Source organism: Thiofilum flexile DSM 14609 (genome assembly GCF_000380185.1).
Classification (GTDB): domain Bacteria; phylum Pseudomonadota; class Gammaproteobacteria; order Thiotrichales; family Thiotrichaceae; genus Thiofilum; species Thiofilum flexile.
The window spans coordinates 57,672-115,342 of the sequence record NZ_KB904748.1 but is presented as its reverse complement, the minus strand read 5'-3'; the positions used below and the strand labels follow the sequence as shown (position 1 = coordinate 115,342).

The window sequence follows — 57,671 nt, the reverse complement described above, 5'->3', positions numbered from 1 at the left end:
ACACGGCTGACTTTCAAAGTTGGCTCTCAGACTTCAAACAAAAGGCCGCACGCGAGGGTATTTCTAATACTACCATTGAGCAAACCCTAAGCTCGGTCAAATTCGATCCTAGTGTCATTCAGCGCGACCGCTCACAAGGCGTCTTTGCCCAGACCTTTTTGCAATTCTCTGATAAAAAAGTTTCCAGTAATCGTATTAGTACTGGGCGCAACCAATTGAAAAAGAATGCGGCGTTATTTAATCGCATTGAGGCACGTTATGGTGTACCAGCGGAAGTACTCACCGCATTCTGGGGCTTAGAGACCGATTTTGGCGCGGTATTAGGTGATTTTTCGACTATCCCGGCCTTAGCGACCTTAGCCTATGATTGTCGACGTCCAGAACGTTTTCGTCCTGAACTCATGCATGCCCTATGGCTAGTGCAAAAAGGGGATATGACTCCGGCTAAAATGCGGGGGGCTTGGGCAGGGGAACTAGGACAATTACAGTTTTTACCCTCTGGCTATAATTTGCATGGTGTTGATTTTGATGGGGATGGTCATCGTAATATTATTGCCTCTAAAGCAGATGCTTTAGCGTCGGCTGCTAGTTTATTAAAAAATTATGGTTGGCGAGCGGGTGAGCCTTGGCTCTTAGAGGTGAAAGTACCCAAACAGATGGACTGGGCTAAAGCACGCCTGGACAATAAACTACCGATTAGTACGTGGAAAGCCGAAGGGGTTACTCTCCCTAGTGGTAAACCCTTACCCAATAATGGGGTTGCTGCCCTACTGCTACCGATGGGACGTAATGGCCCTGCTTTCTTAGCCTATCCTAATTTCGATGCCTATTTGCAGTGGAATGAATCGAGTGTGTACTCGCTTACCGCCGCCTATTTTGCCACTCGTCTCGCCGGTGCTCCCGCGTTAAAACGCGGTAATGCGCCTATAGCCACGTTAAGCCTTAGCCAAGTGAAAACCCTTCAAAAGAAATTACGGGCGGCGGGTTTTAAAATCGAAAAAATAGACGGTATTATTGGTCAAGAAACCATGAGTGCGACCCGGAAGCTACAGCAGCAAAAAGGTTTACCAGCGGATGGTTACCCCGATTTAACTTTTTTTAATCAACTTTAGACCCTATCCCCCCCTATCTAAATAATGATGGGGGGCTTTTTAACTGCATGGTTCTGCCCTACTCTCTATCGGCAAGGCTTTATTTTATAGCATGTTTCAGCTATGGTTCACCCAACCTATGCATACCGATTTAGCCTTAGGGGTTAAAACAACGCTAAGTTGGCTTGTCCTTTGGCATAATATTTACTTAGGGCACACTATCCTACTCTAGCAGGGCATTGTTAGGGTCAGACACAAGAATCAATCTTTTTTCAAAGGCGGCAAACCTATGTCCACATTGAAGACAGTCGCACTCAGCGGAATATTATGTTCTTTATTATTCAGCACACAGATTTATGCGGCTCCTATTAGCACTAACAACAATATGCTCACTACCAGCAATAATACACTAGAGAATTCTGGTACTGCTCAAGCACCTGCAGCTCCTGCAAAACCTGCCATGTTATTACCTTATGATCCGACCATTCGGCTCAGAGGCCCTGCTCGTAACCCTACTTACGATAAAAACCTCATGGTATCGTTGCAAAGCAATTATATGAAAGAGGCCGAGCGTTGGTATGACGAAGGTGCAGATGTCAACAGCCTCGATCAACAAGGACGCAGCCTACTGTATCTCGCCATTTTCTCAAATCGCCTTGATAACGTAAAATTCCTACTGTTACGGCGTGCTAATGTCAATCAACGCAATGAAGACGGTTCAACTCCGATGAGTGCAGCCGTCATGCGTGGCAACATGACAATAATACAGTATCTCTTTGAACGCGGTGCCGCGCCGGTTGGTAAAATCGAAGGCAGTGGTGAAAGCTATCTACAGTATGCAGTCAAACGCCGCCTATCTGATGTAGCACAGCTCTTTATTGATAAGGGTGCCGATATCAATGAGCGCTACCCTAGTGGTGAATCACTATTGCAAGTAGCGGTCAGCAGTGGCTCGGATATGATCGCCTATCAACTCATGCAAAAAGGCGCGGATGTCAATGCAGCGGGTAGTGATGGTGTCACCGCGCTACACGAAGCCGCTGCTAAAGGCGGCCTCAATATGGCTAAACTCCTGTTACAACGTAATGCTAGTGTCAATGCTACCACTCGCAAGAACTGGACTCCTTTGCATCATGCTGCACGTTTTGGGCATTATGATATGGTGCGGTTACTGCTATCACGCGGTGCTGATGCTACGATTCGCAACTCCGATGGTAAAACACCCTTAGGACTCGCACGCCAACTACAACACGCTAATGTGAGCGAACTCCTTTCCTCCCGTTAAGACCTGCTAATAAAGTAAACAGCTCGGATTTCTATTGCTGAGCTGTTTACTCACCGTCGTGATTTATTTATCCACCATTTAACCTTTTATCGTAGCCACTTTGAGGTGCTTTGACATAGACTTATGCCTATGTTCAATCATATTGAGGACTTGCTTGCGCCAAATAATAAGCGCTTTGAGTATTAAGGATAAGGTACTCTCTTTTTTACTATTAACTCGAAAGGCTCCATTATGCTAAAAGAAAAATTCTTAACTGAACTGCGTGCTCAATTACGCGACGCATTCCAAGCAGCCAAAGCCGGAAAACCCGTCTCAGCCGCAGACAAACATCGCTGCGAAGGGTTTATGCAAGCGGGTGAGTTTTTAGGTTTAGTCACGGATGATGAAATTGCAGCCTTGATTAATTCCGTGCATATCAGTGTGTATGGTCAATCGATTTTAGAGAAACGTATCGCACAACAGGGGATGCGCTTACATTAGTTGTATCTCTAAAATGCCCTTGCCCGTATGCACTCCTCAGGGGGTAATACGGGCAACTCAGCAATCATTTCCGCCTCAACTCATGAAGACTTTAGTGCCACCGCACGCCACTTCTGAATAAAAAGATAGCCCACAAATAAACCCACCACCGCTAAAGCGTAATAGCCCTCGGCTCCCAAAAAGACAAACATAAACGCACACAATAAAGTGCTTAATACCGCAACACCTCGCGCCCAACCGCTCAAAAGCTTTACCCCTGCCAACATACACAGCAGATAGAGCAGCACAAAATTGCCATTGGCATAACGAATCAAGGCATCCAAATCGCTTTGCCACCACCAGAATAAAGTAGCAAATGTCATACAGGTCGCGACGGTTGCATACAGTGCATGGGTTGGAATTTTACGCGCATTGGTGTGCGCGAAGTAAGGCGGCAATTTGCCCTCATCCGCAAGACTCCAAATCAAACGCGCAAACCCTTGCACATAAATATTCATTGAGGCAAAGCAGGCTAAAAACCCCACTATTGCCGCTACCCAACGCGCCTCTGCGCCAAAAAGTAGCGCGAGCATATGCGGTACTGCTTGAGTATTGGCCTCCTGTGTACCATAGGCTCCCAGCTTAATCACTACCACCGCACACGCCCAATACACTAAGCCCGCGATGAGAATACCCAATAAAATGGCAATGGGTAAATCACGCTCCGGGCGACGAAACTCCTCACCTAAATGGGCAAACGCTTCTAAACCCACAAAGCACCAAAACATCACCCCCATGGCACGCGTAATCTCTGGTAAGGCATCCACGGTCATAGCCGGTGGGGTGATATCTGCTCTACTAATCTGCGCCCCCGACCATAAAGCAACCACCATGGCAATAATTAATAAGGCAATAATAAACTGTACCTGACCAGAGGTTTTAGCCCCCGCGAGTCCCAAACCTAACATCGCCAATAGGGTAAGGATTTGAATCAAGAGTAGTTCCCAAGCTGGTACTGCCCACACCGACTGAATAAAGCCCACGGCAATCATTAAAGCCGCCGGTAAACCTACCGGGATAACAGTCAGAAATAATAAGGCGGTGAGCATTTCCCACTGAGCACCAAAACTACGGCTAATATAATGACTCACTCCCCCTGCATGTGGATAACGCCGCCCCAATGCCGCAAACGTTACCCCTAAGGGAATCACTAATAAAATCAGCAATATCCAAGACCAAAGTGAGTCTTGTTGGGCAACCGTCGCCCCTAATGCGGGAATCACAAAAATCCCCGTGCCTAACAGTGAGGTGGTGAGTAAACTCGTACCGCTTACAATACCCAGCTCCTGATGTAATCGCGCCATAGTCAATCCTTTATCATGCTTAAGGCGCTATGATACGAGGGCACACTCACACTCAGCTACTGACAAAACGTGGGATTTCAATACCAAACTGTCTCTAGTGAGTAGCAAATTGCTCACTCTCCTGTTTACTCATGAGATTTTATTATGCTTGGGTTAGTACTTGAGTAGGCATACCAACGTAATCGGGTATTTCTTCCGCAGCCGCTGTGAATACATCCCTGCCGCCAAGACTGCTCCAGAAATACCCGCTTACGTTGGTTCAAGTACTTATCTGTTTTTTGCCTAGCTAATTCTCACATAAATCACTTTTCGGCATATGCAATGCGAATTTTATTAGTTCTTTTTCATCACGGCTGCTTTTAAGATGCCCACTATTCTAAAACATCATCGTTTTTACAGGATTTTTAAGATGGCATTTTCTAACTTTAAACGTACTTTATTAGGTGCTGCACTCATCGTAGGTATCAATACTTATTCTGCCTATAGCCATGCTGCTGAGGTTACAGAACCCACACTGTCCTATGCCCCCACTCATGTAGTATACACAGCAGTAGCTACAGCCGTTTTGCCAGCACACTATCAAATCAATCACTCAAATAACCTCAGCTCTATGGAAAGCATGGCTCCTAGCAACTCTAGCTGCCTGTCGTAAGATAACAATTAGTATGAATTTTCAGCAGTTGAGAATTGTACGCGAAACGGTACGCTGCAACTTCAATCTTACTGAGGTCGCTCAGGTACTGTTTACCTCACAATCCGGTGTTAGCAAACATCTCAAGGATTTAGAGGATGAGTTAGGGGTTACTCTGTTTGTACGCCGTGGTAAGCGCTTATTAGGTTTGACTGATCCGGGGCGAGAATTATTAGGCATTGTTAAACGCGTGCTATTAGATGCTCATAATATTAAGCAATTAGCGGAGCAGTTTAGTAATAGTGAAGAAGGCTCGTTAACCATTGCCACCACCCATACCCAAGCCCGCTATATCCTGCCCCCGATTGTATCGGAGTTTAAGAAACATTTTCCTAAGGTCAATTTAGTCCTCCATCAATGCCACCCTAGTGAAATTGTGCAACGCTTGCAATCGGGTAAAGCCGATATTGGTATTGCTACGGAGGCCTTACAGGATGCGTCTACTATTACCACCTTTCCCTTTTATACATGGCATCATGCGGTAGTCGTTCCCCATGGACATGAACTGACACAAGTGCCTAATTTGAGCTTAGAGCACTTAGCAGCCTATCCTTTGCTTACTTATTATGACGGCATTACCGGACGAGCGAATATTGATCAAGCGTTCGCAGAGCTGGGGTTAAAACCTAATATTGTCATTGCTGCACTCGACTCTGATGTGATTAAAACCTATATTGAATTAGGCTTAGGCGTGGGGATTTTAGCGGCAATGTCGTTTAATCCACAACGTGATCTCGGCTTGACCTTATTAGAAGTACCGCAGCTCTTTAAATCCAATACTACCCAGATTGGTGTACGCCAAGGGCATTATTTGCGGGCTTATGCGTATCGGTTTATTGAATCTTGCTCGGCGCGGCTGACTGAACCCCTAGTACGCGAGCTGTTGGCCACCACTAAGAACTAGATCCAACACCGTTTAGCCTCATTAAGCCCGCCTAGAGTACTACTTCTCCACAAAAGCCCGCTCAATCACATAATCCCCCATCTCGCCTTGGCGTGGTGACATGTGAAAACCGTAGTTATTTAGCATGTGGCTAATATCCTCTAACATCGCAGGGCTTCCACAAATCATGGCGCGATCAGTTTCAGGATTCAAAGGCTCTTGCCCAATATGCTTAAATAACTCACCCGACTGCACCAACGCGGTTAAACGCCCATGATGAATAAAGGACTCACGCGTCACAGCAGGATAATAAATAAGCTTCTCCCGCACTTCTTCACCTAAAAACTCATGGGCGGGCAAGGTCTGCTCTAGATAGTCTTTATAAGCCAGCTCACTTTTCCAACGCACCCCATGCAGCAGAATAATCTGCTCAAACTGCTCATACATTTCAGGGTCATGTACCAAACTCATAAAGGGCGCTAACCCGGTGCCGGTGGCAAATAAAAATAAGCGCTTGCCCGGCTTTAAATCACGCAAAACTAGAGTCCCGGTCGGTTTACGGCTGACATAAACCAAATCCCCTACTTGCAAATGCTGTAGACGTGAAGTGAGTTTGCCGTCTTGGACTTTAATGCTAAAGAACTCTAAAAAGTCCTCATGATTCGCACTAGCAATACTATAAGCACGCGTCAGTGGTTTTCCCTCCACCTCTAGCCCCATCATGACAAATTGACCATTGAGAAAACGAAAGCCTTGATTGCGCGTGGTGCGAAAAGAGAATAATGTTTCATTCCAATGGGTTATATCGGTCACTGTTTCAGTGATATAAGGGCTGGTGCTCATGGAGCTAACTACCTAGGTCAATAATAGAAAGGCACAACCTACTAAAATAATCCATTAATGGCAAGATGGTGCTTTGTATGTCATTATATTGACCCGCTTATAGATATTATGAAAGTCAAAGGGTCTTGCTGGAGCAGTCTTGGCGGTATGGATGTATCCTTGTAGCGTACAAGGATGTATTCACAACGACTGCGGAAGCAAGACCCTTTGACTTTATTCAATACTGAGGTCTATGGGCGGCTATCTGATTCAAAATTAAAGTGTGATATGCTTAAGGCATGGATAATCAATATTTAAGTGACATACGGTTTGACGCCTTTGCGCTTCATCCCGAACTCCTCCGCTCTTTGCACGAAAGTGGCTTTACTCAATGCTCACGCATTCAAGCGGCTACCCTCCCCTATACCTTACAAGGTCAAGATGTAACAGGGCAGGCGCAAACCGGAACGGGTAAAACAGGTGCTTTTTTAGTTTCCATTTTTCAACATTTACTGACCCACCCCCTCGCTGATCCACAGCCCGGCGATGTGCGCTGCCTTATTCTCGCCCCTACGCGTGAACTGGCTATTCAAGTAGCGCGTGATGCGGAAGAATTAGGACGGCATACCGGCCTGCGTTCGGTATTAGTGTATGGTGGTGCAGGGTATGATAAACAACGCCGTCAATTTGAAAGCACGGTGGATGTGCTCATAGGCACACCCGGACGCATTATTGACTATTACAAACAAGGCGTATTTCGTCTAGATCGCGCTCAAGCACTGGTATTAGACGAAGCGGATCGCATGTTTGATATGGGCTTTATTCAGGATGTACGCTATTTATTGCGTAAACTACCCGCCCCTACTGAACGCCTGAATATGCTTTTCTCGGCTACTTTATCCCAAAAAGTACTGGAACTTGCTTATGAGCATATGGATAACCCGGTGCCGGTTAAAATCGAATCGCAAACAGTGAGTGCGGCGAATATTACTGAGCATCTTTACTTCCCTGCCAATAAAGAAAAAATCCCGCTCCTAATTGGCCTAATTCGCCATCTTAATCCGTTTCGCGCCATTGTGTTTGTGAATACTAAATACGGTGCTGAAAAAGTTTATGATTATCTGCGTAGTAATCGCATTAGTGCGGGATTAATTTCGGGTGATGTGCGTCAATCACGCCGCGAGCGCTTATTAAAAGACTTTGAGGAAGGCAAATACCAAATTCTGATTGCGACTGATGTGGCTGCACGAGGGTTGCATATTAGCGATGTAACTCATGTGTTTAATTTTGATTTGCCGCAAATCGCCGAAGATTATGTCCATCGCATTGGACGCACCGCACGGGCAGGCGCATCAGGTGAGGCGCATAGTTTTGCCTGTGAAGATACCGCGTTTTATTTGCCGGAGATTGAGGCTTATACAGATAAGGTCATTCCAGTTAGTGCTATTGATCCTACATGGTTAGAAGGTGTTCAACTGCCTAGTCGTAGTGCGAATCCAAAACGCCAACGAGAAGCTTCTGAATCCAAAACGCGGGAACGTGAGCCACGTCGGGAACGTACCCCACGTTCAACACCACAGGCGGCACGAGTACCCTTAGCCCCTATTTCGGAAGAAACCCCTCCTGTAGTAGAAGCCAAGAGTGAAGCGGCTCCAGCAGAGGCTACTGTCACGCCAACGCCCACTAAAACCAAAAAGGGTGCCACTACCGAGCCAGAAGCTACACCTTCCTCGAATACGACTAAACCACGTATTACGCTTGCGCATGTGTTTATGGGGTGTGAGTAACCTTCGCTATCTGAGTGCCAATAGACCTTTCATCCGTTGGCACATTAGAGCGCTGTAATCTCGCTCAGGCTCAAGCCAGGGAATGATAAGCCTTCTTTGCACCCACCAAACCGAAGAAAGCCAGCAAACTCCAATCACATTTGGCTCAAGCGGCAAATACCATACCTAACTACTTCCTTATCTATCCAACCTGGAACAAGACCCTTACTTTTAACTGAACGGTCATCTATAATTCTTCACCTTAACTAGCTACTTCCATCTTAAAGCCCTCATGTTAAAACTCGAAGAAATTCAACAAAATAGTCAAATTCGTGGCATCAAGAATGATGATATTGTTCAAATTATTCAAGTAGTTCCTATTAGTGATACAGCGCTTACGGTTTATTACAAGGACAGCAAAGGGGGGTTAGGGGAGCAAATGCTATTTCGCTCCGATGAGGCACGATTATCGCTTGCTCAAGCAGAGCGCTCTTGGGCCTTTAATGCTGAGGGAGAGCACTTTAAATTAGGTTTAGAGGCCTATCGTATTTCTCAGGCTGCTTTATTTGACCCTATGATGGCTGTACATACCTCTAATGTCGAACCCTTACCCCATCAGATTTCAGCAGTATATGAGGCTATGCTACCTAAACAGCCCCTACGTTTTGTACTAGCTGACGATCCGGGTGCGGGTAAAACCATTATGGCGGGCTTATTAATTCGTGAGCTACTCATGCGAGCCGATGCTAAGCGTATTTTAATTATATCACCGGGTTCTTTAACCGAACAATGGCAAGATGAGTTACTCGAAAAATTCGGCGTCACTTTTGAAATCTTTAGCCATGAAAAACAAGAGCAATGTGCCTCCGGTAATTATTTTGACGAAGCTGATCAGCTTATTTGCCGTTTAGATCAGCTATCACGAAATCAGGGCTATCAAGAAAAGCTAAAACTAACCGAGTGGGATTTAATTATTGTTGATGAAGCACATAAGCTCTCAGCTAATTATTTTGGGGATAGTATTAATAAAACTAAACGCTTTATTTTAGGAGAACTATTAGGTTCCATTACTCGCCACTTTCTCTTAATGACAGCTACTCCACACAATGGTAAAGAAGCTGATTTTCAAATCTGGCTCTCTTTATTAGATACTGATCGTTTCTATGGTAAGTTTCGGGATGGTGTACATAAAGTTGATGTCTCTGACTTAATGCGCCGCATGGTGAAAGAAGAGTTACTAAAATTTGATGGTACAAAACTCTTTCCTGAGCGTCGTGCTTATACTGCTAATTATCAACTATCACCTTTAGAAGAAGCTTTATACGAACGTGTAACCGATTATGTACGCAATGAAATGAATCGGGCGGATAAGCTCAATGGTAAACAAAAAAACACTATCGGCTTTGCCTTAACTCAGCTACAACGCCGCCTCGCCTCTAGTCCTGAAGCCATTTATCAATCGCTAAAACGCCGCCATAAACGTCTAGAGCAACGCCTAGAGGAAACCAAACAACAAGCGCGTGGCAAAACTAATTTCAACAATCAAGTGGCTGAAACCTGTGAGGATGGTTATGCGGTTAAAAGAACTATTAAACTCGACTTACCTGAAAATTTTGATGAGTTAGACGAAGAGCTTAATGCCGAAGACTATGAGCTATACACCGAACAAGTTGTTGACCAAGCGACCGCCTCCGAAACGATTCAAGAGCTAGAGGCCGAAATCATTAGCTTAAAAGCCTTAGAACAACAAGCTTTAGAAGTAGTCCGCTCGGGTAATGATAAAAAATGGGAACAGCTCTCAGCACTATTACAAGAGCGCCCCGAAATGTTTACTGCCAATGGTAATCGACGCAAGCTGATTGTGTTTACTGAGCATAAAGATACTTTAGTTTATTTAAAAACACGTATTAGCGATGTATTAGCCAATCCCAATGCGGTACGTGTCATTTATGGAGGGACTAATCGTGATGAGCGCCGCAAAACTCAAGAAGAATTCCGGAATGATCCCGACGTATTAGTTCTAGTCGCTACAGATGCTGCAGGTGAGGGTGTCAATTTACAAAACGCCAATCTCATGGTGAATTATGATTTGCCGTGGAATCCTAATCGTTTAGAGCAACGCTTTGGTAGGATTCACCGTATTGGTCAAACTGAAGTGTGTCACTTATGGAATATTGTAGCGAATCAGACTCGTGAAGGTGCGGTGTTTCAAAAATTATTTGAAAAAATCGAGGTTGAACGTGCCGCATTAGGTGGCAAAGTATTTGATGTATTAGGAGAGGCTTTTGATAACGTTTCATTAAAAGACTTATTAGTAAAGGCGATTCGTTATGGAGAAGATCCTGATGTTCGTAATCAAATGAATCAAGTTATTGAGGGCGCACTAGATACTCAACACTTAAAAGAAATTATGCGCCGTAATGCTCTAGTAGAGCAGCATATGACTTTAGAGGATTTATATACAGTTAAAGAGGAAATGGAAAAAGCCGAAGCACGCAAACTACAACCCTATTTCATTCGTGCTTTTTTTACCGCAGCCTTCCAGCACCTAGGTGGTGAATTGCGCCCACGAGAAGCAGGACGCTATGAGATTCGTAATGTACCTAGCGCTATTCGTGAGCGAGATAGACGTATTGGTAAATCCCGCACCCCTGTCTTAAAAAAATACGAGCGTATTTGTTTTGAAAAACAACTAGTGCGACCCATCGGTAAAGTAATGGCGGATTTAATTCATCCGGCTCATCCTTTAATGTCAGCCTGTACAGATTTAATTTTAGAAGCGTATCAACCTAAACTAAAGCAAGGTGCTATTTTAGTTGACCCTAATGACTACAGCACTAGCCCAAAAGTTTTATTTATTCTCAATCACGCTATACGTGAATCGGGTGGTGTGGGTAAAGAGGTATCGCGGCGTTTACAGTTCGTATTAATTGATCCTCAAGGTCAGGCTTATCATGCAGGGTATGCGCCCCATTTAGATTTATTAGCGATTACACCTTACGATTTAAGTCTTATTCCGGATGTCATCAATGCTACATGGTTACAAAATAACTTAGATAGTGTAGCGCTGGATTATGCTTCACGCGAATTAGTACCAGCTCATTATCAGGAAATACATGCACGACGGATAAAGCAAGCGGAGAAAATTCATCAAGCAGTACGTGAGCGCTTGGTCAAAGAAATCAATTACCAGCAAGATCGCTATTTAAAACTCAAAGAAGAGGTGGCTGCTGGCAAACAACCTCACATTACACCAGAGCAATTTCGACTGAAAGCGGAGGAATTGAGCGAGCGCTTAAAAGATCGTGAGCGCGAGTTAGAGCTAATGCGTCATGTGGTATCGAGTACTCCTATGGTTGTCGGGGGTGCTTTGATTATTCCTCAGGGCTTATTGGCTCAACGTCAAGGTGACACACAATTTTCAGTAGATACTGTGGCCCGTAGTCGTATTGAACACATTGCTATGCAAGCGGTGATACGAGCGGAGCAGGCTTTAGGTTTTACGACCAAGGATGTTTCAGCGGAAAAATGTGGCTGGGATATTACCTCTCGCCCCCCTGTTAACTCTGATGGTTCATTGCTCCCTGATCGCCATATTGAAGTGAAAGGACGTGCTAAAGGACAAAATACTATCACCGTCAGCCGGAATGAGATTATTTATGCACTCAATCAGGCCGCTAAGTTTCTATTGGCTATTGTGTTGGTGGAGGGTGATGATTATGAAGGTCCTTTTTATATTACCAATCCCTTCAAATCTGAGCCTGATTTTGGGGTGGCGAGTGTCAACTATGATCTAAATGAGTTTCTTTATAAGGCGGTCAAACCGGAGCAAACCCTATGAAATTGAAAACCCTGCAGCTAAAAAACTTCCGTCGCTTCGCTGACTTGAGTATTGATTTCGATTCACAACTAACAGTTATCGTAGCGCGGAATGGTCAGGGCAAAACCACGCTGCTGGATGCCGCCACCATTGCTCTTGGCACCTTTGTTGGTGCATTTGATCTGGGCAAAGCCAATCATATCGAGCGTAGTGATGCCCGTCATGTTTCCACGATGGAGCGGAGCGCCAATGAGCAGCAGTATCCGGTAAAAATTGAAGCCAGCTTTTTACAGCCTGAACTCTATATCCTGCGGCAATTGATGGGGCCTAAAAACAAAACCACCATCAAGGATGCCAGCGCATTGACTGACTACGGCAAACGCTTGCAGGCTAGCATGCGCGAATTCAGCGATGAAGTCCTGCCCGTGGTGGCATACTACGGCACCGGACGTTTATGGAAAGCCCACAAAAATATGAATCGCAAGGCGGTTTTGTCTGAGAGCCGCTCAATGGGCTATGAAGACTGTTTATCATCTGCCTCCAATTTCGTGCAAGTCCAACAATGGATGGCAAAGGCAACACTGAACTTGTGGCAGCAGGAGACAACACCTGGCTATGAAAAAAGTACGCTGCCTGCTCAGGTTAAGAACATTCAAGCTACTGTGGATAATCTTTTGGCGGATGAAGGTTGGAGCAATTTCCATTACAGTTCCCAGCATGAAGAGCTGGCAATGCAGCACCCTGATCACGGTATTTTGCCGGTTGGCCTGCTAAGTGATGGGGTTCGCGCTATGATTTCGCTGGCAGCTGATCTGGCGTGGCGTTGTACCAAGCTCAACCCTCAGCTTGGTCACAAGGCATCCATTGATTCCCCCGGCATCGTCATGATCGACGAGGTGGATATGCACTTGCACCCAGTCTGGCAACAAAAAGTGATTGCCTCGCTGCAAAATGCGTTCCCCAACATCCAGTTTATCGTCACGACTCACAGCCCACAGGTTTTGTCCACGGTTCCTGCTAGGTGTATCCGCATTCTTGGAAACGAGACTGTCAGAACACCTGAATTGCAAACGCAAGGATTGCCCAGTGCTGATATTCTGGCAAATATCCAGACGGTTGATCCTGTGCCAGATATTGAACAAGCGCATTGGCTTAGTAAATACAAGGCATTGATTCAGCAATACCAGCACGAGTCGGAACAAGGTTTGGAATTACGTCAAAAGCTTGATGCACATTTTGGCAAGGAACATCCCGCTATGCTGGAATGTGAGCGGCTGATCCGGCTGATGGCAATGAAGAAGAAATTGCCAACCAAAAGGGCTGGATAAACATGCATAAGCTGACCAGACCAGATGAAGCACCGGACTGTTTGTCCCGCTATCGTCATGGTCGCAACCAATGGGATGAGGTATCATCCGCCGAAAAGTCGGAAATCTGGGAAAAGCTGGACAAGATGCAGCAAGGCCGCTGTGCGTATTGTGAAAATGCTTTGTCAAGGTCTGGTGAGCACTATGACGCACATATTGAACATTTTCGGCAACGAGGTCGTTACCCTCAAGGAATATTTGAGTGGACAAACCTGTTTGGCTCATGCAATCGAAAAGATAGCTGTGGCAAGCATAAGGATGAATCCGGTGTTTATCCCCATGAAGACCTGATCAAGCCGGATGTTGAAGACCCGGAGCATTTTTTCCTGTTTGTGGTAGATGGCAGTATTGCCATTCGCCAAGGATTATCAGCAGTAGAACAACATAGAGCATCCGAAACCTTGTGGATTCTTAATCTGGATGCAGAGCATGGTGCGTTACGGCAGATGCGATCCAGTGTGGTGAAAGGTTACATCGAAACCGCAGAATACTTGGCGGCTATGTATGCCGCTTTTCCTGAGGATGAGGATGAATGGCTGGAGTTGCTTCAGCAAGAGCTGGCGGCAGTCGAGCATTTGCCGTTTGTAACTGCCATTAAACATATTTTAAAAAGCGAGTCTTAATGACAACCCCTATCAAATCCCCGAAGAAACTGATCGAAGTTGCCTTGCCATTGGATGATATTAATGCCGCAGCCGCGCGTGAAAAGTCTATCCGTCATGGGCACCCGTCTACTTTACATTTATGGTGGGCGCGGCGTCCGCTAGCCGCAGCACGAGCCGTATTGTTTGCACAACTGGTGAATGATCCGGGTTATCAGCGTGAGCTGGGTTTTGGTGTCAACAAGAAGGAAGCTGAAGCTAAGCGCGAAAAGCTATTTCAGATTATCCGCGATCTGGTGCAGTGGGAGAATACTAATAATGAGGAAGTCTTACAGCGGGCGCGGAATGCGATTTGGGAGAGCTGGCGCGAAACCTGCCATCTAAATCGTAACCATCCGCAGGCAGCCGAGCTGTTTAACCCAGAAAAGCTGCCTGCGTTTCATGATCCGTTTGCCGGTGGTGGAGCCATTCCGCTGGAGGCGCAGCGGCTGGGGCTGGAGGCCTATGCGTCTGATCTGAATCCGGTGGCGGTGATGATTAATAAAGCCATGATCGAAATCCCGCCCAAGTTTGCCGGATGTGTACCTGTGGGGCCGATTCCAGCGGATGAAAAGCAGGGGAAGCTGGCGGAGGACTGGAGTGGTGCGCGGGGTCTGGCGGAGGATGTGCGCCGCTATGGGCACTGGATGCGCGAGGAGGCATTTAAGCGTATTGGGCATTTGTATCCGCAGGTGGAAATCACGGCGGAGATGGCGAAAGAACGAGCTGACCTTAAGCCTTATGTGGGTGAGAAGCTGACTGTGATTGCGTGGTTATGGGCACGTACTGTGAAGAGTCCTAATCCGGCTTTTTCGCATGTGGAAGTGCCACTGGTGTCGAGTTTTATTCTTTCCAGTAAGGCAGGTAAAGAAGCTTGGGTGGAGCCTGTTGTTGATGGCGATCAATATCAATTTGTCATTCGTACTGGCAAACCGCCTGCCAAGGCCAAAGATGGTACAACAGCAGGAAAACGTTCCGCATTTTTGTGTTTATTTTCGGGTGTGCCTGTAGACTATAACTATATTCGTGAGCAAGGGCAGGCAGGACGAATGAGCGAAAAGCTTATGGCAATCGTTGCTGAAGGCAAAGGTGGTCGTGTCTATATTTCTCCTAATCAAGATATGATTGATATAGCTAAGAAAGCCCAACCAACATGGAAGCCTGAACATACTTTGCCTGTTAACCCTAGAGACTTTAAAACACCCAATTATGGATTAAATACATTCGGCGACCTCTTCACTCCCCGCCAGCTTGTTGCGCTCACCACTTTCTCGGATTTGGTACAGGAAGCCAGAACCAAGGTTATTGCCGATGCCAAAGCCGCAGGTATGGCGGATGATGGTGTGGGGATTGATGCAGGGGGATTGGGAGCTACGGCTTACGGGGATGCTCTTTGTGTATTTCTTGGTTTTGGAGTTAGTAGAGGAGCTGATGCGTGGAGTTCTCTAGCCTCTTGGCGAAATCAAGTAGATGCGACCAGAAATACATTTGCGCGGCAAGCCTTACCCATGGTTTGGGATTATGCTGAGGTAAACCCTTTTTCAAATTCATGTGGAAACTGGATTGGTAACTCATCAGATTGGGTTTGGAAAAGTCTTTTAAACTTACCGAAAAGCGACAGAGCTTTAGGGTTTACATCTCAAGTAGACGCTTCATCTCAATCAATTACTATCAATAAATTAGTTTCAACTGACCCACCTTATTACGACAATATTGGCTATGCAGACCTGTCCGATTTCTTTTATGTTTGGCTACGTCGCTCATTAAAACCAATTTACCCCAATCTATTTGCAACGATAGCTGTACCCAAAGCTGAAGAACTAGTAGCAACACCTTATCGCCATGGCAATAAAGAAAACGCCGAAGCCTTTTTCATGGAAGGTATGACCAAAGCTATTGGTAATCTGGCAAAACAGGCACATCCAGCTTTTCCGATTTCCATTTATTATGCCTTCAAGCAAGCTGAAACCAGTAACGACAGCACTAGCAGTACAGGTTGGGAAACATTTCTTGAGGCGGTGATTAAAGCCGGATTTTCTATTGATGGCACATGGCCAATGAGAACAGAAAAGCAAGGGCGTGTAATTGGTAATGGCACCAATGCACTAGCATCGAGCATTGTACTAGTATGCCGCAAGCGCAAAGCTGACGCCGAAACCATCTCCCGCCGCGACTTCCAACGCGAACTCCGCAACACCATGCCCGAAGCCCTAGAAACCATGATCGGCGGTGAAAGCGGACGCTCCCCTATCGCCCCCGTCGACCTCGCCCAAGCTGCCATCGGCCCTGGCATGGCGATCTTCTCCCAATACGCCGCCGTACTCAACCAAGACGGCAGCCCCATGAGCGTTCACGATGCCCTCACCCTCATCAACCGCGAAATCACTGACTACCTCAGCCCTGACAGTGGCAACTTCGACGCTGACACCCTATTCTGCTCTAGCTGGTTCGATCAATACGGCTGGGCGACTGGCGTATTCGGCGAAGCCGATACCTTAGCACGCGCCAAAGGAACCTCGGTTGATGGCGTGCGTGATGCCGGAATTATTGAATCAGGCAGCGGTAAAGTACGCATCCTAAAATGGCAAGAATACCCCAGCGACTGGAACCCCGAAACCGATAACCGTACCCCAATCTGGGAGGCTACCCACCACCTGATCCGCGCCCTCAATCAGCAAGGTGAAAGTGCAGCAGGAACCCTACTCGCGCGTATGCCCGAACGTGGTGAAGCCATCCGCCAACTGGCCTACCACCTCTACACCCTATGCGAACGTAAGAAATGGGCGGAAGAAGCACGCGCATATAATGAGCTGATTAGCGCATGGAGTGCCATAGTAGCAGCCTCACACGAAAGCGGTCATATTGACGAGCAGATAGGAATGGGATTTTAGGGTCTACTGATCAATGCAAAACCCACTGAAGACCATTTGAAACATTGTATGAATTGGCAAGCAGGAGCCAACCATGAGCCTTAAACCTTGGCGTGAAATTGCACGTCCCCATAAAGATATTTTAGAGGGTAAATTTGCTGAGTCTGAATTTGCCGCAGATATAACCCAAGTAGCTCAAAACAAAGGCTCTGGCTCTGATGAATATAGAGATGCCCAGCAATTTTTTGCGCGGACTTATATCACCGAAGGCATGCGCCTATTGCTGATTTCTGTGGCTAAACGTTTGGCTGGACAAGGCGGTGATCCTGTTATTCAATTACAAACTGCCTTTGGTGGTGGTAAAACCCACACCATGCTAGCGGTATATCACCTAGCCTCTCGCTCGGTGAGTCCTCACCTATTAGAGGGCATTCCCCCTATTTTAGATCAAGCCGGAATTCACGAGCTACCTCGTGCCAAAGTTGCCGTGATTGATGGTATCAATATTTCACCCAGCGAAGCTCAAATTAAAAAAAATCATAAACATGAGCAAAAGGTAACGACCTTATGGGGTGAGCTTGCTTGGCAATTATTAGGTGATGATGGCCTAGCGATGGTACAAGCCGCTCATGAAACCGGCACCTCACCCGGCAAAGCCGTTTTAGTAGAGCTTCTAGAAAAAGCTGCACCTTGCGTGATCTTAGTGGATGAATTAACCGCCTTTTTGCGTCAATTTGAGCCAGGGAAAAGCTATCCTGCAGGAACATTTGACTCTAATTTATCCTTTATTCAAGCCCTAACCGAAGCCGTTAAAACCGTACCTAACGCTATTTTGCTCGCCTCATTGCCCGAATCGGATGTCGAAGCAGGTGGCTCTATGGGGCAAAAAGCATTAACTGCATTAGAAAAATATTTTGGTCGGGTGGAGTCAGTCTGGAAACCCGTAGCAACCACAGAAGCCTTTGAAATTGTACGGCGGCGTTTATTTCAACACGCTGGTGAACCCGCAGAAGTCGAAGGAATTAGCCGCCAATTCCATGATTTTTATCGTGCCCATAGCAGTAAATTCCCGCTAGAAACGCAATCCAACGTGTATTTTGAGCGTTTATGCCAATCTTACCCTATTCATCCAGAGATTTTTGATCGACTTTATGAAGATTGGTCGACCTTAGAAAAATTCCAGCGGACTCGTGGCGTATTACAATATCTGGCGATTGTGATTCATCGCTTATGGAACTCTGATAATCGTGATGCGCTGATTATGCCCGGCTCATTACCCTTAGATGACAGTAATACACGTAACAAAAGCTTGCATTACTTACCCCAAGGTTGGGAGCCTGTCGTAGAGAAAGAAGTGGATGGAGTACGCTCTGAACCTAGCAACATTGATGGGCACGACACACGCTTTGGCAGTGTACAAGCAGCACGTCGAACGATGCGTACTATTTTTTTAGGCAGCGCTCCTACTGTCAGCCATCAAGCGATTCGCGGTTTAGCTACTGAACATATTTTATTAGGTTCGGTACAGCCCGGCCAAACATTAGGTATTTTTGAAGATGTTTTGAAACGTTTACGCGATCGTTTACACTATTTATTTGCCGATCAAGAGCGTTTTTGGCTGGATACTCGCCCTAATTTACGCCGAGAAATGGAAAGTCGGCGGCAAAATCTAAGTGAACGAGAAAGTGTTATTCCTCTCATTAAAGAGCAAGTTAATCGTCTACTCAAATTTTCCAACAAATATGGCCTCGCAGGTGTACATATTTTCACACCCTCGTCCGATGTGCCTGATGAATATGGGACTGGTATTCGCCTAGTCGTGTTAGCACCTCCTGCTACTTATAGTCGCAATGAAAAAAGTGCTGAAGTAGCTGCGTTGGAAGTTTTACAAAAACGGGGAGAGCAACCACGCCAGAAGCAAAATCGCTTGATCTTTTTAGCGGCTGATCACGACGTATTTTTAAACTTAAAAGATCAGGCTCGCACCTATTTAGCATGGAAAAGCATTATTCAAGATATTGATGAGGGCAAACTCAACTTAGACTTATTCCAAGCCAAACAAGCTCGTAAAAATAAAGACTCCGCCGAGCAAGTGTTGACGCAACTCACCAAAGATACCTATAAATGGTTACTCTGCCCGACCCAAGATATGACCAGAAGTAAGCAAGAGATTATCTGGGAGGTCGTCGCTATTACCTCTAATACCATGAATCTAATGGCTGAGATAGAAAGTAAGCTACGTGATGAAGAATGGCTTATTACCGAGTGGAGTCCTATTCATTTACAGAAACTATTAAAACAGTGGTATTTCAAGGATGGTCATACCGAGATTAGTGTACAAAAGGTTTGGCAAGATTGTTGTCATTATTTATTTATGCCACGCTTAGGTAATGATCAGGTATTAAAGGATACAATTAGTAAAGGTTTAACTAGTGAGGATTACTTCGCATTTGCCGCCGGTAAGAATGGAGACAAATATATAGGTTTCGCGTTTGGTAAACCTGCTATTGTTTCTATAGACTCCGAATCCCTTTTCATTGAACAAAACGCTGCTGCTGCCTATCTTGCAGCGAGTAAGCCCTCTGTTGTTACGGAAAATGTCAAACCTTATACACCAGAATCTACTCAATCCACATCTAAAACAAACACTGTAAACTTACCTAGCGATACGACTCCAACGGTCTCGAGTAAAAAGACGTTTTATGGCTCGATTCAAATTGACCCTCTCACTGCAAAAATGAAATTTGCACAAATTATAGAGGAAGTTGTGGAGCAATTTACTACTCGCCCTAATACTCAATTGAATATAGTAGTAGAAATTCGTGCGGATAGCCCTAATGGTTTTGATACTGCGTTACAGCAAACTATTAAAGAAAACTGTAATACGCTCAAATTCGATACTAATGAGTTTGATGATAGTTAATAATCTTAAAACAATCTGCTAGACGGGAGTATTTATCTCCACTTCTAGCAGGCTAATAAGATTTTATTTTTAAACCGATTTACGCCGTAGCTGCGTTATATGCCCCCAAATCGCAACTGCAATTTCAGCAGGTGTTCTACTGCCAATCGGCAAACCAATCGGTGCATGCAGTTTAGCAATCGCATCAGGGCTTAAATCCATTTGTTTTAAGCGCTCACGGCGGTTATTACTTGCGGCTTTTGAACCCAAAGCACCGATATAAAAAGCCTCGGTATTGAGTGCTTCCATTAACGCCATATCGTCTAACTTAGGATCATGCGTGAGAGCTAGGATACAACTACACCCTATACGCTCTTTTAGGCTTAATACTGCATCGTCTGGCATAGCGGTTACTAAGGTCGTATTCGGTACTGACCATTGGCTAGAATACTCCACACGCGGATCACACACTAAAATATCATAATCCAGTAACAACCCCATTTGTGCCACGGCTTGAGCTAGATCATTCGCACCAATCAGTAACGCTGTCCACGTACTACCCCATACCCGTGTAAAGCTAACCCCATCCCACTGAATATGCTCAGCTAACTGGGTAGGCTGCACTTGAATCGTATGAGACTCTAGATTAATGCGGCGCTCTAGACGCTTACCTGCGAGTAAGGTAGGTTCGAGTAATGCAATTTGCTCGGCAGCGAAGGGTTCAATAATCAGCTTTAGCTCAGTACCACAAGGTAATTGAAAGCGCCTTGCTTCCTCTTGAGTTGCACCATACAGCAATAATTGTGCTTGTGTTAAATGCGACCATTCCCCTTGAGCACAGCGCTCTAATAAATCCTGCTCAACACAACCACCGGATACCGAGCCTTGCAGCAAGCCATCCGCTGTTATTAGCATCAGCGCCCCCACGGGGCGAGGGGCTGAGCCTGCAGTTTGCACGACAGTGACTAATAAAGGTTGTTTGCCCTCTCTTAGCCACTGCTTAGCGGTTTGTAATAATACTAAATCGCTATGTGCCACACTTACACCTGATTCGGTAAAGGTAAGGTGTAGTAACGTTTACCCGTCACCGCACTTAATGCATTCGCAACCGCCGGAGCAATAGGCGGAACGCCTGGCTCACCCACACCCGTGGGCTTCTCGGCAGATTGCACAATATGCACTTCTACTTTAGGCATTTGATTAATGCGTAATATGGTGTAATCATGGAAATTAGATTGCTCTACTTTGCCCTCTTTCAAGGTGATTTTTCCACTTAACGCCGCTGATAAACCAAAGCCTACCCCACCGCTCATTTGCGCATAGACCACATCAGGATTGATGGCCCAACCACAGTCCACCGCAACCACCACACGATCTACCGTGTAAGTCCCATCATCACGCACGGTGACTTCAGCGACTTCGGCTACATAACTATTGAAAGACTCCACGACCGCAATACCGCGTCCACGCTTACCTTCTAGTGGTGTACCCCAGCCTGCTTTTTCTGCGGCTAATTTTAATACACCTAATAAACGAGGCTGATTCGCTAACAAGTTCGCTCTAAATTGATACGGATCTTGTTTGGCAGCAACAGCTAATTCATCAATAAACACTTCGGTTGCATACCCTGTATGCGTATGTCCTACCGAGCGCCACCATTGCACGGGAACTCCTAGCTCAGTGGTATGCAGCTCAATATCGATATTAGGAATAGCATAGCCGCCCCCTGAGCCTTCAACAGAGGTAGGATCAATACCATTTTGCGCCATACCTGCCAGCATGGTATTCGCCACAATCGACTGCCCGATAACACGCTGTTGCCACGCAATCAATTGCCCGTCTTTATCTAACCCAGCCTTAAGTACATGATAGAAATACGGACGGTAATAACCTGCTCTCATATCATCTTCACGTGTCCAGACCAGTTTAATCGGCACCTCACGTTTAGAGATTTGGGCAATCCGCACGGCTTCTAGTATATAGTCAGAGTTCGTATTACCACGTCGCCCAAACGAGCCACCGGCTAATAGGGTATTAATCTTGATATTTTTCGGGTCTATACCGAGTAGTTTACCGACCATGATTTGATCAATCGTTTGTGCCTGATCACCATTCCATATCTCGCAGGTACCATTTTTAAGCTGCACCACGCTGTTCATCGGCTCCATGGCAGCATGGGCAAGATATGGGAACTCATAAGCGGCGGTCAGAACCTGAGCGGCTTGAGATAACGCTTGCTCAGCATTACCGGTTTGCTTAGCCACGGCTCCTTTTTTAGAAGCTAGCTCTTGATAAAGCTTTAATTGATCCGCACTGCTTAATTTAAAGCTTTTGCTTTCGTCCCATTCGATTTTTAACGCATCACGGCCTTGTTTGGCACTCCAAAAATCATTTGCCAAGACGGCAACGGCATTAACAATGTTGATAACCTCCACTACCCCTTTGATGGCTGTAGCAGCACTAACATCAACATTCTTCACCACGGCACCAAAGGTCGGCGCATGGGCAACTACTGCAACCAGCATATTCGGTAGATGTAAGTCTTGGGTGTATTGCGCTGTACCATTAGTTTTAGCGAGCGCATCCACGCGACGAAGATTATTTTTACCAATATAAATAAACTGATCCGGGGTTTTGAGCTTAATATCTTTAGGAGCAGGCTGTTGCGCGGCAAGATTGGCTAGCTCACCAAAGGTAGCCTGATGGTCAGCATGGGAGACCACACCTTTTTCGACTTTAATCTCACCAACAGGCACCGACCATAAAACAGCCGCAGCACCAACTAACATCGCCTTAGCAGCAGCACCCGCTTCACGCATTTGCATGAAGGAGTTAGCAATCGAGGTACTACCTCCGGTCAACTGCATCGGCATAAAGAGATTATTATAGCGGCTATCAGCAGGTGCATCTTCCACTTTAACCTGTGCCCAATCCGCATCTAGCTCATCGGCAATTAAGGTGGCAAGCCCGGTATGAACCCCTTGCCCCATTTCTAGATGTTTACTAATGATGGTAACGGTATTATCCGGTGCAATACGTACAAAAGCATTCGGCTCAAAGGCCGCTGCGGCGGCAGGCGCTGCATCTGCAGGTGCGGCAGCAGGCGTTGCTGCGGCTCCTTCTGCTAGCGCTTGATTAAAATAAACGCCTAGGGTCAAACCGGCTCCGGCGACCGCACTCGATTTCAGCCATTCACGACGGCTAAGATTAATAATCGACATAGTTCAACTCCTTAGCCTAACGTTTTAGCAGCTTGGTGAATGGCAGCACGAATGCGAGGATAGGTCGCACAGCGGCAAATATTCCCCCCCATCGCTTGATCAATATCCACGTCAGTGGGTTTCGGGTTTTTCTCCAGCAGCGCCACTGCGGACATGATTTGCCCGGATTGGCAATAGCCGCATTGGGGAACGTTTAAGGTCTGCCATGCGTCTTGTACTGCTTTAGCCGCCGTCGATTGCACGCCTTCAATCGTGGTAATCGCTTTACCAGCTACACTACCCACGGGAGTAATACACGAGCGAATCGGTTGACCATCCACATGTACGGTACAAGCCCCGCATTGCGCCATACCACAGCCGTATTTAGTTCCTGTTAGTAAAGCATGATCGCGTAAAGCCCACAGCAATGGCATATCGGGGGTTACATCTAGCTCTTTGCTAGCCCCATTGATGTTCAAAGTCAGCATTATTATTCCTTTAATGGTGAGTTAATAAGGAAGATTACAGAAGATTAAATAATTAAGGAGTGGGGTCTCTAATGATTATTATGACACTCCTCCACTATTCAGCACCCTATCATTATTAGACTAAAGTCTGGTCAAATTCAACCTCAGGGATGCTGATTAACTCGCCCTTAAAATAAATCAACGGCCTACGTTCACGCTCCCAAGGTGGAATTCCCTTGGTTTGCCAATAGGTTTTTAGATCAAGCCATTGTTTACCCTGTTTAAAGCGTTCGCCCCCTTGACGAATACATACCTTAAACAAAGTCTGTGTCTCTTGCGCTGCCGTTAAATATGCTTGCACACTGTCAGGTTGAATCAAATACTCATTAAAAATAAGTGTATTTTGCCCTGTCCATACAACTTGAGAATGGCGTGGTTGACCCAATGGTTTTAACGCATAGAGATCATCTCGATAGCGGCGCACCTCACAACCAGACCATTGAACTAAGGGATTAGCATCCACTTTAGCCGGTAATACCGTGGTTAAAATGCTGTCTAAACGAGCCGTACTAGGCATTAAAAAAGCAAGCTGCTCTAGCCATGCACGAATCAAAGCCTTTTGTAAAGGAGCTGTATGTTTACCTAATTTCTGCACTGATAAGGTATGAGGCTTAGAGCCTTGTACCTGCTTCAGTTGTTCTTGTAACAGCGTTTGAGTTAATGCGAGGGCTTCTTGTTGATGCTGTGCAGCTCGCGCTAATAGAGCTTTAGTCGCAGGCCAACGCCGCTCTAAGAGTGGAATGACCTGATGGCGCAGTAAGTTACGATTGAAACGAGTATCGGTATTACTCGGATCATCAATATAATCAAGCTGATGAGTATGGGCATAGTGCTCTAACTCAGCCCGCGCAAACCCTAATAAGGGGCGCACTAAATACCCTTTCCCCAACGCACGCTGTACTGGCATAGCCGCTAAACCTGCCATACCCGCCCCGCGTAATAGATTCAATAATAAGGTTTCAGCCTGATCATCTTGATGGTGGGCCGTGAATAATATTTCATTCGCTTCTAGTAGTTGGCTAAAGACTTGATAGCGCCCAGTACGTGCTAGCGCTTCAATACTCTCACCAGAGTCTAGGTCGAGTGTGAGTGTGTGAACGACTAGGGGAATACCTAATACTTCGCACTGTCGCTCACAATGTTTCACCCATTGTGCTGAAATGGCTTGAATTTGATGGTGGATATGAATCGCTCGTACTGGGAGGTCTGGGTGGTGCTGGTTAAATTGTGCGGCTAAATGCAGCAATACATGCGAATCCAAGCCCCCACTATAAGCAACCCAAACCCCACTCACAGGAGCCTGCTGCAATACTGCACCCAAAGCCCCTGCTAGAGCCGATGTATTACTCTTCGTAACGTCCAAAGCTCATTAAGCGTTGATAACGCTGCTCTAATAACTCATCCATAGATAAGGCTTTGAGTTCTTTTAGGGTGGCATCCAATACTTCGCTCAGGGTCTTAGCCAGCTCCGCATGATTACGATGTGCCGCCCCTAAAGGTTCGGGGATAATATCATCAATCAATTCCAAGGCTTTTAAACGCTCGGCGGTAATATTCATCGCATCCGCCGCTTCAGCCGCTTTTTCAGCCGTTTTCCATAAGATCGAGGCACAACCTTCGGGCGAAATAACGGAATAGGTCGCATATTGCAACATAAAGACCCGATCCCCTACCCCAATGGCTAAAGCTCCACCCGAACCACCCTCACCGACTACGGTGCAAATAATCGGGGTTTTGAGTTGCGCCATTTCATAAAGATTACGCGCAATCGCTTCACTTTGCCCACGCTCCTCGGCACCAATCCCCGGATAAGCACCGGCGGTATCAATAAAGGTGAAAATGGGTAAGTGAAATTTTTCTGCCATGCGCATTAGGCGTAGGGCTTTACGATACCCTTCTGGGCGCGGCATACCGAAGTTACGCATAATATTGTCTTTGGTATTGCGCCCTTTTTGATGCCCAATCACCATGACACTCTCGCCATTAAACCGCGCGAGTCCACCAATAATAGCCTTATCATCCGCAAAGGCACGATCACCATGCAGCTCCTGAAAATCGGTAAACATGAGATCAATCAGGTCTAACGTGTAAGGGCGCTTAGGGTGACGGGCGACTTGTGAGACTTGGCGCGGGGTTAGTTTGGCAAAGATAGAGCGTGTGAGTGAACTCGCTTTTTCCTCTAAGAGTGCCACCTCATTACTGATATTTAAATCAGAATGGGTAGTATCACGCAATTTAGCGATTTGGTTTTGTAGCTCCGCAATGGGCTGCTCGAAATCTAGGTAATCGGTATTCATCGGTCTCTATCATCTAACCCTGTATAGGTGGGCGATTTTACATACCTTATACAGATAATTCGATGCTTATGTTTACTAAAAATATTGTTCCGTTGTGATATGCCCCGGCTTATGACGTAGATGACGCTGCAAGCCGCGCTCACCTAATAAAGCTTTCATTTCGTCTAGCATGGCATGATTCCCACATAACATAACATGGGTATTAGCCGGATCTATTTCAAGCCCAGCCACTTGCTCTAAGCGCCCCGACTGTAACGCAGTGGTCACTCGCTCGGATAAACCGGCAGGATTAGGTTCGCGCGTTACACTGCTCACCCACTTAAATTGCTCAGGGTATTGTGCTTGAAGGTTGGCAATTAACTCACTATAAGCCAGCTCGGACTGTAAGGGTACACTTTGCACTAATACGATCTTGTTAAAACGCTGCCACACCTCAGCCGTGCGTAAGATAGATAAATAAGGCCCTAACCCCGTACCCGTGGCAATCATCCACAAATGTTCCGCTTGAGGGACCTCATCTAGCACAAAAAACCCATTGGCTGGCTGTGACACCTCAATAGTATCTCCGCTTTGCAATTGCGCCAAAGCCTGTGATAAGCGTCCATTCGGCACAATATTATAGAAAATCTCCGCCACCGTCGTTTCGGAGGGCGGGTTAACCAGAGAGTAGGATTTAGCCAAAGGCTTTATTTCCCCCTCCTGCTCAATTGGGAGTTGTAATTTAACAAACTGTCCCGCTTTAAAAGGTTGCTGGGGAACTTCAATCCATAGGGAAAGCAAACGTTCATTCCAGTGGTATTGACGTACTACTCGCCCCTGCAGCCATTGAGACTTGACAATCGCCATCCGTATTCCTCCGTCCTTAATTTGCTACCCAGCAAATTAACCATAAAATTATGGTGTCACAGTATACAGGTTGCAGCACAAGAGTCGAAACACCCCTATTCCTAGCAGCCTCATTTTACCTATGATAATAGCCCCTATGCCTAATTCGAGGTTATTTATGCACTGGCTCTATATTCATGGTTTTAATTCCTCCTCTCAATCCGGTAAAGCGCAAGAAACCAAACGCTATTTAGCCGCCCAAGGTCGCGAGACTGATTGGCTTTGCCCTGATTTATCCCATTATCCCGATGAGGCAATCCAACAGCTCACCCATATTATTGAACAGCTCCCTGAGCCTCCGGTATTAATTGGCAGCTCATTAGGTGGGTTTTATGCTACCGTATTAGTCTCACGCTTTAATCTCAAAGCTGTTTTAATTAATCCCGCCGTTAATCCCTCGCAACTATTAAAACCGGCTATTAATACCTTGCAAAAGTCATGGTATGGCGATAGTACCTATATCTTTACGCAAGCACATTTAGATCAATTAATTGCCCTAGAACTATCTACTCCGCACTATCCCGATAATATTTTAATGATGCAGGAAAAAGGCGATGAGGTATTGGACTGGGAAAAAGCGGTAGCTTATTACAGCGACTGTCATCAATTGATTTTTAATGGTGGTGATCATGGTTTTAGTCGTTATCGGATGGTGCTAAGCCTAATAGATCATTTCTTTACAAATACTTAGGGCTTTATGACCTTGTTAAGGTTAGTTAAGCTTTGCAAGGAATAGTATGGAGGACGTGTGTAAGTGTGTAGTTAGAGAGTTTAATATGATGCCTTTTTATTTATGGAGGAAGCTATTCTTTTCCTTCATTGTTAGCCTATTAGGATTTAGCTTAGCTACTGCTACCCAAGCAGCTAGTGTGGTTTTGACAGGAAAAATTTTAACTACTGAGGATAAGCCCGTTTCTAATATTACTGTTAGTATCGATACCCATAAAATCAGTGCTGCCACCGATCAACAAGGAGTCTTTCGTTTAGCCTTGCCGCCGAGTATCACAGAGGGTGATAAGCTCAAACTTGCTCTTAAAAATACCTCATACTCATTAATATCGCCTCATAAAGGGATAATCTATCTTCCTAAACAATGGAGCACGGAAGTTATTAGTTTAATTATTCGTGTGGATAGCATCCAATCCATTCCGCCCCCTAGTTCCACACCGACAAAACCCAATAAATCTAGCAACCCTAACCATTTTATTATTCAAATAGCTTCACTATCTGACAAAACCCAAGTCGAAAAGCTCATTCATAAAATTCAGCCCTCGCTAACAACGGCTCAAAGTTACTATCTAAAAGTACCTGATAAACCTGATCAATATAGAGTAGTAATCGGTGATTTTGATACTTCCATTACTGCGAATGAGCTAAAAGATAAACTCACCCAACAACAACTCATTTCTAAGGATAGTTTTGTGCGTAAAGCGTGGTAAATAACTAAGGAAAATAGCCAGCGATATAGTTAAACCCTAATAATACTTTATATTTAGTTTAGAGCAATCAGGGTTTAACTATATAAGTACTTGAACCAAAGTAATCGAATATTTCCTCCGCAGCCGCTGTGAATACGTCCCTGTACGCTACAAGGCGGCATCCCTGCCGCCAAGACTGCTCCAGAAATACCCGCTTACTTTGGTATACCTACTTAAGGAGTTTTATAAAAAAGCAGATTTAAGCGGCTTTAGGTTGAAAAGTTAATGCCACCCCATTAATACAATGACGCTTGCCCGTAGGAGCAGGGCCATCATCGAAAATATGCCCTAAATGTCCACCACAATCAGCACAATGAACTTCGGTGCGCGTGACAAACCACGAGCGATCACTTTGTGTACCTACCGCTCCATCTAAAGCCTGATAAAAACTAGGCCAGCCTGTGCCGCTTTCAAATTTAGTAGCAATATCGTAAAGCTCATTATTACATCCCGCACAATGGAAAATGCCAGCGCGTTTTTCGTGTAAGAAAGGGCTAGTATTGGGGCGCTCGGTATCGTGCTCACGTAATACGGCATATTGTGCAGAGGTTAATTGCTGTTTCCACTCGGCTGCGGTTTTTTGAATGGGAAAGGACTTAGCCTCTTCTGCTAGTACAGGATAGGAGACTAAGAGCGTCGATGCTCCGACACCTAATACTCCCTGTAAAAATGCTCGGCGCGATAGGGTTTTAGTAGAACGGTTTAGCTCAGTCATCACAATACCTCTTAGTTTCGATTATTATAAATTATTAAGACCCACAGACCCCCTCTAGGGTTCCCTACTCCCTAAACAGGCTAAACGGCCTGCCAGACTTGAGTAAGTAGGAGCTGACCTTTTAAAGACACCTGTCCCTTAAAGATAGAACCAGCTTTAATCTCCCCAACACCCTTAGGTGTCCCCGTCATGACAATATCGCCCTCATTTAGGGTAATAAAGGTGCTTAACTGAGCCAGAATCGTTTCTGGGTTATAAATCATCAAACCAATATGGCCTTGCTGCACGACCTCATCATTAATACTCAGCTCAAAAGTAAAATCCTTATCCTCTGGGCTAATCGCGACAAACTCACTAAATAAAGCTGCACCATCAAAGGCTTTAGCCCGCTCCCAGGGCAAACCTTTTGCTTTAAGCTTATTTTGCAAGCCGCGCTTAGTCAGATCTAACCCAAAACCTACCGCACTAAAACGCCCCTGCTCATACACAAAGCACAGCTCGCCCTCGTAATGAATCGGCTCTTGCTGAAAGGCTTTCAGAGTGCTGCTAATGGCTGAGTTAGGCTTAATAAAAACCACCATATCATCCGGTACTTCATTATTCAGCTCAGCAATATGATCGACATAATTACGCCCAATACACACGACCTTAGAGGGCGTCAGCGTGCGCTGCTCCATTTGAATAGTATTCATCATAACCTCCTTAACTTGTAGGTATAACAAAGTAATCGATTATTTCTGGAGCAGTCTTGGCAGCAGGGATGCTGCCTTGTAGCGTACAGGGAGGTATTCACAGCGACTGTGGAAGAAATACTCGATTACTTTGGCTCAACTACTTACAAACAAAAACGGTCCCCTCAGGAACCGTTCTCTCACTCACTAAAGCAATGCGAAGTTACTCCTGAACTTCAGTAGCTTTCAGAATAGTGACTGGCTCAACAGGCACATCCTCATGACGACCTTTTGATCCGGTTTTAACCTTCTCAATAGCATCAACTACATCCATACCAGACACAACTTTACCAAATACCGCATAGCCCCAGCCTTGTGGTGTTTCAGAGCGGAAATTGAGGAAGTCATTGTCCTTAGTATTAATAAAGAACTGTGAAGAAGCAGAATGAGGCACACTAGTACGCGCCATCGCTAAAGTGCCACGCATATTTTTCAGGCCATTATTAGCTTCATTTCTGATCGGAGCCTTAGTGGTTTTTTCGTGCATATTTTCATGCATGCCGCCCCCTTGAATCATAAAATTAGGGATGACACGATGGAACACTAAACCATTATAAAAACCATCACGGACATAACCTAAAAAGTTTTCCGTGCTAATGGGTGCATTTTTAGCATCCAGTTCAATCGTAATATTACCCTTACTGGTTTCCAGTAATACTTTTGGATTTGTAGACATAATGCCTCCAAGTGCTACTTCCGCTTCCGCTGCCACTGCAGAATTAATACCTACTAATGCCAGCATGGTTGCGAAAATATAATTCATAAAACGTTTCATTATTTCCCCCTTATCATTGTGGTCGATTGTTATGCGGTGCGCATCATAGCCCATCTACTGCCGTATGGCTATAAGCCGCCTAGTCTGGGATGATTTTAGAGCAGCCTTATTGGTTCGGAAGCAGCCAACCCAGAAAGCCCAGCTCACGCTCAAAGTTTAGCATTTTGTTGAGTATTTTTTAAGCTTATAGCCTAACCGCCTCGATGCGCTCACCATCGGTGACTAATACCCACGCGGCTAAGTTTTCCAGCTTAGCGATTTCAGGTAGTTGTAAATAGCCTTGAACCTGCTCTAACCCCTCTTGTTTCTTGGCTAGCCACCCTGATTCTTTGTCAGACTTTTTACTGTATTTAAGCTCAATCAAATGCTGATAAGGCACAGCAATAGGATTACGCTCTAATAATAAAATATCAGGGTATTTACGATTGAGTTCACGTTCGCTTTGGATGAAGTAAACTTGAGTTTGATAAAGCAAAGTCAGTAATAATACTTTCACATGCTTTTCATCCATGCCCATAGCATCACGATTGGAGAGTAATTGTAAGGCTCTCACCATTTCTACTAATAGCGGCTCAAAATCGGCATTTAAGGCTAATTGCTCTACTGCTAAGCGTAAGTGGTGATTAGGAATACTAAATTGATTACGTCGCTCTAACTCAACCTTAAAATAGTGAAAGTAAAACTCTTGAATCGCGTAATTGGGTATACCAAATACTTCACTCGCCAAGGTTTTACGCTTTAGGGTAATAAATCCCATATAGGCTAATAGACTAATAAAGTCATCTCGATCAAAACCCTTATCAAATTCAAATTTACGCTGCTGTAGCGCCTGCACCTCTCCATTATTAATTAATTCATCTAATACTTCAAAATTAGTATCTCGATTGCCAATGCTAAACATTTTCATAATCTTGCCATAATCCGAGGCAATATTTTCATCCATCATTGGCTCAGGGTATTCACAACGCTTTTGATCAAAGTTCTTAACAAAATACAACAGCATATTGGCATTATATACGGTCTCGTGAGCCTTTAAATTAAAGGAATAACCATTATACCAACGCTGTGTATCGGTAATTAAGCTCTCCAATACTAATGAACAATGATCTGCCAAAGGCTCTAATAATGTGATTACCTCACCTTCAGTAAAACCTATCGCTTCATTAAAAGCTTCATGTAGTGATAGATTTTGCCCAATATTAAACCCACTGGTCATGCTGTCGAGCATCATGGGAGTAACACCCGTCACAAAGAGCCGATCTAAGATACCACGCTGAGTAGCGGTCTTTAAAACTTCATAAAAACTACGAACAAAGCCACCCTTGCCCATAATGCGCTGAAAGAGCTTTAAGTCATCCGCCAAAATGCTATTAGCAAAGTGGTCATATTCGTCAATCAGCAGCATAATTTTTTGATCAGCAATTAGATCAAATAGATGCTGCATTTTAGCCGCAGGAGAAGTTTTAGCTTTTACCTCATCTTGAAAGGATTCAGGATAATTATAACGGCGTAAAAAATATTGTAGATGACTATCTAGTTTTTCATTGATACGCTGAAAAATGGCATCATGATCACCCTCGGTATCAATTCCGCTAAAATCCATAAATAGTATGGGATAGCTATTATGTAAGGGCGTTGGTTTTTTACCGATAGCTAAATGCCCAAATAGGCTATTAAACTCATTCTTATAAGCCACATCATAGTAATACTCTAACATCGACAAAAAAAGACTTTTGCCAAAACGACGGGGACGGAGTAAGAATAAATACTTACCTGCATCCTCTAGCAGAGGAATGTAATGCGTTTTATCGAGATAGATATATCCCTCTGTCATTAGGGTTTTAAAGTTACTTTCACCGTAGGGGATTTTAAGGTTCATGGTTTTTTAGCATCTAGTTATTGAGTATTAACTCTAACACTCTTTAGTGTGGGGTAGTGACTTTTGCACTCCTATATTCTGCTCTAACTGTAGGAGTAATTTACTCACTTCAGGCGGCAACTCAGTAAGGTAATTCTCAAGCGGCTCAAACGGAGGGCAAACCAAGACCATCTAAGCCACCTGAGCACTCAACCCCAACCGTTGCACTAAAAAGCTTTGCATTAATCCTAATAAGTCATAAATCAACACCGCCATGAGTCCTACAATTAATCCGCCTTGTAATACATAGGCCATGTTGTTGACTAATAGGCCCGCGATAATCACCTCGCCCAAACACTTAGCCGCAACCGTAGAGCCAATAGTAGCTGTCCCAATATTAATCACAGTGGCGACCTTAATACCCTCCAAAATCAAAGGCAAAGCCAAGGGTAATTCTACCCCCCATAAGCGCTGACTCGCTGACATCCCCATACCATCCGCCGCATCTAAAACAGCATAAGGTACTTGTTTAACCCCCGCGACGGTATTTTCAAAAATGGGTAATAGGCCATAGAGTGCTAGGGCAATTAAGGTAGGATAAGCACCAAAGCCCACGGCTGAAACCGCTAATGCCAGTACCGCCACAGGGGGAAAGGTTTGCCCAATATTAGCTATTGCACGCGCGAGGGGTAAAAACTCCAGACCACTCGGACGGGTAACACCAATGCCTGCACTCACGCCTAATAACGCACTCACCACTAATGAAACCAGCACTAGCTCTAAATGTTGTCCGGTCAAAGAGGCGAGACTATCCTGAGGATAAATAACCGCCGCCCCCTTAGGAGCGAGTGGTGCGAATAAAGTCTCAAACCAATAGGGTTTGAATACTAAAGCCAGAAACAACAACAGCACGACCAAACGCACAAGCCAAGGCCAATAAGCCCCTATTCTATTCATCGAGCCTGCCCTGCTTTTAAGATCTGGGGTAAATCGATAGAGCCAATGCGCTGCCCTTGGGCATTAATAATATTGGTGATAGGCACCCCACGCCACGTGAGTTCAGAGAGCACATCGCGCAAGGAAGCCTCAGCCGGCATATCCAGCTCAATGGCCTCATTCACTGGTTGCAAATGATCTTTGGCTTTGGCGAGGGATAATAGTTTTAAGGCGCGGTCTGAAGTTCCGGTCAATTGCACACAAAAGGGATCTGAGGGATTGACTAAAATATCCTCTGGAGCGGCATATTGTAATAGTTTACCGTCATGCATCACCGCTACCTTATCCGCGAGCAAGAAAGCTTCATCCATATCATGCGTCACCACGAGGATGGTAATGCCTAATTGCTGTTGAATGGTGAGCAAATCCTCTTGGGCTTTATGGCGAATGACTGGATCTAAGGCACCAAAGGGTTCATCCATGAGTAATAATTGCGGGCGGGCGGCGAGTGCTCTAGCCACCCCGACGCGCTGCTGTTGTCCACCGGATAATTGATGCGGCCATTTATGCGCGTATTGTTTGGGTTCTAAATCAAATAAATCCAATAACTCATAGACGCGCTCTTGAATCGTCGAGGCTTGCCATTGCAGCAATTTAGGCACGGTAGCAATATTTTCCGCGACAGTGCGATGCGGAAATAAGCCATTCCCCTGAATCACATAGCCCATACGCCGCCGTAATTCGGTAGCGGGCTGGCTCATAATATTACGCCCCTCAATCCAAATCTCGCCCTCACTCATATCGGTTAAGCGATTAATCATGCGTAATAAAGTCGACTTGCCCGAACCAGAAGTACCAACAATAGTCGTAATCGTGCCCGACTCAATCTCCATAGAGACCTGATCGACCACCGTCGTCTCTTGATAACGTTTGGAGACCTGACGAATTGAAATCATAGGTTCACTCCTCTTTTGGCTTTAGACTCTCCGCAATGGCATCTAATACCACCGCAGCCACAAAGGCTAACGCCACAATGGGCAATGCCCCCACTAAGACTAGATCAGTTGAAGTTTGTCCCAGTCCTTGAAACACAAAAGTCCCTAATCCCCCTCCTCCGACCAAGGCCGCCACGGTCACTAAACCAATGGTTTGCACCAGTACAATCCGAATCCCGGTGAGAATCACCGGAAAGGCTAAGGGCATTTCGACCTGCCATAAACGCTGCCGACGGGTTAATCCCATCCCACGAGCCGCCTCTCGCACTGTTGCCGGTACGCCATCTAAACCCACTACCGTATTGGTGACAATCGGGAGCAAACTATACAGCACCAGTGCAATCAAAGCCGGAGCCATACCAATGCCACTAACCCCCAATGCCCGCGCCCACTCACTATGCGCCGCCAACCACCCTAAGGGAGCCATCAATAAGCCAAATAAAGCAAGGCTCGGAATGGTTTGCACTAGGCTCAAGGTTTGCAATACCACACTGCGCCACTTTGGTATTTGAAAGCTCAGCAATCCTAGTGGTAAACCAATAAGTAAAGCCAGCAGCAAAGTACTCAGGGTGAGTTGTAAGTGCCGGAAAGCTTCCGACCAAAACTGCGGTTCACGCGCATAAAACTCACGCATTACCGCCAGATCATCGAGTAGCCCTGACTGAATCAGGACAATACCTAAAAGTAGATAGGTCACTAATACCCCAATGCGCTGCCACGCTAACAGCCGCTTACGCACCAAGGCATCCGTCACCGAGAGGCTCAATACCAATAGCAAAATCCAAAACGCACTGGCAGGGGTAATACGTATCGCTGGCTTAATAGCCAACTGGGTTGCCATTAGACCCATGCCCATGATTAGGACCATGAGGGCAATATTTGCGGTCAGAAAGCGCCGCAGCAAACAAGGAGAAACAAAGCTCAGCAGCGACCATATGCCTAAAGCCATGATGAGCACCACGCTCCCCGGCTGATCCAATAGCTCAAATAGGGTATAACTATTACCAGCGGCAATCCGGTTAGGCTTTACCACTAAAAAGGGCAAACTTACCGCCACTAGCCATGCCACACTCACAAGTAATAAGGTAACACGGTCGACCTTAGGGGATAGCATACGAGTCATGAACATCCCTAAGCTACTTCAGCAAGCCTTTTTCCTTGAGATAAGACTCAGCGACGGCTTTAGGTAACTCACCATCCACCTGCACCCGTGCATTCAAACCGCGCAATACACTAGCATCCAAAGACTGAAACACCGGCTCTAATATTTTGGCAATATCGGGGTTATTTTTTAATACTTCTTCACGAATCACCGGAGCGGGTGCATAGACTACTTGGGTATTTTTATCATCTTCCATCACCACCAAACCGGCTGGCTCAATCGCGCCGTCAGTGCCATAGACCATAGCGGTATTAACACCATTAGTTTGCTCGGCTGCGGCTTTAATGGTATTGGCAGTATCGCCCCCTGATACGACAATCATTTGCTCAGGTTTTAGTTTAAATTCATAAGTCGTCTCAAAGGCGGGTAAGGCACCATCAAAATTCACAAACTCTTGCGAGGCAATCAGTTTAGCATTTCCACCACCTGCGACCCATTTGCCAAAATCTGTCATGGTTTTGAGATTATTAGGGGTAGCGACATCGGAACGCACGGCGAGCGCATAGGTATTGTTAGCATTAGCCGGTGGGAGCCATACTAGTCTATTTGAGTCATAATCGAGCTGCTTAACCTTTTCCCAACCTTTTTGTAGGTCTTTCCATTCTGGTGCTTCTTTTTGATTATCAAACATAAAAGCGCCATTGCCGGTGTATTCGGGAACTAGGTCAATCTCACTGCTCATAATCGCTCTACGAATGATCGGTAGGCCACCTAAGGACAGTTTATCTTGGGTTTTTATACCATGGGCTTCAAGGGTGAGAATCATCATATTGCCCAATAAAGTACCCTCGGTATCAATCTTAGAGGACACCACTACGGGCTTATTGTCGGCTAATGTCGTATTTAGCACAGTAGACAAAGACAGCACCGCTGTAGCTATTATTAGACCTAATTTACTCATGGAATACTCCTAATGAATGCGGGTAAACAGTTTGAGAGCTTAATCAATTTGGGAGTATAACAACAGAACACTTAGATTATAGGCGAACTTTCATCGGCTCTCTCATGTGACTTTATCAATCACGTATCTGTATCTATCGGTTAATGGGGCTCTTTTTATATTTACTGTAGATATAGATTAAGTGTGTATTAGCACTGAATCACTTGCGCCCTCATGGGTGAAAGCGCATAGGAGCTTATTATTATGTGCTACATTCTAACACATAGTTATCCGTGGCGAGCAAAATGGACAGCGGGAACAGGCGATGACGGACTACAGATACTTGCGTATCTGGGTGGATTCGAACCACCAAAACCGATGAAGTAACCGTCATCTACACCACGCTGATAAATCAAAAACAATCACAAACACGATAATCATTCATATGACATAACGGCTTGCTGCACCATGTAGGCCTAACTATACCCTAGGCTTACCATTATTAAAATCATGTTTTCTCACTATCGATAGCGTACTAGTACTAAGAGAGTGCGAGCTGTGAGTCGCTAGCACTCCAAGCGGCTTAGGCAGCCTCTAGTGTATGCACAAACCGGATAATGGACTCAGAAAATCCATCGATATGAATCCACTGGCCATAGCCCACCCCATTTCTATAGTTGGCAATATTGATCATATAATTTTGCCCTGAGGTGGGCTGGGGAACATCCGTGCTAGATTGTTCATCCGTCAAGACGATTAGGCGATCATACTCCCTTGCCAGCATAGCCTTTACCGCACCGCCCAGATCCGTACCTGCATTCAGCGGTTGCAGTAACTCTGCCAGTGCGAAACCACGACGAGGAGGCGTTTGTGCCAACCATACATACCCACTATTTTTCTCGCCTGCTGTAAACCACCAGACCTCAACCTCCTCACACACTTCACGCAATAACACCGCCAAAGCGGCTGCCGCATCACCGCGTGACAAGTCTGATTTGCTGGATAGTTGCGCCTCCATAGAACCGGAGCGATCCACTAGAATAATAGTCTTACCCGGAAGCTTTTCCATACTGGCGGTAGCCTTGAGCATGGCAGGCTCGATAATATCCTCCCACGCCGGAACTGCACGGGCTGCTGCAATAAACCGAAAGGGTAATATCTGACTAATACCCTTATTCTGCATTAAATAATCCGCAATCAGGCGCTTATCAACCTTCGTCTGCTGCATATTACGCAGATTACGCAGCGCGGCTAAATAGCCAATGCGGTTCCGTTTTAATAGATCAGTAAATACTTCACCCTTATCCTCACCCCCGGATAGGCGTACCTCCCAGGTATCAGGAACAGCTAGTTTTCCCTCAATCAAGCGCTTCCATAGTTCAGCCTGATCTTGATCTTTTGGCTTGGCGTGCACCATAAACAATACATCCACCAATTTGATACCATTATCGCGGTTATATTTTGCGAGCTGATATTCATCAAACTTAGTAAAGGCGGCGGCTAGCCCTTGCTTGACCTGTCTGGTTAGCTTTTCTTTGGTTTTGCGCCGATCAGCCCCACCCCAATAAAGTGCTAAAAACTCAGCCAGCTCATCAGGACGGTTAATGACCTGTTGTAAGGTACTCGCCACAAGAGTGGAACCCTTAACCTCTTTATGGCGTGCTAGCTCGCGGGTCAATAATAAAGGCGCATGACGCAAATGATGGGTATTGCGGGCTTCAATGGCTAGTTCAGATAACTGTTGAGCACTGATGAGATGGGCAAGATCATGGATGCGGTCTGCAACCGATACACCGGATTCATAAAAGCCATCCTCCCAGAGCAAACAAGCCATAATAGTCCGGCGTAGCTCTAGATAAGGGCTGATGTTGGGGGATTTCGCACCTTCATGGGTGAAAGTGGATGCTGTTTTTTTATTAATACGTGCCACGTTCTAACTCCTTGTTATCCGTGGCAAGCAAAATGGACAGTGGGAACAGGCGATGACGGGCTATTTTACTCTATTACTAGAGCCACAGATACTTTCGTATCTGGGTGGATTTGAACCACACTTCAATGAAATAGTTATATTCCAAGGAAGTCACCATTTGAAGTAACCGTTATCTACACCACACTGATAATAGAGGTGTTAATGGTAAGGGACAGCGGGAACAGGCGATCACGGACTATGCTGTACTCTATCCAACTGAGCTACAGATGCTTTCACATCTGGGTGGACTCGAACCACCGACCACAGGTTCCTTAAAACGAAGTAACCGTCATCTACACCACGCTGATTATCCGGGACCCTCACAAACAGTATCATCGTTTAAGAGAAACCGCTGTTTGCTACACCACGGGAGGTTTACTATACCTTAAGTTTAGTATAATTCAAATAATGTTTTCCCCATCATCACAGGTTCTATCAGCCTATTTATTCTTTCACCGCTCTAGTTGTTTTCATCCACTGCAAAGCATCATCCATTACCCGTTTTCCCTGTAAATCACGCATGAGCATATGCCAACCATTCGGATATTCTTTATAGGTATTAGTACTCGCTTTAGGTAAGCGTTGGCGTAAACGATTAATCGGTTTATAGGGAATCACCTGATCTTTTAAACCATATAAAACTAAAGTGGGATAAGACATAGTATTCGCCGCTTGATAAGCACTATCCATTAAATCGACTAAACCTGCTACGGTATCCATACGGCTTTTGCGAATCATATAAGGGCTTTGCCAAATCTCGCGCAGCATTGCATCATTATCCGAGGCGCGAATTTTTAAACTCGTTCCAGAGGGTGACCAATGTGGAGCAACACGCCTAACCAAGGCTAATGACCAGCGCTGATAAAACGGTTGCGTTGCTCGCGTCCACACCGCAGGGGCTTCTAAAATCACACCTTGCAAAGGCAAATTCGGATGACCTGCTGTCGCTTTGAGTACCACCGCTGCCCCCATTGATGTACCTAATAAAAATAGCGGCTGATTGGGTGACTGTGCATGTACTAATTGCACAAACTGCCGAGTATCCTGTGCCATACGCTCATCCCCTGCCCAAAGCCCGCGCTGCTCACCGCGCCCAAAACCGCGCTGATCATAAGCCCAAACCTTCACCCCTTGGCTGGCAAAATATTTGCCTACATGGTCAAAAGCCCCCGCATATTCATTAAAACCATGTAATAAAATTAAATGTGCCTGTGGTGTTGTGGGTGAGTTCCAAACTTGCAAGGGTAAGCGCGTAGCATCGTCGGCTATAAAAGACTGAGGCGTTAAGGCAGGTGTAGCCCGTTCTTGGCTTTGTAGGTAGTGAGTCGTGGCACAGCCCCCTAGGCTCAGTAAAACGGCTAATAAACACAAACCCTGAATTAATCGCTTAGCCTGTCGCATTGCTTATTCCCTTATCTTGATTAAATGCTGATCATGCACACGCAAGTAGCGGAAGCACAGCCTTTTCGCTACCATGTTGGCTTAAAGAGAAGGAGTATCCCTATGCCTAGTAAAGACCCACACACGGTTGTCGTCAATTTGCGTAATCCTACGGGTTATACCTGTGATATCAAAGCAGGCCATCATCCCCTTGTGGCGGATGAGCCGGCAACATTAGGAGGAGAAGATTTAGGTGCAGCCCCGTATGAACTACTGAAAGCCGCACTCGGTGCGTGTACGGCCATGACGATTCGTATGTATGCTGAGCGTAAAAAATGGGACTTACAAGATGCCCAAATTACCCTGCGCCACAGCCGTGATACGAATAAAAATAGTGTCATTGAACGCGATATTAAACTGATCGGTAATCTCGATGCTGAACAACGCGAGCGTTTATTAGAGATTGCGGATCGTTGCCCGGTGCATAAAACACTCAGTCATGGAGCGAGTATTTTAAGCCGTTTAGTTGATTAATATTAGAGAATTAAGTGCTTTATTATGTTACAGATTTACAATAGTTTAACCCGTCAAAAAGAAATCTTTACTCCTTTGGAAGCTGGCAAAGTACGCATGTATGTGTGCGGTATGACGGTCTATGATTATTGTCATCTAGGACATGCACGGGTCATGGTCGTGTTTGATATGGTCTATCGCTATCTGCAAGCGTTAGGCTATGACGTGACCTATGTACGCAATATCACCGATATTGACGATAAAATTATTAAACGTGCCAATGAAAACGGCGAAACTATCCAAGCGCTCACCGCACGCTTTATTCAAGCCATGTATGAGGATGAAGCCGCACTACAGGTATTGCGCCCTAACCTTGAGCCTAAAGCGACCGAATATATCCCCGCTATGCAGGCCATGATTCAGACCTTGATTACTAAAGGTTTGGCTTATGTCGGCAGCAATCAGGATGTGTATTATGACGTCTCTGAGTTTGTGGGTTATGGCAAATTATCCGGGCGTAAATTAGAAGATTTACGCGCAGGTGAGCGTATTGCCATTGATGAAGTCAAAAACGATCCACTCGATTTCGTACTCTGGAAAGCCGCCAAACCGCAAGAACCTGCATGGGCCGCGAGTTGGGGACAGGGGCGTCCGGGGTGGCATATTGAATGCTCCGCCATGTCGACTAAGCTCTTAGGCGAGCAGTTTGATATTCATGGGGGGGGGCATGATTTGCAATTCCCGCATCATGAAAATGAAATTGCTCAAACCGAAGGTTGCACCGGACATCAGTCGGTTAATTATTGGATGCATAATGGCTTTGTGCGTATTGATGGCGAGAAAATGTCTAAATCATTGGGCAATTTCTTTACCGTGCGCGAAATACTCGAACATTATAAAGCTGAAGAAGTGCGCTTTTTTCTCCTGAATAGCCATTATCGCAGTCCGGTCAATTACAGCACTGAAACCTTAGACCATGCTCGCAATTCATTAACACGCCTATATACTGCGTTACGTGATGTCAATCTCAATGTCACCCCTGCGCTCGATACCGCTTATGAGCAACGCTTTCATACTGCCATGCAGGATGATTTTAATACGCCAGAAGCTATTGCAGTATTGTTTGATTTAGCGCGGGAAATTAACCGCCTCAGTCATGAAAATGCTGAAAGTGCATCCACTCATGCGGCACTCTTAAAACAACTAGCCAGTGTTTTAGGTTTACTAAACAGTGACAGTGAGACTTGGTTTAAGGGTGACAGTAAAGGGGGGTTTGCAGATAGTGCGATTGAAGCCTTGATCCAACAACGCAATGAGGCACGCGCTACTAAACAATGGGCCGAATCAGACCGTATTCGTGATGAATTAAAAGCTCAAGGGATTCTATTGGAGGATAAGTCTGGCGTGACGACTTGGAAGCGAGGCTAATAGCGTGTCATTTGCCCTTTAGTACTGATGAATTTATAATTTCCCTCTCAATATAGAAGCCATTGGAGTCACTCATGCAAACTTATCAAGGTAGCTGTCACTGTGGTGCTATTCAATTTGAATTTACAGCGCCTACGATTAGCAGCAGTTTGCGTTGTAACTGCTCTTTTTGCAAACGCCGAGGTGCGGTCATGAGTGACTTTATGCTAGCACCTGAAGAATTAAAAATTACTATTCAGAATGATGCTTTAGCCACCTATGCCTTTGGTTCAGAGGTCGCTAAACATCATTTTTGCAAACACTGTGGGATCTATCCCTTTCATCAGACACTACGCAAGCCCGGACACTACCGCGTGAATTTAGGCTGTATCGATAGCCTAGATGCTTTATCGCTTCCTGCCCCTGTTTTCAATGGTGCTGCTCTGTAAATACTCTCAATCACGTCTAATTAAAATAAGCTTTTTTTAATACCTAGGAATTATTATGAAATTCGTTAAAGTTATTGCACTTTCTTTATTATTCAGCACTCACTTAGCCTTTGCCGAACCTGCTACTGATGCGACTATTGAAGAGTTATTAACGCTCACCAAATCTGAAAAAATGATTACGGACATACATGAGCAAGTCAAATCCATGATGGATCAAAGCATGGCTAAAATGACTCAAGGTGAGGAAATCAATCCAGAAGAGCAAAAAGCTATTGATAATATGATCAGCAAAATGCTGGCAGCAATGAAAGAAGAAGTAAGCTGGGAAAAAATGAAACCCCTTAGTATAAAGTTATATAAAGAAACGTTTACTGAGGAAGAGTTAAAAGGCATGGTAGATTTTTATAAAACCCCTGCAGGAGAAGCTATGGCAAATAAAATGCCTACTTTAATGCAAAACACCATGACTGCTACTCAAGACATGATGGTTGGTTTACAGCCTAAAATGGCAAAAATTCAACAAGAATTTATGCAGGATATGGCGAAAGCGAAGGATGCTGCCGCAGAAGCTAAACCAGAAGCCAAAACCGAGGAAAAGGCCGAAGGCAAAGCTGAAGAAAAAGCCGAAGAAAAGAAATAAGCGACCCGCTAAAATAAGCGGGTATTTCTGTTAAGACTCTTCAGAAATACCCGCTTATACTAAGATGAACTAATAAGATATAAATCTCATTACAGCGCCATACCGTGTTCCCGTGTGGAGTGGAAGGTAATATCCGGCCATTTTTCTTGCGCCATTTGTAAATTCACTCGAGTCGGTGCGATATAAACTAACTCACCCGCATGATCGAGCGCTAAATTAGCGGCTGCCTTAGTTTTAAACTCTTCCCATTTTTTCTCATTACTAGAAGTCACCCAACGAGCGGTGCTGACATTCACAGCCTCAAAAATAGCATCGACTTTATATTCATCTTTTAAGCGCTGTGCGACTACGTCAAATTGTAGAATACCGACTGCACCTAAAATCAGATCATTATTGGTCAGTGGCTTAAATAATTGAGTAGCTCCCTCTTCGCATAATTCGGCTAGCCCTTTTTGCAGTTGCTTCATTTTTAAAGGGTCACGTAATTGTGCGCGGCGGAATAGCTCCGGTGCGAAATTGGGTATGCCGGTAAATTGCAGACTTTCGCCCATCGTAAAGGTATCACCAATGCGAATACTGCCGTGATTATGTAACCCAATAATATCCCCCGGATACGCATCCTCGACATGCTCACGGTCAGAGGCCATAAAGGTGAGTGCATCGGGAATTTTCACATCTTTACCCAAACGTACATGACGCGCTTTCATACCCTTTTCAAATTTGCCAGAACATACCCGTAAAAAGGCCATGCGATCACGATGTTGAGGATCCATATTGGCTTGAATTTTAAAGACAAAGCCTGTGAAAGGCTCTTCTTCGGCCTTGACTGCGCGTGTAATCGTCGGGCGAGCTTGAGGAGCAGGTGCATATTCGACGAAATCATCGAGTAATTCACGAATACCAAAACTATTAAGTGCTGTACCAAAATAGACAGGGGTTAAGGTGCCTTTTAAATACGCCTCTACATTAAACTCGTGACTTGCCCCTTTCACTAATTCAATTTCTTCGCGTAATTCATCGGCTTGAGTACCCAGCTTTTCATCTAATTCGGGATTATCTAAACCTTGAATCTCGTCATAGTCGAGCTTTTTTTCGGTACTCGGCTTATACAAAATGACTTTATCTTGATAGAGGTGGTAAATACCTTTTAGGCGTTTACCCATACCAATCGGCCAGGTAATGGGAGCGCATTGAATATTTAATACCGTTTCGACTTCATCTAATAATTCAATCGGCTCTTTACCTTCGCGGTCGAGCTTATTAATAAAGGTCATAATCGGCGTATCGCGTAAACGGCAGACTTCCATTAATTTAATGGTGCGCTCCTCGACCCCTTTTGCCACGTCGATGACCATTAAGGCCGAATCGACAGCGGTGAGGACACGGTAGGTGTCTTCGGAGAAGTCCTCGTGTCCGGGGGTGTCGAGTAGATTGACAATGCGCCCATTATAGGGGAATTGCATCACCGACGACGTGACCGAGATGCCGCGCTCTTTTTCCATGGTCATCCAGTCTGAGGTAGCGTGGCGAGCCGCTTTGCGCCCTTTGACGGTTCCGGCTAATTGAATAGCACCCCCGAATAGGAGCACTTTTTCGGTCATAGTGGTTTTTCCCGCGTCAGGGTGCGAGATGATGGCGAAGGTTCTTCGGCGGGCAGTTTCTTGCAAACGATCAGTCATGGTGAGTGGAATTAAGCTGATTACTAAGGGTGCGGATTATAGCGGAAGGCAGGGGTTGGGTACAGAAAAGTGCTAGGGTTTAATGCGAGATGGTCAAACCTAGACCAAGGGTATTAGTATAATAGATGAATGATTAACAAATCGAGCGCATTATGTTTTCTAAAATTTGGTCGAATGCATTAAAGGGTTATGCCTCTGAACCACAAGAATCTGAATATGACTACCTTGAAGTTAAAAAGGTTAATTTTTTTGTTGGTGCTAATAATAGTGGGAAGAGTCGCTTAATAAGGGAGCTAGTCAAATCAAAGCGGGAAAATTACACAATAAGCTCGGATGCCATATTTGAAGCAATAGATAAAATATTAAGCTATTTCAAAGAAAAAAGTGAGGATTCATTTAAAAAACGTGCTCAATATCTAAGAGATGCCCCTCTAGAAAGCTTATTAGAAATTGAATTATTAATAAAAGATTTTAATCAATTTGCAAGTGAATACTCCTATAAAAATGGTCGGCAGGGCATAGGAAAAATAACGGAATTAAATGATAGCAAATACCCAACATTATCAAGCATAAAGGAGATATCTTTAAAAGAGATTACCATCAACCTATCTCCTAATGTTGATAAAAAGCATTACATCCCTATACTAAGAGGGCTTAGACCTTTTGACTCAAATAAGGATCATTATTTAGACAGAACAACAAAAGATTATTTTGATAACCTATACAACAACAGTATAGATACTGGATTCAATTTATATGAAAATTTAATGACTTTACTACTTGGACAACCAGAACAACGAAAAATAGTGCGTGAATATGAAAAGATTTTAGGAGATCATTTTTTCGATCAAGCTGAGCTAACATTAATACCCGAATACAAGAAAGATACTGTAGCCGTTAAAATAGGGATTGAAAAACAATTCCCTATTTACCACTTAGGCGATGGCCTACAACAAATCATCATAATTACTTCAGCCGCCTACCTTGAAACTGAGCCTTCTATGTTCTTCATCGAAGAACCTGAAATCAATCTACACCCCGGAATGCTCCGCAAGCTTATTCATTTCCTAATCGACCACACACCACATCAGTACTTCATAACTACTCACTCTAATCACCTCATTGATTTTTATAACTATAGTGATCAAGTCACCGTTCATCGTCTCAAGAAAAAAGTAGAAGGTGATAAAACCACTTTTACCATACATGACTGCAAAGAAGACAAAGATTTACTACGCGAGTTAGGTGTGCTTAATACCTCTGTTTATTTAGCTAACTCCACCATCTGGGTTGAAGGTATTACCGATCGCTTATACCTAAAAGCCTATATGAAAAAATACTTAACCGAACATCCAGAAAAGCAACAATGGCAAAACTACAGCGAGCATATTCACTATGCTTTTGTAGAATATCAAGGTGGCGTATTAGGACATTGGGATTTTAACGAGGATGAAGAGGCTAGCGACTCGCTCAAAGCTTTAAAACTTTGTGCCACACCCTTTTTAATAGCAGATGGTGATATCAAAACTAAAGGAGATCGTTATCAAATCTTAGTTAACCAATTAGGCGATAGCTTATTTGTGACTCAAGGCAAAGAGTTTGAAAATATGCTGCCTGAAGAGATTTTAAAAGCTACAGCTAACGATTTTTTTAACCGTGCTAGTAAAAAGAAAGAAGGCTTATCATCTGAAAATCTGATTAATATAAAATATAATGATTACTTTAGCTCTCCGAACGGTATTGGTAAATACTTAGATGGTTTAGTAGAAAGCACTAATAATCTATTTTCGGCAGCTAGTGGCACTATTCGAGAGAAAGTGAAGTTTTGTGATATAGCCTGCGAGCATATGTATAATAAAAATTTTCAGTGGGAATTAACCCCTGAATTAACTGATCTGTGTGAGAAAATATTTACTCATATTGAGCGCTGTAATAGTTAAATTACAGGCTCACACTAACACACTATCCACCCTCACCTGTTCGCCATTACTACATACAAACGTGCTGCCCGCTTTCACACTACAATAGCGGGTATAGCGCCCGTTTTCTGGCTCTTGAAACACCTCAAGGCAATTTTCTTTTAGATTAACCAACCAATACTCTGGAATACCTTGGCTAGCGTAAAGTGCTGCCTTTAATCGATCATAGGCTAGCGTACTATTCGCTACCTCAACCACCAACGCTGCGGTTTGTGGATGAGTATGGCGATAATCCATAAAACTCCCTGTTACCACAGCTACATCAGGCTCCGGCTCGGAATCCTCACCCAAAGCCAAAGGCATTTGCATACGCACATGATAACCCGCCCCAAATAAACTGCGCAGATAATCCGCCATGACTTGAATAGAGGTTGCGTGATAACTTCCTTGTGGTGTCATATCAATAATAGCTCCCTCAATCAGTTCAAAACGAGCCTCAGGATGAAAGACCCCCGCCTCGATCATGCGTTCATACTCGGTACGCGTCCAACGGTGTGGCTGAGCCAACAATGCAGAAGACGACATAAGGCTTACCTCTTAACATTAGCTGGAGCACTTTGTTTAGCATAAGTGAGAAGCTCCTTCAATTTCTGTTCGCGAGCTTGTATTTCTTTGAGAGTGCATTGCGCCCCTGCTGCAAGGTATCTGTTTTCAAAATCGCATTGTGCCTCTCTATACTTAATCCAAGCCCGCTCTGCTTCCTTCAGTTTTTTTACTTCAACCTCAAGATTTTGACGCTTAAGCTCAGCCATAAGCTCTTTATAAACTTTAGTGAGTGCCTTATCACTTTTCTTCAATTCATCCGCATAATCAGATGGCATTGAGTGAACGGTCACTACAGAAAATAAAAACAACCCCATCAAAACGAATAATTTATACTTCATGTTAAACACTCAAATTTATAAAAACTATTAGGCTAAATAGCTTCACCTTTTAAGGCTACCCATATCTGCTTAACCCATAAAAGCGCATCCTGACAATCTTCTGGACTACCATAAGCAGGGACAACAATATAATGCGACTCTAAACCATATTTTTGGGCTTCGTCTTGATGATGGGGGCTATCATCAATCAAATAGTCGACATGGATACGACGGATATCTTTCCACTCACAGGCCAGTTCATCCCATGAATATATTTCTTTAAAATAGCCCGTCAAACCATAGGCTAAAACCTTTTCGACATAGCTTCGAGTGCTAACTGTCCATAAAATCAAATCATGATCTTGAGCCAACTCTGTGAGAAGTTCATGGCAGCCAGTGCGTAGATTAAACCCAATAATAGAATTATTATGGATGATAGGTGTGCCTAAGGTCTCATCAAGATCAAAGGCAATACGTTGTGGTTTCATCTTTAAATTCATCACACAATACAGGTTGCTCAATCATATATTACTTTTGTCATTTTGCCCCGCCCGCTCCACTATCACCGCCATGACACCGCGCAAAACATCAGCCATACGCACATAATCCAACTTATCCCACGTATCTGCCTTGCTGTGATAGTTTAGATTACGGTAGAAAGCCGTATCAGTAATCATCAAGGCGGGAAAACCTCGCGCCCAAAAGCTGCGATGATCGGAGAAATCAATACCGGGCAATAGGCGTGGAGCATTAATGGAATAAACGGGTAGGGTCATAGCTTGACGCATATCAGCCTTAGTCTGGCGCACAATACCCATACTCCCCAAATCGCCCACCACAGCAATAAAGTCACCCCGATCCGAATACAGGTAACTCATCAGTGGCAGGGGGTAACTTTGGCTGTCTGGCTCATCGCTGTAATAGCCGATCATCTCCAGTATCATCACCAGCTCCACCGCTGTCCCCTGCTCCTGCAAAGCTTTGGCATAAACCGCACTACCCATATCCGGCGTGCGGAAAAAGGGAGGCTCTTCCAGCGTAAAGGCTACCAGTGTCACAGGTCTATCCAAACTGGCATGGCTTAATAGGCGTGCTAACTCCAGCAGTCCCGCCACACCGCTAGCATTATCATCCGCCCCCGGCTGGCTCTCATGCGCATCATAATGTGCCCCAATAATCAGGCTCGGCCCCACTGCAGCGCCGACCGTAGACCCAAAGGTAATCGATAGATTACGGTAGGTTTCTCCATCACTTTGATAAGGAAGTACATCAACCTTACCATAGGCGGACCATTGCTCCTGAATATAGGCAGCCGATTGATCCAAATAGTCAGGAAAGGTTCGAGGTGGCAGTTCCTCGGCTAACTTACGTACATGAGCCTTCAAGCGCTCCGGTGAAATATCAATCGCCAGCGTATTTTTTGGCGCTCCCCCGCCGAAATCAAATAGCGGCTGAGTCACGACAAACCAGAGCAGCAGTGGTGATAGCATGAGGCTAATATCCAACAAAATTTTAAGGCGCTTCATCATGACACGGGATGTCCTGTAATACGGGTGTTTTCAGTGTTGTTATTGGTGTCTGAGCCGCCTCACGTCCGTCTAAGGTCAGCTCCAGTATCTGACGCATCAGCCCCAGCCCGCCATGCCGGATTAAGCTATTCCAGATCGGCTCAGCCTTTTTCCAGCCTGCACTATAAGCAAAATGGCGCAGGCGCTGATTCAGCGCAACGTGCTGCTGGCTGGCTTTGAAAATATTACCCCAACTATAAAACTCACGATAAGCCCATTCATAACCCGCTTGCAACTCTGCACTACTCATACCCCGTGGCTCGAATACGACATGGCGGGTATCGTACAAATCCCAGTTATCACTACGCAGCCGCCCGGCTGCCTTTAATTGTTGGTAATAGGCGGTGCCAGGATACGGGGTAGCAATATGAAAGGTCGCGGTAGTAATGCCCCGACTCACTGCCCAGTCCACTGTGCGCCGGAATACTTCAGGGGTATCACCATCCAGCCCAAACACAAAGCTACCATTGATTTTAATACCCAGCTGATCCAGCCGTCGAATCACCGCATCATAATCCCGCCCCAGATTTTGCCCCTTATTAGAAAAGGCCAAACTCTCCGCCCCTAATGATTCAAAACCAATGAATACACTACGCAAACCGGCCTCAGCCGCTCGCTCAATGAGATCACCCTTTAAAATGGCATTCACAGTCGACGCTCCCTGAAACAAACGTCTCATACCCTGCATACCATCAAATAAGGCACGGGCAAAACGGGCATCTCCCAGCAAATGATCATCCAGAAAGTACAAATGCCGCCCCGGCAGGCGTTCAATCTCCGCGAGTGCCGCATCTACCCGTTGGGTATAGAACGATTTTCCCCCCTGAAAAAACGCATCTTTATAGCAAAAGTTACAGTGATACGGACAGCCGCGTGTCACTACAATCGAGTTCGGTACTAGATATTTGTCTCGTTTGATTAGATCACGCCGGATGGGTGGTAGATGCTCCAGCGTGCGTACTCCCGATTGATAGCGCACCTTGGGTTCACCCCGACGAAAATCTGCCAGAAACTGCGGAAAAGTCTCCTCACCTGGCCCCAGAAAAATAGAATCGGCATGACGAGCAGCCTCTTCTGGTAGAGAGGTCACATGCAGTCCCCCCAGACACACATAGCAACCTTTAGCACGGTAATGATCGGCAATGCGATAGGCTCGCGAGGCGTTGGTAATATAGACCTGAATCACCACCAGATCCGGCTCATCCTGCCAGTCCAAACGCTCCACATGCTGGTCCACCAGTTCCACCGTATCATCAGGATGTAGATAAGCCGCTAGTGTAGCCAGCCCTAGTGGTGGAAACAGTGAATACTTAATCGGACGCCATTCGGGTGAACCCGCTTCCTGTAAGGCAGGCAGAATCATTTTGACGTGCATAACAGCTTCCTTAGTTGTGTGGTGATATCAGAAGCAGTATGGAGCTGAGCTGTGCAGGAATAGGATGGGAGCTTATGGAGGATTCATGCAGGGGTAACGCAGCCTATGCACGATAGGCCACGCCCCCGAAAGCCTGTTATGGGATTAAGTACTTGAGCCAAAGTAATCGAGTATTTCTTCCGCAGCCGCTGTGAATACCTCCCTGTACGCTACAAGGCGGCATCCTTGCCGCCAAGACTGCTCCAGAAATACCCGATTACTTTGTTATACCTATCCTAGTTTAATTGTTTATGCAGTCTCAGCTTGAGCTAACATGCTGAATTCTTCTTCAGGTGTTTTGGCAACTAGATGGTTGCGACTATAGCCAAAGAAATAGGCCGCACCGAGTGCAAACAATACTAAGGTATACATAAAGGCACGCGGGTCATAAGCATAAACCCCAGTCAATGCCACCAGTGACAAGATCAGCGACAGACCAGAGGTGAAAATACCGCCTGGCGTTTTATAAGGGCGCGGCATTTCAGGGTGATTTAGGCGTAGCAGAATATGGCTTAACGACATGAGGGCATAGGAAACCGTAGCACCCACGACTGCCATCGCCAACATTAAATCCCCCTCACCCGTGAGTGACGCTAAAAAGCCAAAGATCCCCGGAATAATCAGCGCACGCGCTGGAACCTTGCGTGTATTGGTCAGGGACAGGCTTTGTGGCAGATAGCCCGTCCGGGATAAAGCAAATACTAGACGGCTGTAGCCATAAATAATCGAAAAGAAAGAAGCAATCAGACCGGCTAGAGCTAATACATTGACCATCGTGGCGAGCAGGGGTTTATGCGCCGCATTCAAGGCATCCACTAGCGGTACGGTACTGCTACCTAGTGCTTTAGAACCTGTCACACCTGCCAGAATGATCACCATTAGGGCAGCGGTAAACAGTAGGAAAATCATAGCCACAATAATACCCTTAGGTACATCTTTAGCCGGGTTCTTAGCCTCTTCCGCCGCTAAAGGCACCCCTTCTACTGCGAGAAATAGCCACATCGCAAACGGCAAAGCAGCCCAAACACCATACCAGCCAAAAGGCAAGAATGGGGATGCCCCAACAGCTTGAGTCGGTTCAATATCAAATAGCAAAGCAGCATTAAAGTCCCCCAACAGTGCTATTGCTGTACCCAAAATAGCGAGTACTGCCAACGCGCTAATCACCATCATAACCTTTAAAGCTTCGCCCACTCCAGCGAGGTGAATGCCGATAAAAATGATATAAAATAAGGCATAGATTACCGGCCCATTGACACCCAACAGAGACTCTACGGCGGCCCCGATGAAGATCACAATCGCCGCTGGTGCCAGCACATATTCAATCAATACCGCAAGCCCGGTCAGAAAGCCGCCAGCAGGCCCCATCGCCTGACGGGCAAAGCTATAGCCGCCCCCTGCTGCGGGAATGGCTGCCGACATTTCAGCCAGTGATAATACGAGGGTGAGATACATCAAGCCCATGAGTACAGCAGCAATGACAAAACCACCCCAGCCCGCTTCGGCAATACCAAAGTTCCACCCGGCAAAGTCGCCAGAAATCACATAAGACACGCCTAACCCAGCTAATAATAGCCATCCGGCCGTGCCGCGTTTGAGTTGGCGCTTGGCTAGATAATCCTGATCCAACACAGTCGACATAATGAATACCTCTATACAAATAACAGGGTTAAGAGCGAGAAACTAGAAAACTATGATGACCCCTATCTTGCTCTAACAGATTGTCATCCGTGCGATCTTTAAGCTGCACACCAGACAGACTCCTGCTGCGGGCCTCATTCAGTAGGTATTGGACTTTGCGGCTAGCATCGGCATATTGCAGCCCTGCGCGGCGCACATTAGAAATGCAGTTACGCTGGGAGTCTGCCCGCCCTATTTTGGGTGCCCAAGTCAAATACAGCCCCATACTGTCTGGAGAGCTAAGACCGGGACGCTCACCAATCAGCACCAATACACAACGGGCTTGTAACAGCTCACCGACATGATCACCAATCGCCACCCGCCCCTGCTCCACTACACTAATAGGAGCGAGCGACCACGGATTTCTCTGCTGCTGCAGTGCTGGGATAAGGATTTGCAACAAGGCCAGAGTATTTTCTTCAATAGCCAAGGCCGATAAACCATCAACCACGACTACCGCCAAATCATAGGGGGAGTCGGGTTGGGGTAGTTCCATTAGCCGCTGTTGTGAAGCTTCATCCAAACGCCGTCCATAGTCGGGGCGCTGCAAATAGGTGGCACGATCATTCGCCTGACTCTGTAGTGGTAATACCGGATCATTACACCAAGGCTGTTGTTGCAGACTCTCGATGAGGCTTGAGCTATTGAGTGGGGTATGTACCGCGTCCTGAGCTTTAGCATGGGCTAGTTGAAAATCGAGTAGATGACGAGTCGGTACACTCACACCGGCCCGCCCTAAACCAATGCGTGCATCGGTAAAGCGACGCAATACCTGCCAAGGGTTTTCAATCACCGCATCATCCATTGAGTCAGTAGGCAATAGCTTACTCATGATGTCCCTCCTAATAGACGCTTGAGTGAGGGTTGAAAATGCTCTGGTACTTGATGATTAAGGGTGAAGCCCTGCCCAGTACGAAATATATCCATACGCTCCAACCAAGCCGCAAACTCCGGCGCAGGTTTGAGACCTAAGACTCGGCGGGCATATAAAGCATCGTGAAAGGAGGTGGTCTGATAATTCAGCATAATGTCATCGGAGCCGGGAATGCCCATAATAAACGCACAGCCCGCTACCCCCAGCAAAGTGAGTAGATTATCCATATCATTCTGATCAGCATTGGCGTGATTGGTATAGCAGACATCACAACCCATAGGCAGCCCCAGCAACTTACCGCAGAAATGATCCTCTAGTCCGGCGCGGGTAATCTCCTTGCCATCATAGAGGTATTCAGGGCCAATAAAGCCCACGACGGTATTCACCAGCAATGGATTGAATTTCCGGGCTACCGCATAAGCACGTGCCTCGCAAGTCTGCTGATCGACTCCGTGATGAGCATTAGCAGACAAGGCACTACCCTGTCCCGTTTCAAAATACATCACATTATTGCCCACTGTGCCACGTCGCAAAGAGAGCGCTGCCTCTTGTGCTTCGGTGAGGGTTGCCAGATTAAAACCAAAGCCATCGTTAGTCGCCTGCGTACCACCAATAGACTGAAACACCAAATCAACAGGTGCTCCTTGCTCAATCGCTTCAATGGTATTAGTGACATGGGTGAGCACACAGGACTGGGTAGGAATCTGATAATGCTCAATCACCTCCGCCATCATTTTGATCAAGCGGCAAGCCTGCGCGACATTATCGGTAGCTGGATTAATACCAATCACGGCATCGCCATTGGCATAGAGCAAACCATCGAGCATGCTAGCGGCAATGCCGGTTAAATCATCGGTAGGGTGATTAGGTTGCAGACGGGTGGATAAATGTCCGGGTAGGCCGATGGTATTACGGAAAGCGCTACGGACATGGCATTTTTTTGCCACCAGAATCAAATCCTGATTGCGCATGATTTTACTGACTGCCGCTGCCATTTCTGGTGTGATACCCGCCCGAATGCTTGTCAGCATTTCTGGTGTAGCCAGATCACTTAATAGCCAATCTCGAAAGCCACCTACGGTCAAATGTGAGATGGGTGCAAAGGCTTCTAGATCATGCTCGTCAATAATTAAACGAGTAATCTCATCAGTTTCATAAGGTACTACGACATCGGTTAGAAAATGTTTGAGGGGCAGATCAGCAAGCGCCATCTGTGCTATCACCCGCTCTTCGGCATTCTGTGCCGCGATACCTGCTAGACGATCACCCGAACGTGCAGGGGTAGCTTTAGCCAATAAATCGGCTAGATTACGAAATTGAAAGGTACGCTGACCAACGCTATAGCGAAAGCCACTGCTCTGCTGATGTTGGGACATAAAAAGGTTCCCGCTGGTGTTGCCTGAGTATGAATATTGCTGCTCTTATTGTGGTAACAGCTAGAAAATTGGGGGTATCAAATTTTGGCAAATCTTTGAAAGTCCTTTTAAAACAGACTACTATGTTTCTATCAGGATGAGTTTTATGTCAATCCGTGAATAAAAGGGTGCACAATGGAAGTAAGCACAGACCGACCTGCACTGAAAAACGGCAGAATACTGCAACGCCATGAGGCCGATGATGCTGATCTACACGCTAGCAACCTCACCGGCTGGCAGCAGGAATATGATCAGCTCAGTCGTGGTCGATTTTTCGGTAGTATTGTGGAGTTATCGTTTGACAAGCTTCAGGTGTTCCGCGAAGACACCAATCGAGCTTTGCAGCAAAAATGTAAGGTCTGGGCAAATTCTATTTGGTTAGGTATTCCACTCGCCCAGCAAGCCGAGTGCCGCATCAATGGTCAAGCAGTCGGTGCTGACAGGGTGATGTGTCGTGCGGGCAATAGTGATTTTGATTTATCTACGCCACAGGATTATAGCCTTTATGGTCTGGTGATTGATTATAACACGCTCCTAGAAACCGCCCGCCTACAGGGGTTGACGCTCAACTGGAAAGAACTACACGAATCCGGGCGTTTACAATTACCCAACAAAACCCTAGAGAATGCCCGCTTTGTTTTAGCTCGGCTACTCGATGAGCACGAACCACAAACTAATCACCATGCTGCTTATGATTTGCTCTTGATGCTTCTGCTAGAGCTGCTGAAAGTTGCCACCCCAGAGCATGCCAAAATACCCAGCTACCCCCATCGTAAGCAAGTGGTGGATGAGGTGCGTAGTTATATCAGCGCTCATCCTGATACCCTACTCACCATCACCGACCTGTGCAAAATCGCTAATGTCAGTCGGCGAGCGCTGCAATATAGCTTTGCCAGTATTTTAGGTATTAGTCCGTTGCGCTATCTGCGTGTATCGCGTCTGAACGGGGTGCGCCGTACCCTGATGCAAATCCCGCAATATAACACTGTGGCGGATATTGCCAGCCAATGGGGGTTTTGGCATATGAGCCAGTTTGCTAAGGATTATCGGGAGCTGTTTGATGAATTACCTTCACAGACGCTAAAACGCCAGCAGGTGATGCAGAATAATACCTCCAGCAATTCCACTGAGGAGTGGCATTCTACCCATCCTCGCCCAATGCTCAGTCTGTCATATGGGTATGTTTAATCTTAGACCAAAAAGGAGTCTACTAATGACCATCAAAAATATTACAAAAACTTTTTTAATTTTAACTACCTTACTAATAGATTTGATTCCTATAAACTCTTATGCTGAAGAATCAAATAAATTTGAAAGTATTTATGATAGTTGCATAAAAAAAGCAGGTGGGATTAATAATAGCGTTGTTGCGACATGTAGTGCAGCATCATCAGAAGCAGCAAAAAAAGAGATGAATAGGTTATACGATATCATCCATAAAAATATATCTGAGGACTCTAAAGAGGATGCTCAAAAATTTGAGGACTCTCAAAAAGCTTGGATCAAATATAGAAACAATCATTGCCAACTCATGGGTTCATACGTTGGATCACCCATGTATGGCTATTGCCCAATGAAATTAAATATCGCACGGGTATTAGAGCTAAAAGAACTGGCGAATGAGTAATAGTAATATGGTCGTAAACCTATTTATAGCCGACCATATGAAATTTTCGCAATATATCAATTCGATAATTGCCTACAAGGAATATCAAAATCCACATGGTAATGCTCATCATGGCGAATCCACGGTTCGCCCTGCATGAAGGGTATATGCTGCTCAATCCACTGACCGCGTGTTGTCTTGAATAAGTAAGGAATATACGCCTTTTCAAAAATAACACTAGAAATACCAATACTCTGCTTTTTTGCCGCCGCATCGAGGGCATACAGATGCTCAGCAATGGCTTCAAAATCAATCTGCAAGTCTTCATACTTAGCATTAGCGTCAAATTCAATACTATAGCCAAACTTATTGGTAGTACCCGTAGGCAAAGGTACGGACTCACCCTCCTGATTTAATACTGGCACCATAAAATCAACCGCTAGACCATTTTGATGGGTGCGGTGAGGTCTAATACGCCCACCACTCTCCCAACCCGACTCGCCATAGACATAATTCTTACTAGGGGGCGGAGGTTTGCAGCATTTGATAGGCCGTAGCGATAGCATTTACCACCTTAGCATGAGCATAAGTACGCCCTAGCATCACACCTAGGGAACTATAGGGAGTAAAATTAGAGCCAGACTCCGGTATCTGTTCACCCTCTTCTAAACGTCCATGACTTGGTGTGCCATAACAAGTGCTTTCCGCCCGCACCGTAGTCAGAGAGGTAAATAGCAGCCCTGATATCACAAACGAAATTGTCCAAAAATTCATTTTCAATATAAATGTTAAGCCTAATATTTTAGCTTGATGAGCATAGTAGGAGGAATTTGCCCAACTACGCCCATTTATAGCTAGCATTATCAAACAGGGCTGCACTAAGCACCCAATACCTTCACAAACTGTGCTAACCACGCCGGATGTGCAGGCCATGCCGGTGCTGTGACCAGATTACCATCGGTTATAGCCTCAGTAATCGGAATATCAGCATACTCACCGCCTGCAATTCTAACCTCTGGTGCGACTGCCGGATACGCAGAAACCTTGCGCCCTTTGACTACCCCAGCGGCGGTTAGAATCTGTGCGCCGTGACAGACCGCTGCTACGGGTTTATTAGCTGTAAAAAAGTGGCGGGTGATTTCCAGCACACGCTCATTCAGGCGGATATACTCCGGTGCACGTCCCCCAGAAATAACCAGCGCATCATAATCCTCTGGTTTCACAGTGGCGAAGGTCGCATTCAGAGTAAAGTTGTGACCGGGCTTTTCGGTGTAAATCTGATCGCCCTCAAAATCATGTATAGCGGTGCGGATGATTTCACCCGCTTTCTTGTCTGGGCAAACCGCATGCACCGTATGCCCTAACATTTGCAAGGCCTGAAACGGCACCATGACCTCGTAGTCTTCGGCAAAATCACCCACCAATTGCAATATCTTCTTAGCCATAAAACACTCCTTTTAAAATACAACGATAGAATCAAACATGCCAAAAAATACAGCATACTCTCGCTAAGCATAGCTGCAAAGCGTCAACCCTGCTGACACAGTAACGCCATATCCGCTGCTAATGCCTCCACCGTGGCAGGCTCCGTATCCCAAGCACACATAAAACGACAACCACCCTCGCCAATAAACTGATAAAAATGCCAGCCCTTAGCGCGTAAACCTTGAATAATAGGCAGCGGTAACTCAGCAAATACTGCATTCGCTTGGGGTGGGAACATGATTTTAATCTGTGGCAAAGCCTTAATACGCTCATGGAGTAATTGCGCCATGTGATTAGCATGTTGAGCATTCTTAAGCCAGATATTATTCTCTAATAAGCCCAGCCATGGC

At 45.5% G+C, this 57,671-nt stretch carries 51 protein-coding genes (2 of these 51 cut by a window edge); 20 read left to right on the top strand and 31 right to left on the bottom strand.

All coding sequences use genetic code 11. The features are described from left to right. The 3 genes from A3IK_RS0102915 to A3IK_RS20055 form a co-directional block, all read left to right on the top strand. Positions 1 to 1,112, top strand: partial view of a lytic murein transglycosylase gene (locus A3IK_RS0102915; protein ID WP_020558470.1) — the 3' portion only. 67 nt of this gene lie to the left of the window's left edge; only the last 1,112 of its 1,179 coding nucleotides appear in the window; its start codon lies beyond the left edge, outside the window; it ends in the stop codon at positions 1,110 to 1,112. A gap of 268 nt (positions 1,113 to 1,380) precedes the next feature. Then, positions 1,381 to 2,376: an ankyrin repeat domain-containing protein gene (locus A3IK_RS0102910; RefSeq protein ID WP_020558469.1), complete on the top strand. Its 996-nt coding sequence runs from the start codon at positions 1,381 to 1,383 to the stop codon at positions 2,374 to 2,376. Between the two features lie 231 nt (positions 2,377 to 2,607). Continuing rightward, a complete protein-coding gene (locus A3IK_RS20055; protein ID WP_020558468.1) occupies positions 2,608 to 2,856 on the top strand; it encodes a hypothetical protein in 249 nt (82 codons plus the stop codon). An 80-nt stretch (positions 2,857 to 2,936) separates the two neighbouring features. On the opposite strand, the gene yjeH is transcribed toward A3IK_RS20055, so the two are convergent. After that, positions 2,937 to 4,199 (bottom strand): L-methionine/branched-chain amino acid transporter, encoded by a 1,263-nt coding sequence (gene yjeH, locus A3IK_RS0102900; RefSeq protein WP_020558467.1) that lies wholly within the window; start codon positions 4,197 to 4,199, stop codon positions 2,937 to 2,939. A gap of 409 nt (positions 4,200 to 4,608) precedes the next feature. Here yjeH and A3IK_RS0102895 point away from each other — a divergent pair, with 409 nt between their 5' ends. Together A3IK_RS0102895 and A3IK_RS0102890 are read left to right on the top strand one after the other, a co-directional pair. Beyond that, positions 4,609 to 4,851: a hypothetical protein gene (locus tag A3IK_RS0102895; protein ID WP_020558466.1), complete on the top strand. Its 243-nt coding sequence runs from the start codon at positions 4,609 to 4,611 to the stop codon at positions 4,849 to 4,851. Between the two features lie 13 nt (positions 4,852 to 4,864). After that, a complete protein-coding gene (locus tag A3IK_RS0102890; RefSeq protein ID WP_020558465.1) occupies positions 4,865 to 5,794 on the top strand; it encodes a CysB family HTH-type transcriptional regulator in 930 nt (309 codons plus the stop codon). A 39-nt stretch (positions 5,795 to 5,833) separates the two neighbouring features. Here A3IK_RS0102890 and A3IK_RS0102885 read toward each other — a convergent pair whose 3' ends face one another. Next, positions 5,834 to 6,616, bottom strand: coding sequence for a ferredoxin--NADP reductase (locus tag A3IK_RS0102885; protein ID WP_020558464.1), 783 nt, complete (start codon positions 6,614 to 6,616; stop codon positions 5,834 to 5,836). A gap of 278 nt (positions 6,617 to 6,894) precedes the next feature. Between A3IK_RS0102885 and A3IK_RS18295 the strand changes: the two genes are divergently transcribed. The 6 genes from A3IK_RS18295 to A3IK_RS0102855 all read left to right on the top strand — a co-directional run bounded on the left by A3IK_RS18295 (position 6,895) and on the right by A3IK_RS0102855 (position 19,982). After that, positions 6,895 to 8,382 (top strand): DEAD/DEAH box helicase, encoded by a 1,488-nt coding sequence (locus tag A3IK_RS18295; RefSeq protein WP_020558463.1) that lies wholly within the window; start codon positions 6,895 to 6,897, stop codon positions 8,380 to 8,382. Positions 8,383 to 8,653: 271 nt separating this feature from the next. Next, on the top strand, positions 8,654 to 12,202 hold the full coding sequence (locus A3IK_RS0102875; RefSeq protein WP_020558462.1) for a helicase-related protein: 3,549 nt from the start codon (positions 8,654 to 8,656) through the stop codon (positions 12,200 to 12,202). Next, a complete protein-coding gene (locus A3IK_RS0102870; RefSeq protein WP_020558461.1) occupies positions 12,199 to 13,509 on the top strand; it encodes an AAA family ATPase in 1,311 nt (436 codons plus the stop codon). The genes A3IK_RS0102875 and A3IK_RS0102870 overlap by 4 nt, the downstream gene beginning before the upstream one ends. 2 nt (positions 13,510 to 13,511) lie before the next feature. Then, on the top strand, positions 13,512 to 14,171 hold the full coding sequence (gene ptuB, locus A3IK_RS0102865) for a retron Ec78 anti-phage system effector HNH endonuclease PtuB (RefSeq protein ID WP_020558460.1): 660 nt from the start codon (positions 13,512 to 13,514) through the stop codon (positions 14,169 to 14,171). After that, complete coding sequence (locus tag A3IK_RS0102860) at positions 14,171 to 17,080, top strand: DUF1156 domain-containing protein (protein WP_020558459.1); 2,910 nt, start codon at positions 14,171 to 14,173, stop codon at positions 17,078 to 17,080. The genes ptuB and A3IK_RS0102860 overlap by 1 nt, the downstream gene beginning before the upstream one ends. 73 nt (positions 17,081 to 17,153) lie before the next feature. Beyond that, positions 17,154 to 19,982 (top strand): ATP-binding protein, encoded by a 2,829-nt coding sequence (locus tag A3IK_RS0102855; protein ID WP_020558458.1) that lies wholly within the window; start codon positions 17,154 to 17,156, stop codon positions 19,980 to 19,982. A 69-nt stretch (positions 19,983 to 20,051) separates the two neighbouring features. Here A3IK_RS0102855 and A3IK_RS18290 read toward each other — a convergent pair whose 3' ends face one another. From A3IK_RS18290 to A3IK_RS0102825, 6 genes are all read right to left on the bottom strand, one after another. Next, positions 20,052 to 20,999 carry an XdhC family protein gene (locus A3IK_RS18290; RefSeq protein WP_020558457.1) on the bottom strand — a complete coding sequence of 316 codons (948 nt, stop codon included), beginning with the start codon at positions 20,997 to 20,999 and terminating at the stop codon, positions 20,052 to 20,054. A gap of 2 nt (positions 21,000 to 21,001) precedes the next feature. After that, positions 21,002 to 23,182 carry a xanthine dehydrogenase family protein molybdopterin-binding subunit gene (locus A3IK_RS0102845; RefSeq protein ID WP_020558456.1) on the bottom strand — a complete coding sequence of 727 codons (2,181 nt, stop codon included), beginning with the start codon at positions 23,180 to 23,182 and terminating at the stop codon, positions 21,002 to 21,004. Between the two features lie 11 nt (positions 23,183 to 23,193). Continuing rightward, positions 23,194 to 23,649 carry a 2Fe-2S iron-sulfur cluster-binding protein gene (locus A3IK_RS0102840; protein WP_020558455.1) on the bottom strand — a complete coding sequence of 152 codons (456 nt, stop codon included), beginning with the start codon at positions 23,647 to 23,649 and terminating at the stop codon, positions 23,194 to 23,196. Positions 23,650 to 23,764: 115 nt separating this feature from the next. Beyond that, entirely contained in the window at positions 23,765 to 25,051 is a 1,287-nt protein-coding gene (tilS, locus tag A3IK_RS18285; RefSeq protein WP_083915651.1) for a tRNA lysidine(34) synthetase TilS, read from the bottom strand. Beyond that, a complete protein-coding gene (locus A3IK_RS0102830; RefSeq protein WP_020558453.1) occupies positions 25,032 to 25,985 on the bottom strand; it encodes an acetyl-CoA carboxylase carboxyltransferase subunit alpha in 954 nt (317 codons plus the stop codon). The genes tilS and A3IK_RS0102830 overlap by 20 nt, the downstream gene beginning before the upstream one ends. A 75-nt stretch (positions 25,986 to 26,060) precedes the next feature. Continuing rightward, complete coding sequence (locus A3IK_RS0102825) at positions 26,061 to 26,831, bottom strand: ferredoxin--NADP reductase (RefSeq protein WP_020558452.1); 771 nt, start codon at positions 26,829 to 26,831, stop codon at positions 26,061 to 26,063. 157 nt (positions 26,832 to 26,988) lie between these two features. Between A3IK_RS0102825 and A3IK_RS0102820 the strand changes: the two genes are divergently transcribed. Together A3IK_RS0102820 and A3IK_RS0102815 are read left to right on the top strand one after the other, a co-directional pair. Continuing rightward, positions 26,989 to 27,561, top strand: coding sequence for a YqiA/YcfP family alpha/beta fold hydrolase (locus A3IK_RS0102820; RefSeq protein ID WP_020558451.1), 573 nt, complete (start codon positions 26,989 to 26,991; stop codon positions 27,559 to 27,561). Between the two features lie 85 nt (positions 27,562 to 27,646). Next, positions 27,647 to 28,309, top strand: coding sequence for an SPOR domain-containing protein (locus A3IK_RS0102815; protein WP_020558450.1), 663 nt, complete (start codon positions 27,647 to 27,649; stop codon positions 28,307 to 28,309). Between the two features lie 238 nt (positions 28,310 to 28,547). Here A3IK_RS0102815 and msrB read toward each other — a convergent pair whose 3' ends face one another. The 10 genes from msrB to A3IK_RS0102755 all read right to left on the bottom strand — a co-directional run bounded on the left by msrB (position 28,548) and on the right by A3IK_RS0102755 (position 39,770). Further along, on the bottom strand, positions 28,548 to 29,063 hold the full coding sequence (msrB, locus tag A3IK_RS0102810; RefSeq protein WP_020558449.1) for a peptide-methionine (R)-S-oxide reductase MsrB: 516 nt from the start codon (positions 29,061 to 29,063) through the stop codon (positions 28,548 to 28,550). Between the two features lie 80 nt (positions 29,064 to 29,143). Then, positions 29,144 to 29,755, bottom strand: coding sequence for a fumarylacetoacetate hydrolase family protein (locus A3IK_RS0102805; protein ID WP_020558448.1), 612 nt, complete (start codon positions 29,753 to 29,755; stop codon positions 29,144 to 29,146). A gap of 202 nt (positions 29,756 to 29,957) precedes the next feature. After that, positions 29,958 to 30,569: a peptidylprolyl isomerase gene (locus A3IK_RS0102800; RefSeq protein ID WP_020558447.1), complete on the bottom strand. Its 612-nt coding sequence runs from the start codon at positions 30,567 to 30,569 to the stop codon at positions 29,958 to 29,960. A gap of 184 nt (positions 30,570 to 30,753) precedes the next feature. After that, positions 30,754 to 32,448, bottom strand: a complete 1,695-nt coding sequence (locus A3IK_RS0102795) for an AAA family ATPase (RefSeq protein ID WP_020558446.1) — start codon at positions 32,446 to 32,448, stop codon at positions 30,754 to 30,756. Between the two features lie 171 nt (positions 32,449 to 32,619). Continuing rightward, positions 32,620 to 33,384, bottom strand: a complete 765-nt coding sequence (locus tag A3IK_RS0102785; RefSeq protein WP_020558444.1) for an ABC transporter permease — start codon at positions 33,382 to 33,384, stop codon at positions 32,620 to 32,622. Continuing rightward, on the bottom strand, positions 33,381 to 34,319 hold the full coding sequence (locus A3IK_RS0102780; protein WP_020558443.1) for an ABC transporter ATP-binding protein: 939 nt from the start codon (positions 34,317 to 34,319) through the stop codon (positions 33,381 to 33,383). Before A3IK_RS0102780 ends, A3IK_RS0102785 begins: the two co-directional genes overlap by 4 nt. Positions 34,320 to 34,323: 4 nt before the next feature. Beyond that, positions 34,324 to 35,481: an ABC transporter permease gene (locus tag A3IK_RS0102775; protein WP_020558442.1), complete on the bottom strand. Its 1,158-nt coding sequence runs from the start codon at positions 35,479 to 35,481 to the stop codon at positions 34,324 to 34,326. Between the two features lie 13 nt (positions 35,482 to 35,494). Then, complete coding sequence (gene osmF / locus A3IK_RS0102770; protein WP_020558441.1) at positions 35,495 to 36,421, bottom strand: glycine betaine ABC transporter substrate-binding protein OsmF; 927 nt, start codon at positions 36,419 to 36,421, stop codon at positions 35,495 to 35,497. A 562-nt stretch (positions 36,422 to 36,983) separates the two neighbouring features. Beyond that, positions 36,984 to 38,330: a TROVE domain-containing protein gene (locus tag A3IK_RS0102760; RefSeq protein ID WP_020558439.1), complete on the bottom strand. Its 1,347-nt coding sequence runs from the start codon at positions 38,328 to 38,330 to the stop codon at positions 36,984 to 36,986. A 483-nt stretch (positions 38,331 to 38,813) separates the two neighbouring features. Then, the gene (locus tag A3IK_RS0102755; RefSeq protein ID WP_020558438.1) at positions 38,814 to 39,770 is read right to left on the bottom strand and encodes an alpha/beta hydrolase; all 957 of its coding nucleotides are present in this window, start codon (positions 39,768 to 39,770) and stop codon (positions 38,814 to 38,816) included. A 102-nt stretch (positions 39,771 to 39,872) separates the two neighbouring features. Between A3IK_RS0102755 and A3IK_RS0102750 the strand changes: the two genes are divergently transcribed. From A3IK_RS0102750 to A3IK_RS0102735, 4 genes are all read left to right on the top strand, one after another. Continuing rightward, the gene (locus A3IK_RS0102750; protein WP_020558437.1) at positions 39,873 to 40,283 is read left to right on the top strand and encodes an OsmC family protein; all 411 of its coding nucleotides are present in this window, start codon (positions 39,873 to 39,875) and stop codon (positions 40,281 to 40,283) included. Between the two features lie 24 nt (positions 40,284 to 40,307). Next, positions 40,308 to 41,690, top strand: coding sequence for a cysteine--tRNA ligase (cysS, locus tag A3IK_RS0102745; protein ID WP_020558436.1), 1,383 nt, complete (start codon positions 40,308 to 40,310; stop codon positions 41,688 to 41,690). 74 nt (positions 41,691 to 41,764) lie between these two features. Then, entirely contained in the window at positions 41,765 to 42,118 is a 354-nt protein-coding gene (locus A3IK_RS0102740; RefSeq protein ID WP_020558435.1) for a GFA family protein, read from the top strand. A gap of 55 nt (positions 42,119 to 42,173) precedes the next feature. Continuing rightward, the gene (locus A3IK_RS0102735; RefSeq protein ID WP_020558434.1) at positions 42,174 to 42,758 is read left to right on the top strand and encodes a DUF2059 domain-containing protein; all 585 of its coding nucleotides are present in this window, start codon (positions 42,174 to 42,176) and stop codon (positions 42,756 to 42,758) included. Between the two features lie 89 nt (positions 42,759 to 42,847). Here A3IK_RS0102735 and A3IK_RS0102730 read toward each other — a convergent pair whose 3' ends face one another. Further along, positions 42,848 to 44,437 carry a peptide chain release factor 3 gene (locus A3IK_RS0102730; RefSeq protein ID WP_026220782.1) on the bottom strand — a complete coding sequence of 530 codons (1,590 nt, stop codon included), beginning with the start codon at positions 44,435 to 44,437 and terminating at the stop codon, positions 42,848 to 42,850. Positions 44,438 to 44,589: 152 nt separating this feature from the next. Between A3IK_RS0102730 and A3IK_RS0102725 the strand changes: the two genes are divergently transcribed. Beyond that, positions 44,590 to 46,377 (top strand): AAA family ATPase, encoded by a 1,788-nt coding sequence (locus tag A3IK_RS0102725; RefSeq protein ID WP_020558432.1) that lies wholly within the window; start codon positions 44,590 to 44,592, stop codon positions 46,375 to 46,377. 9 nt (positions 46,378 to 46,386) lie between these two features. On the opposite strand, the gene A3IK_RS0102720 is transcribed toward A3IK_RS0102725, so the two are convergent. From A3IK_RS0102720 to A3IK_RS0102685, 8 genes are all read right to left on the bottom strand, one after another. Then, a complete protein-coding gene (locus tag A3IK_RS0102720; RefSeq protein WP_020558431.1) occupies positions 46,387 to 46,941 on the bottom strand; it encodes a Uma2 family endonuclease in 555 nt (184 codons plus the stop codon). Positions 46,942 to 46,946: 5 nt separating this feature from the next. Beyond that, positions 46,947 to 47,300, bottom strand: coding sequence for a lysozyme inhibitor LprI family protein (locus A3IK_RS0102715; protein ID WP_020558430.1), 354 nt, complete (start codon positions 47,298 to 47,300; stop codon positions 46,947 to 46,949). A 32-nt stretch (positions 47,301 to 47,332) separates the two neighbouring features. After that, positions 47,333 to 47,767 carry an NIF family HAD-type phosphatase gene (locus A3IK_RS0102710; RefSeq protein ID WP_020558429.1) on the bottom strand — a complete coding sequence of 145 codons (435 nt, stop codon included), beginning with the start codon at positions 47,765 to 47,767 and terminating at the stop codon, positions 47,333 to 47,335. Positions 47,768 to 47,800: 33 nt separating this feature from the next. Beyond that, positions 47,801 to 48,808 carry a M28 family peptidase gene (locus tag A3IK_RS0102705; protein ID WP_020558428.1) on the bottom strand — a complete coding sequence of 336 codons (1,008 nt, stop codon included), beginning with the start codon at positions 48,806 to 48,808 and terminating at the stop codon, positions 47,801 to 47,803. After that, positions 48,792 to 50,222, bottom strand: a complete 1,431-nt coding sequence (locus A3IK_RS0102700) for a B12-binding domain-containing radical SAM protein (RefSeq protein WP_020558427.1) — start codon at positions 50,220 to 50,222, stop codon at positions 48,792 to 48,794. The genes A3IK_RS0102705 and A3IK_RS0102700 overlap by 17 nt, the downstream gene beginning before the upstream one ends. A gap of 288 nt (positions 50,223 to 50,510) precedes the next feature. Then, complete coding sequence (gene eat, locus A3IK_RS0102695; protein ID WP_020558426.1) at positions 50,511 to 51,902, bottom strand: ethanolamine permease; 1,392 nt, start codon at positions 51,900 to 51,902, stop codon at positions 50,511 to 50,513. 28 nt (positions 51,903 to 51,930) lie between these two features. Continuing rightward, on the bottom strand, positions 51,931 to 52,773 hold the full coding sequence (gene eutC, locus A3IK_RS0102690; protein ID WP_020558425.1) for an ethanolamine ammonia-lyase subunit EutC: 843 nt from the start codon (positions 52,771 to 52,773) through the stop codon (positions 51,931 to 51,933). Next, complete coding sequence (locus A3IK_RS0102685) at positions 52,770 to 54,191, bottom strand: ethanolamine ammonia-lyase subunit EutB (protein ID WP_020558424.1); 1,422 nt, start codon at positions 54,189 to 54,191, stop codon at positions 52,770 to 52,772. Before A3IK_RS0102685 ends, eutC begins: the two co-directional genes overlap by 4 nt. 174 nt (positions 54,192 to 54,365) lie before the next feature. Here A3IK_RS0102685 and A3IK_RS0102680 point away from each other — a divergent pair, with 174 nt between their 5' ends. Together A3IK_RS0102680 and A3IK_RS0102675 are read left to right on the top strand one after the other, a co-directional pair. After that, on the top strand, positions 54,366 to 55,418 hold the full coding sequence (locus tag A3IK_RS0102680; protein WP_020558423.1) for a helix-turn-helix domain-containing protein: 1,053 nt from the start codon (positions 54,366 to 54,368) through the stop codon (positions 55,416 to 55,418). 25 nt (positions 55,419 to 55,443) lie between these two features. Continuing rightward, positions 55,444 to 55,857, top strand: a complete 414-nt coding sequence (locus A3IK_RS0102675) for a lysozyme inhibitor LprI family protein (protein ID WP_020558422.1) — start codon at positions 55,444 to 55,446, stop codon at positions 55,855 to 55,857. 56 nt (positions 55,858 to 55,913) lie between these two features. Here the strand turns inward: A3IK_RS0102675 and A3IK_RS18280 are convergent, their stop codons facing one another. From A3IK_RS18280 to A3IK_RS0102660, 4 genes are all read right to left on the bottom strand, one after another. Then, positions 55,914 to 56,402 (bottom strand): hypothetical protein, encoded by a 489-nt coding sequence (locus A3IK_RS18280; protein WP_211209399.1) that lies wholly within the window; start codon positions 56,400 to 56,402, stop codon positions 55,914 to 55,916. Continuing rightward, positions 56,356 to 56,610 carry a hypothetical protein gene (locus A3IK_RS21465; RefSeq protein WP_211209398.1) on the bottom strand — a complete coding sequence of 85 codons (255 nt, stop codon included), beginning with the start codon at positions 56,608 to 56,610 and terminating at the stop codon, positions 56,356 to 56,358. The genes A3IK_RS18280 and A3IK_RS21465 overlap by 47 nt, the downstream gene beginning before the upstream one ends. Positions 56,611 to 56,714: 104 nt before the next feature. Then, positions 56,715 to 57,281 carry a DJ-1/PfpI family protein gene (locus tag A3IK_RS0102665; RefSeq protein WP_020558421.1) on the bottom strand — a complete coding sequence of 189 codons (567 nt, stop codon included), beginning with the start codon at positions 57,279 to 57,281 and terminating at the stop codon, positions 56,715 to 56,717. 83 nt (positions 57,282 to 57,364) lie between these two features. Then, on the bottom strand, positions 57,365 to 57,671 hold the end of the coding sequence (locus A3IK_RS0102660; RefSeq protein WP_020558420.1) for a threonine aldolase family protein. Its footprint extends 731 nt past the window's final position; only the last 307 of its 1,038 coding nucleotides appear in the window; the start codon falls outside the window, past its right edge — the gene reads right to left on this strand; the stop codon is at positions 57,365 to 57,367.

What these genes read in the sequence shown, in the direction of transcription:
- A3IK_RS0102910 (WP_020558469.1), top strand. Translation starts at nt 1,381, where the DNA reads ATGTCCACATTGAAGACAGTCGCACTCAGCGGAATATTATGTTCTTTA.
- A3IK_RS20055 (WP_020558468.1), top strand. Translation starts at nt 2,608, where the DNA reads ATGCTAAAAGAAAAATTCTTAACTGAACTGCGTGCTCAATTACGCGAC.
- yjeH (WP_020558467.1), bottom strand. Translation starts at nt 4,199, where the DNA reads ATGGCGCGATTACATCAGGAGCTGGGTATTGTAAGCGGTACGAGTTTA.
- A3IK_RS0102895 (WP_020558466.1), top strand. Translation starts at nt 4,609, where the DNA reads ATGGCATTTTCTAACTTTAAACGTACTTTATTAGGTGCTGCACTCATC.
- A3IK_RS0102890 (WP_020558465.1), top strand. Translation starts at nt 4,865, where the DNA reads ATGAATTTTCAGCAGTTGAGAATTGTACGCGAAACGGTACGCTGCAAC.
- A3IK_RS0102885 (WP_020558464.1), bottom strand. Translation starts at nt 6,616, where the DNA reads ATGAGCACCAGCCCTTATATCACTGAAACAGTGACCGATATAACCCAT.
- A3IK_RS18295 (WP_020558463.1), top strand. Translation starts at nt 6,895, where the DNA reads ATGGATAATCAATATTTAAGTGACATACGGTTTGACGCCTTTGCGCTT.
- A3IK_RS0102875 (WP_020558462.1), top strand. Translation starts at nt 8,654, where the DNA reads ATGTTAAAACTCGAAGAAATTCAACAAAATAGTCAAATTCGTGGCATC.
- A3IK_RS0102870 (WP_020558461.1), top strand. Translation starts at nt 12,199, where the DNA reads ATGAAATTGAAAACCCTGCAGCTAAAAAACTTCCGTCGCTTCGCTGAC.
- ptuB (WP_020558460.1), top strand. Translation starts at nt 13,512, where the DNA reads ATGCATAAGCTGACCAGACCAGATGAAGCACCGGACTGTTTGTCCCGC.
- A3IK_RS0102860 (WP_020558459.1), top strand. Translation starts at nt 14,171, where the DNA reads ATGACAACCCCTATCAAATCCCCGAAGAAACTGATCGAAGTTGCCTTG.
- A3IK_RS0102855 (WP_020558458.1), top strand. Translation starts at nt 17,154, where the DNA reads ATGAGCCTTAAACCTTGGCGTGAAATTGCACGTCCCCATAAAGATATT.
- A3IK_RS0102845 (WP_020558456.1), bottom strand. Translation starts at nt 23,182, where the DNA reads ATGTCGATTATTAATCTTAGCCGTCGTGAATGGCTGAAATCGAGTGCG.
- A3IK_RS0102840 (WP_020558455.1), bottom strand. Translation starts at nt 23,649, where the DNA reads ATGCTGACTTTGAACATCAATGGGGCTAGCAAAGAGCTAGATGTAACC.
- A3IK_RS0102830 (WP_020558453.1), bottom strand. Translation starts at nt 25,985, where the DNA reads ATGAATACCGATTACCTAGATTTCGAGCAGCCCATTGCGGAGCTACAA.
- A3IK_RS0102825 (WP_020558452.1), bottom strand. Translation starts at nt 26,831, where the DNA reads ATGGCGATTGTCAAGTCTCAATGGCTGCAGGGGCGAGTAGTACGTCAA.
- A3IK_RS0102820 (WP_020558451.1), top strand. Translation starts at nt 26,989, where the DNA reads ATGCACTGGCTCTATATTCATGGTTTTAATTCCTCCTCTCAATCCGGT.
- A3IK_RS0102815 (WP_020558450.1), top strand. Translation starts at nt 27,647, where the DNA reads ATGATGCCTTTTTATTTATGGAGGAAGCTATTCTTTTCCTTCATTGTT.
- msrB (WP_020558449.1), bottom strand. Translation starts at nt 29,063, where the DNA reads ATGACTGAGCTAAACCGTTCTACTAAAACCCTATCGCGCCGAGCATTT.
- A3IK_RS0102805 (WP_020558448.1), bottom strand. Translation starts at nt 29,755, where the DNA reads ATGAATACTATTCAAATGGAGCAGCGCACGCTGACGCCCTCTAAGGTC.
- A3IK_RS0102800 (WP_020558447.1), bottom strand. Translation starts at nt 30,569, where the DNA reads ATGAAACGTTTTATGAATTATATTTTCGCAACCATGCTGGCATTAGTA.
- A3IK_RS0102795 (WP_020558446.1), bottom strand. Translation starts at nt 32,448, where the DNA reads ATGAACCTTAAAATCCCCTACGGTGAAAGTAACTTTAAAACCCTAATG.
- A3IK_RS0102785 (WP_020558444.1), bottom strand. Translation starts at nt 33,384, where the DNA reads ATGAATAGAATAGGGGCTTATTGGCCTTGGCTTGTGCGTTTGGTCGTG.
- A3IK_RS0102780 (WP_020558443.1), bottom strand. Translation starts at nt 34,319, where the DNA reads ATGATTTCAATTCGTCAGGTCTCCAAACGTTATCAAGAGACGACGGTG.
- A3IK_RS0102775 (WP_020558442.1), bottom strand. Translation starts at nt 35,481, where the DNA reads ATGACTCGTATGCTATCCCCTAAGGTCGACCGTGTTACCTTATTACTT.
- osmF (WP_020558441.1), bottom strand. Translation starts at nt 36,421, where the DNA reads ATGAGTAAATTAGGTCTAATAATAGCTACAGCGGTGCTGTCTTTGTCT.
- A3IK_RS0102755 (WP_020558438.1), bottom strand. Translation starts at nt 39,770, where the DNA reads ATGCGACAGGCTAAGCGATTAATTCAGGGTTTGTGTTTATTAGCCGTT.
- A3IK_RS0102750 (WP_020558437.1), top strand. Translation starts at nt 39,873, where the DNA reads ATGCCTAGTAAAGACCCACACACGGTTGTCGTCAATTTGCGTAATCCT.
- cysS (WP_020558436.1), top strand. Translation starts at nt 40,308, where the DNA reads ATGTTACAGATTTACAATAGTTTAACCCGTCAAAAAGAAATCTTTACT.
- A3IK_RS0102740 (WP_020558435.1), top strand. Translation starts at nt 41,765, where the DNA reads ATGCAAACTTATCAAGGTAGCTGTCACTGTGGTGCTATTCAATTTGAA.
- A3IK_RS0102735 (WP_020558434.1), top strand. Translation starts at nt 42,174, where the DNA reads ATGAAATTCGTTAAAGTTATTGCACTTTCTTTATTATTCAGCACTCAC.
- A3IK_RS0102730 (WP_026220782.1), bottom strand. Translation starts at nt 44,437, where the DNA reads ATGACTGATCGTTTGCAAGAAACTGCCCGCCGAAGAACCTTCGCCATC.
- A3IK_RS0102725 (WP_020558432.1), top strand. Translation starts at nt 44,590, where the DNA reads ATGTTTTCTAAAATTTGGTCGAATGCATTAAAGGGTTATGCCTCTGAA.
- A3IK_RS0102720 (WP_020558431.1), bottom strand. Translation starts at nt 46,941, where the DNA reads ATGTCGTCTTCTGCATTGTTGGCTCAGCCACACCGTTGGACGCGTACC.
- A3IK_RS0102715 (WP_020558430.1), bottom strand. Translation starts at nt 47,300, where the DNA reads ATGAAGTATAAATTATTCGTTTTGATGGGGTTGTTTTTATTTTCTGTA.
- A3IK_RS0102710 (WP_020558429.1), bottom strand. Translation starts at nt 47,767, where the DNA reads ATGAAACCACAACGTATTGCCTTTGATCTTGATGAGACCTTAGGCACA.
- A3IK_RS0102705 (WP_020558428.1), bottom strand. Translation starts at nt 48,808, where the DNA reads ATGATGAAGCGCCTTAAAATTTTGTTGGATATTAGCCTCATGCTATCA.
- A3IK_RS0102700 (WP_020558427.1), bottom strand. Translation starts at nt 50,222, where the DNA reads ATGCACGTCAAAATGATTCTGCCTGCCTTACAGGAAGCGGGTTCACCC.
- eat (WP_020558426.1), bottom strand. Translation starts at nt 51,902, where the DNA reads ATGTCGACTGTGTTGGATCAGGATTATCTAGCCAAGCGCCAACTCAAA.
- eutC (WP_020558425.1), bottom strand. Translation starts at nt 52,773, where the DNA reads ATGAGTAAGCTATTGCCTACTGACTCAATGGATGATGCGGTGATTGAA.
- A3IK_RS0102685 (WP_020558424.1), bottom strand. Translation starts at nt 54,191, where the DNA reads ATGTCCCAACATCAGCAGAGCAGTGGCTTTCGCTATAGCGTTGGTCAG.
- A3IK_RS0102680 (WP_020558423.1), top strand. Translation starts at nt 54,366, where the DNA reads ATGGAAGTAAGCACAGACCGACCTGCACTGAAAAACGGCAGAATACTG.
- A3IK_RS0102675 (WP_020558422.1), top strand. Translation starts at nt 55,444, where the DNA reads ATGACCATCAAAAATATTACAAAAACTTTTTTAATTTTAACTACCTTA.
- A3IK_RS18280 (WP_211209399.1), bottom strand. Translation starts at nt 56,402, where the DNA reads ATGCTATCGCTACGGCCTATCAAATGCTGCAAACCTCCGCCCCCTAGT.
- A3IK_RS21465 (WP_211209398.1), bottom strand. Translation starts at nt 56,610, where the DNA reads ATGAATTTTTGGACAATTTCGTTTGTGATATCAGGGCTGCTATTTACC.
- A3IK_RS0102665 (WP_020558421.1), bottom strand. Translation starts at nt 57,281, where the DNA reads ATGGCTAAGAAGATATTGCAATTGGTGGGTGATTTTGCCGAAGACTAC.